At 70.2% G+C, this 57,671-nt stretch carries 46 protein-coding genes, 2 tRNA genes, 3 pseudogenes and 1 riboswitch (2 of these 52 only partly in view); of the genes and pseudogenes, 30 read left to right on the forward strand and 21 right to left on the reverse strand.

The genetic code is table 11. The annotated features are described in order from the left end of the window. Positions 1-1,739: the 3' portion of a phosphoenolpyruvate carboxylase gene (gene ppc / locus K9S39_RS26740; RefSeq protein WP_248865850.1), read on the forward strand. 1,024 nt of this gene lie to the left of the window's left edge; 1,739 of the gene's 2,763 nt are visible here — the last part of the coding sequence; its start codon lies beyond the left edge, outside the window; its stop codon occupies positions 1,737-1,739. A gap of 138 nt (positions 1,740-1,877) precedes the next feature. Here ppc and K9S39_RS26745 read toward each other — a convergent pair whose 3' ends face one another. From K9S39_RS26745 to K9S39_RS26775, 7 genes and pseudogenes are all read right to left on the reverse strand, one after another. After that, positions 1,878-2,402 (reverse strand): hypothetical protein, encoded by a 525-nt coding sequence (locus K9S39_RS26745; RefSeq protein WP_248865851.1) that lies wholly within the window; start codon positions 2,400-2,402, stop codon positions 1,878-1,880. Between the two features lie 80 nt (positions 2,403-2,482). Beyond that, positions 2,483-3,073 (reverse strand): aminoacyl-tRNA hydrolase, encoded by a 591-nt coding sequence (pth, locus tag K9S39_RS26750; protein WP_248865852.1) that lies wholly within the window; start codon positions 3,071-3,073, stop codon positions 2,483-2,485. A gap of 113 nt (positions 3,074-3,186) precedes the next feature. Beyond that, positions 3,187-3,780 (reverse strand): 50S ribosomal protein L25/general stress protein Ctc, encoded by a 594-nt coding sequence (locus K9S39_RS26755; protein ID WP_248865853.1) that lies wholly within the window; start codon positions 3,778-3,780, stop codon positions 3,187-3,189. Between the two features lie 273 nt (positions 3,781-4,053). Continuing rightward, on the reverse strand, positions 4,054-5,028 hold the full coding sequence (locus tag K9S39_RS26760; protein WP_248865854.1) for a ribose-phosphate diphosphokinase: 975 nt from the start codon (positions 5,026-5,028) through the stop codon (positions 4,054-4,056). A 71-nt stretch (positions 5,029-5,099) separates the two neighbouring features. Next, positions 5,100-6,557 carry a bifunctional UDP-N-acetylglucosamine diphosphorylase/glucosamine-1-phosphate N-acetyltransferase GlmU gene (glmU, locus tag K9S39_RS26765; RefSeq protein ID WP_319949583.1) on the reverse strand — a complete coding sequence of 486 codons (1,458 nt, stop codon included), beginning with the start codon at positions 6,555-6,557 and terminating at the stop codon, positions 5,100-5,102. Positions 6,558-6,689: 132 nt separating this feature from the next. After that, positions 6,690-6,761 (reverse strand) — tRNA-Gln (locus K9S39_RS26770). Positions 6,762-6,790: 29 nt separating this feature from the next. Continuing rightward, positions 6,791-7,321: pseudogene (locus tag K9S39_RS26775) on the reverse strand (hypothetical protein). A gap of 155 nt (positions 7,322-7,476) precedes the next feature. On the opposite strand from K9S39_RS26775, the gene K9S39_RS26780 reads away from it, so the two are divergent. Continuing rightward, positions 7,477-8,910 (forward strand): sensor histidine kinase, encoded by a 1,434-nt coding sequence (locus K9S39_RS26780; protein WP_248865856.1) that lies wholly within the window; start codon positions 7,477-7,479, stop codon positions 8,908-8,910. A gap of 428 nt (positions 8,911-9,338) precedes the next feature. Here K9S39_RS26780 and K9S39_RS26785 read toward each other — a convergent pair whose 3' ends face one another. Next, positions 9,339-9,872 (reverse strand): SUKH-3 domain-containing protein, encoded by a 534-nt coding sequence (locus K9S39_RS26785; protein WP_248865857.1) that lies wholly within the window; start codon positions 9,870-9,872, stop codon positions 9,339-9,341. 8 nt (positions 9,873-9,880) lie between these two features. After that, on the reverse strand, positions 9,881-10,396 hold the full coding sequence (locus K9S39_RS26790; protein WP_248865858.1) for a YwqJ-related putative deaminase: 516 nt from the start codon (positions 10,394-10,396) through the stop codon (positions 9,881-9,883). Positions 10,397-10,714: 318 nt separating this feature from the next. Between K9S39_RS26790 and K9S39_RS26795 the strand changes: the two genes are divergently transcribed. The 3 genes from K9S39_RS26795 to K9S39_RS26805 all read left to right on the forward strand — a co-directional run bounded on the left by K9S39_RS26795 (position 10,715) and on the right by K9S39_RS26805 (position 16,414). After that, positions 10,715-11,695 (forward strand): SMI1/KNR4 family protein, encoded by a 981-nt coding sequence (locus K9S39_RS26795; protein ID WP_248865859.1) that lies wholly within the window; start codon positions 10,715-10,717, stop codon positions 11,693-11,695. A gap of 5 nt (positions 11,696-11,700) precedes the next feature. Continuing rightward, entirely contained in the window at positions 11,701-14,733 is a 3,033-nt protein-coding gene (locus K9S39_RS26800) for an SUKH-4 family immunity protein (RefSeq protein WP_248865860.1), read from the forward strand. A 601-nt stretch (positions 14,734-15,334) separates the two neighbouring features. Further along, positions 15,335-16,414, forward strand: a complete 1,080-nt coding sequence (locus K9S39_RS26805; RefSeq protein WP_248865861.1) for a coiled-coil domain-containing protein — start codon at positions 15,335-15,337, stop codon at positions 16,412-16,414. Positions 16,415-16,474: 60 nt separating this feature from the next. Here K9S39_RS26805 and K9S39_RS26810 read toward each other — a convergent pair whose 3' ends face one another. Further along, entirely contained in the window at positions 16,475-18,103 is a 1,629-nt protein-coding gene (locus K9S39_RS26810; protein WP_248868979.1) for an MFS transporter, read from the reverse strand. A gap of 416 nt (positions 18,104-18,519) precedes the next feature. Between K9S39_RS26810 and mfd the strand changes: the two genes are divergently transcribed. Next, positions 18,520-22,119 (forward strand): transcription-repair coupling factor, encoded by a 3,600-nt coding sequence (mfd, locus tag K9S39_RS26815; RefSeq protein ID WP_248865862.1) that lies wholly within the window; start codon positions 18,520-18,522, stop codon positions 22,117-22,119. Positions 22,120-22,221: 102 nt separating this feature from the next. Here the strand turns inward: mfd and K9S39_RS26820 are convergent, their stop codons facing one another. Further along, positions 22,222-23,703: a DUF2079 domain-containing protein gene (locus tag K9S39_RS26820; RefSeq protein WP_248865863.1), complete on the reverse strand. Its 1,482-nt coding sequence runs from the start codon at positions 23,701-23,703 to the stop codon at positions 22,222-22,224. Between the two features lie 146 nt (positions 23,704-23,849). Here K9S39_RS26820 and K9S39_RS26825 point away from each other — a divergent pair, with 146 nt between their 5' ends. Further along, the gene (locus K9S39_RS26825) at positions 23,850-24,614 is read left to right on the forward strand and encodes an HNH endonuclease family protein (protein WP_248865864.1); all 765 of its coding nucleotides are present in this window, start codon (positions 23,850-23,852) and stop codon (positions 24,612-24,614) included. A gap of 192 nt (positions 24,615-24,806) precedes the next feature. Here K9S39_RS26825 and K9S39_RS26830 read toward each other — a convergent pair whose 3' ends face one another. Next, positions 24,807-24,986, reverse strand: a complete 180-nt coding sequence (locus tag K9S39_RS26830) for a hypothetical protein (protein WP_248865865.1) — start codon at positions 24,984-24,986, stop codon at positions 24,807-24,809. Here K9S39_RS26830 and K9S39_RS26835 point away from each other — a divergent pair. From K9S39_RS26835 to K9S39_RS26845, 3 genes and pseudogenes are all read left to right on the forward strand, one after another. Then, positions 24,978-26,393: pseudogene (locus K9S39_RS26835) on the forward strand (N-6 DNA methylase); the annotation flags it as partial. The gene K9S39_RS26830 and the pseudogene K9S39_RS26835 overlap by 9 nt on opposite strands. Positions 26,394-26,720: 327 nt before the next feature. Then, a complete protein-coding gene (locus K9S39_RS26840) occupies positions 26,721-27,470 on the forward strand; it encodes a hypothetical protein (RefSeq protein ID WP_248865866.1) in 750 nt (249 codons plus the stop codon). A gap of 181 nt (positions 27,471-27,651) precedes the next feature. Beyond that, positions 27,652-29,205, forward strand: coding sequence for a protein kinase domain-containing protein (locus K9S39_RS26845; protein ID WP_406708021.1), 1,554 nt, complete (start codon positions 27,652-27,654; stop codon positions 29,203-29,205). Between the two features lie 88 nt (positions 29,206-29,293). Here the strand turns inward: K9S39_RS26845 and K9S39_RS26850 are convergent, their stop codons facing one another. Both K9S39_RS26850 and K9S39_RS26855 read right to left on the reverse strand, forming a co-directional pair. Continuing rightward, positions 29,294-30,220, reverse strand: a complete 927-nt coding sequence (locus K9S39_RS26850; RefSeq protein ID WP_248865867.1) for an alpha/beta fold hydrolase — start codon at positions 30,218-30,220, stop codon at positions 29,294-29,296. Between the two features lie 324 nt (positions 30,221-30,544). Continuing rightward, positions 30,545-30,784, reverse strand: a complete 240-nt coding sequence (locus K9S39_RS26855) for an acyl carrier protein (RefSeq protein ID WP_248865868.1) — start codon at positions 30,782-30,784, stop codon at positions 30,545-30,547. Between the two features lie 213 nt (positions 30,785-30,997). Between K9S39_RS26855 and K9S39_RS26860 the strand changes: the two genes are divergently transcribed. After that, positions 30,998-31,642, forward strand: a complete 645-nt coding sequence (locus K9S39_RS26860; protein ID WP_248865869.1) for a SurA N-terminal domain-containing protein — start codon at positions 30,998-31,000, stop codon at positions 31,640-31,642. Between the two features lie 84 nt (positions 31,643-31,726). Next, positions 31,727-32,743: a nucleoside triphosphate pyrophosphohydrolase gene (locus K9S39_RS26865; RefSeq protein ID WP_248865870.1), complete on the forward strand. Its 1,017-nt coding sequence runs from the start codon at positions 31,727-31,729 to the stop codon at positions 32,741-32,743. 218 nt (positions 32,744-32,961) lie between these two features. Here K9S39_RS26865 and K9S39_RS26870 read toward each other — a convergent pair whose 3' ends face one another. Then, complete coding sequence (locus tag K9S39_RS26870; protein WP_248865871.1) at positions 32,962-33,306, reverse strand: hypothetical protein; 345 nt, start codon at positions 33,304-33,306, stop codon at positions 32,962-32,964. On the opposite strand from K9S39_RS26870, the pseudogene K9S39_RS26875 reads away from it, so the two are divergent. The 11 genes and pseudogenes from K9S39_RS26875 to K9S39_RS26925 form a co-directional block, all read left to right on the forward strand. Next, a pseudogene (locus tag K9S39_RS26875) lies at positions 33,288-33,428 on the forward strand (Scr1 family TA system antitoxin-like transcriptional regulator); the annotation flags it as partial. The gene K9S39_RS26870 and the pseudogene K9S39_RS26875 overlap by 19 nt on opposite strands. Positions 33,429-33,504: 76 nt before the next feature. Further along, positions 33,505-33,678, forward strand: coding sequence for a DUF397 domain-containing protein (locus tag K9S39_RS26880; protein ID WP_248868980.1), 174 nt, complete (start codon positions 33,505-33,507; stop codon positions 33,676-33,678). A 239-nt stretch (positions 33,679-33,917) separates the two neighbouring features. After that, positions 33,918-35,321 (forward strand): cytochrome P450 family protein, encoded by a 1,404-nt coding sequence (locus K9S39_RS26885; RefSeq protein ID WP_248865873.1) that lies wholly within the window; start codon positions 33,918-33,920, stop codon positions 35,319-35,321. A 395-nt stretch (positions 35,322-35,716) separates the two neighbouring features. Beyond that, entirely contained in the window at positions 35,717-36,757 is a 1,041-nt protein-coding gene (locus K9S39_RS26890) for a transglycosylase family protein (RefSeq protein WP_283112869.1), read from the forward strand. A 271-nt stretch (positions 36,758-37,028) separates the two neighbouring features. Continuing rightward, a riboswitch (cyclic di-AMP (ydaO/yuaA leader) is annotated at positions 37,029-37,195 on the forward strand. Between the two features lie 8 nt (positions 37,196-37,203). Next, on the forward strand, positions 37,204-37,860 hold the full coding sequence (locus K9S39_RS26895; protein WP_248865875.1) for a LysM peptidoglycan-binding domain-containing protein: 657 nt from the start codon (positions 37,204-37,206) through the stop codon (positions 37,858-37,860). Between the two features lie 304 nt (positions 37,861-38,164). Further along, on the forward strand, positions 38,165-39,505 hold the full coding sequence (gene eno / locus K9S39_RS26900) for a phosphopyruvate hydratase (protein ID WP_248865876.1): 1,341 nt from the start codon (positions 38,165-38,167) through the stop codon (positions 39,503-39,505). Between the two features lie 121 nt (positions 39,506-39,626). After that, on the forward strand, positions 39,627-40,109 hold the full coding sequence (locus K9S39_RS26905; protein WP_248865877.1) for an FtsB family cell division protein: 483 nt from the start codon (positions 39,627-39,629) through the stop codon (positions 40,107-40,109). Positions 40,110-40,196: 87 nt separating this feature from the next. Next, complete coding sequence (locus K9S39_RS26910; RefSeq protein ID WP_248865878.1) at positions 40,197-40,769, forward strand: DUF501 domain-containing protein; 573 nt, start codon at positions 40,197-40,199, stop codon at positions 40,767-40,769. After that, positions 40,766-41,707 carry a Ppx/GppA phosphatase family protein gene (locus K9S39_RS26915; RefSeq protein ID WP_248865879.1) on the forward strand — a complete coding sequence of 314 codons (942 nt, stop codon included), beginning with the start codon at positions 40,766-40,768 and terminating at the stop codon, positions 41,705-41,707. Before K9S39_RS26910 ends, K9S39_RS26915 begins: the two co-directional genes overlap by 4 nt. Positions 41,708-42,141: 434 nt before the next feature. Then, on the forward strand, positions 42,142-43,527 hold the full coding sequence (locus K9S39_RS26920) for an NAD(P)/FAD-dependent oxidoreductase (RefSeq protein WP_248865880.1): 1,386 nt from the start codon (positions 42,142-42,144) through the stop codon (positions 43,525-43,527). Positions 43,528-43,726: 199 nt separating this feature from the next. Next, the gene (locus tag K9S39_RS26925) at positions 43,727-45,049 is read left to right on the forward strand and encodes a class I SAM-dependent methyltransferase (RefSeq protein WP_248865881.1); all 1,323 of its coding nucleotides are present in this window, start codon (positions 43,727-43,729) and stop codon (positions 45,047-45,049) included. A 361-nt stretch (positions 45,050-45,410) separates the two neighbouring features. Here the strand turns inward: K9S39_RS26925 and K9S39_RS26930 are convergent, their stop codons facing one another. Then, entirely contained in the window at positions 45,411-47,945 is a 2,535-nt protein-coding gene (locus K9S39_RS26930) for an ABC transporter permease (protein ID WP_248865882.1), read from the reverse strand. A 60-nt stretch (positions 47,946-48,005) separates the two neighbouring features. Further along, a complete protein-coding gene (locus K9S39_RS26935) occupies positions 48,006-48,818 on the reverse strand; it encodes an ABC transporter ATP-binding protein (protein WP_248865883.1) in 813 nt (270 codons plus the stop codon). A gap of 601 nt (positions 48,819-49,419) precedes the next feature. On the opposite strand from K9S39_RS26935, the gene K9S39_RS26940 reads away from it, so the two are divergent. Then, a tRNA-Leu gene (locus K9S39_RS26940) sits at positions 49,420-49,501 on the forward strand. 465 nt (positions 49,502-49,966) lie between these two features. On the opposite strand, the gene K9S39_RS26945 is transcribed toward K9S39_RS26940, so the two are convergent. Continuing rightward, positions 49,967-50,194 (reverse strand): hypothetical protein, encoded by a 228-nt coding sequence (locus K9S39_RS26945; protein ID WP_248865884.1) that lies wholly within the window; start codon positions 50,192-50,194, stop codon positions 49,967-49,969. Positions 50,195-50,300: 106 nt separating this feature from the next. Here K9S39_RS26945 and K9S39_RS26950 point away from each other — a divergent pair, with 106 nt between their 5' ends. The 6 genes from K9S39_RS26950 (at position 50,301) to K9S39_RS26975 (ending at position 55,612) form a co-directional block, all read left to right on the forward strand. Next, positions 50,301-50,927 carry a hypothetical protein gene (locus K9S39_RS26950; protein WP_248865885.1) on the forward strand — a complete coding sequence of 209 codons (627 nt, stop codon included), beginning with the start codon at positions 50,301-50,303 and terminating at the stop codon, positions 50,925-50,927. 1,079 nt (positions 50,928-52,006) lie between these two features. Beyond that, positions 52,007-52,255: a hypothetical protein gene (locus tag K9S39_RS26955; RefSeq protein WP_248865886.1), complete on the forward strand. Its 249-nt coding sequence runs from the start codon at positions 52,007-52,009 to the stop codon at positions 52,253-52,255. A gap of 292 nt (positions 52,256-52,547) precedes the next feature. After that, positions 52,548-52,868 carry a hypothetical protein gene (locus K9S39_RS26960; protein ID WP_248865887.1) on the forward strand — a complete coding sequence of 107 codons (321 nt, stop codon included), beginning with the start codon at positions 52,548-52,550 and terminating at the stop codon, positions 52,866-52,868. A gap of 135 nt (positions 52,869-53,003) precedes the next feature. Beyond that, entirely contained in the window at positions 53,004-53,336 is a 333-nt protein-coding gene (locus tag K9S39_RS26965; RefSeq protein WP_248865888.1) for a hypothetical protein, read from the forward strand. A gap of 1,133 nt (positions 53,337-54,469) precedes the next feature. Then, positions 54,470-55,159: a single stranded DNA-binding domain-containing protein gene (locus K9S39_RS26970; RefSeq protein ID WP_248869244.1), complete on the forward strand. Its 690-nt coding sequence runs from the start codon at positions 54,470-54,472 to the stop codon at positions 55,157-55,159. Between the two features lie 132 nt (positions 55,160-55,291). After that, entirely contained in the window at positions 55,292-55,612 is a 321-nt protein-coding gene (locus tag K9S39_RS26975) for a hypothetical protein (RefSeq protein WP_248865889.1), read from the forward strand. Between the two features lie 496 nt (positions 55,613-56,108). Here the strand turns inward: K9S39_RS26975 and K9S39_RS26980 are convergent, their stop codons facing one another. The 3 genes from K9S39_RS26980 to K9S39_RS26990 all read right to left on the reverse strand — a co-directional run. After that, positions 56,109-56,402 carry a hypothetical protein gene (locus K9S39_RS26980; protein ID WP_248865891.1) on the reverse strand — a complete coding sequence of 98 codons (294 nt, stop codon included), beginning with the start codon at positions 56,400-56,402 and terminating at the stop codon, positions 56,109-56,111. Between the two features lie 606 nt (positions 56,403-57,008). Continuing rightward, positions 57,009-57,311 carry a hypothetical protein gene (locus K9S39_RS26985; protein ID WP_248865892.1) on the reverse strand — a complete coding sequence of 101 codons (303 nt, stop codon included), beginning with the start codon at positions 57,309-57,311 and terminating at the stop codon, positions 57,009-57,011. Positions 57,312-57,606: 295 nt separating this feature from the next. Beyond that, positions 57,607-57,671, reverse strand: partial view of a hypothetical protein gene (locus tag K9S39_RS26990; protein WP_248865893.1) — the end only. It continues 400 nt past the right edge of the window; the window shows 65 of its 465 coding nt (coding positions 401-465); its start codon lies beyond the right edge, outside the window — the gene reads right to left on this strand; its stop codon occupies positions 57,607-57,609.

A 57,671-nucleotide genomic window follows, 5' to 3' on the forward strand; every position in this document is an offset into this window, starting at 1 on the left:
AGAAGCTCGTCAACACCCGCGAACGCCTCGCCGCCGACACCCCCCACGTCCCCGGCCGCGACTACCTCGGCACCGCGGAGCTCCTCGACGACCTCACCCTCATCCAGACCTCACTGCGCGAACACCGCGGCGGCCTCGTCGCCGACGGCCGCCTCGAACGCACCATCCGCACCATCGCCGCCTTCGGCCTGCAGCTCGCCACCATGGACATCCGCGAGCACGCCGACGCGCACCACCACGCCCTCGGCCAGCTCTTCGACCGCCTCGGCGAGGAATCCTGGCGCTACGTCGACATGCCGCGCGACTACCGCCGCAAGCTCCTCGCCAAGGAACTCCGCTCCCGCCGCCCCCTCGCCCCCACCCCGGCCCCCCTCGACGACGCCGGAGCCAAGACCCTCGGCGTCTTCCGCACCATCCTGAAGGCCAAGGAAACCTTCGGACCCGAGGTCATCGAGTCCTACATCATCTCCATGTGCCAGGGCTCCGACGACGTCCTCGCCGCCGCCGTCCTCGCCCGCGAGGCCGGACTGATCGACCTGCACGCCGGCTGGGCCAAGATCGGCATCGTCCCGCTCCTGGAAACCACCGACGAACTCAGGATCGCCGACCAGCTCCTCGACGAAATGCTCGCCGACCCCTCCTACCGGCGCCTGGTCGCCCTCCGCGGCGACGTCCAGGAAGTCATGCTCGGCTACTCCGACTCCTCCAAGTTCGGCGGCATCACCACCTCCCAGTGGGAGATCCACCGCGCCCAGCGCCTGCTCCGCGACGTCGCCCACCGGCACGGCGTCCGACTGCGCCTCTTCCACGGCCGCGGCGGCACCGTCGGCCGCGGCGGCGGCCCCTCCCACGACGCGATCCTCGCCCAGCCCTACGGAACACTGGAAGGCGAGATCAAGGTCACCGAACAGGGCGAGGTCATCTCCGACAAGTACCTGGTGCCGTCCCTGGCCCGGGAAAACCTGGAACTGACGGTCGCCGCCACCCTGCAGGCATCCGCCCTGCACACCGCGCCCCGCCAGTCCGACGAGGCCCTCGCCCGCTGGGACGCCGCCATGGCGACCGTCTCCGACGCCGCCCACGGCGCCTACCGCCGCCTCGTCGAAGACCCCGACCTGCCCGCCTACTTCTTCGCCTCCACCCCCGTCGACCAGCTCGCCGAACTCCACCTGGGCTCACGCCCCTCCCGCCGCCCGGACTCCGGCGCCGGCCTCGACGGCCTCCGCGCCATCCCCTGGGTCTTCGGTTGGACCCAGTCCCGCCAGATCGTCCCCGGCTGGTTCGGCGTCGGCACCGGACTCAAGGCCGCCCGCGAGGCCGGCCTGGACTCCGTCCTGGACGAGATGCACGAGCACTGGCACTTCTTCCGCAACTTCCTGTCCAACGTCGAAATGACACTGGCCAAGACCGACCTGCGGATCGCCCAGCACTACGTCGACACCCTCGTCCCCGACCACCTCAAGCACGTCTTCGACGTCATCAGGACCGAGCACGAGCTCACCGTCGCCGAAGTCCTGCGCATCACCGGAGAGACCGAACTCCTCGACTCCAACCCGGTCCTCAAGCAGACCTTCCACATCCGCGACGCCTACCTCGACCCGATCTCCTACCTCCAGGTCTCCCTGCTGCACCGCCAGCGCACCGCCGCCGAACGCGGCGAGGAATCAGACCCGGTGCTCGCCCGCGCCCTGCTCCTCACCGTCAACGGTGTAGCAGCCGGCCTCCGCAACACCGGCTGACCCCGCCCCGGCACACGACGACGGCCCGCCCCTTCACCGGAAGAGGCGGGCCGTCGTCATAGGCGCCAGAAAAGGCGGGATGATCGGCATCAGAAGGCAGGGTGATCGGCACCAGGAGGCAGGTCGGCACCAGAAGCCCTACAGCGCCACGAACGCCGCTCCCAACAACGCAGCACCCAGCAACCCGATCACCCACGCCGTACGCCGAAACCGCATACCCCCCGCCACCACCAACGCCGCCAACAACAACGACCCCGCAAACGGCACCCACGCAAGCAAAATCCCGGCCGGCCCCACACGCACCGCACGCGTCGTCCCCGGCTCCACCGTCACCTCGACCCGTTCACCCTCGGCCGGCGCCACCGACTCCACGAGCGACACCTTCGCCCGCCGCTCCCCACCCCCCGCAGTCGGCACATACGGGCCCGTACACCGGTCCTCACCACACGCCGCGACCGTCATCGTGCCGCGCTCCCGCACCTTCACGAGCATCGCGTACTGCGCCGTATTCCACGACGTCCACACTCCACCGGCCAGCAAAAGCAAAGCCAGCAGCCCCATCAACACGATCCGGGCGACAAGCAACGCACCGAAAGCGCTCTCACCAACCCGCCGGACACGGCTGCGTTTCACCGAACGGGTACGCGTACTACTACTGGCCATGGCCGCGATCCTTGGCCATCCCACCGCACCCGGTCAACCTCGGACAGCCCATTCGTCAGCCCTGACCAGCCCTGTCCCCATCACGTGTTGTACGTGCTCTGAGCCCTCTCCAGTCCCTCCAGCACCAATGCCTCCACCGCATCCGACGCACGGTCCACGAAGTAATCCAGCTCCTTGCGCTCCGCCGACGAAAAATCCCTCAGCACAAAGTCCGCCACCGGCATACGTCCCGGCGGCCGCCCGATCCCGAACCGCACCCGGTGATAATCCGCCCCCAACGACTTCGTGATCGACTTCAGACCGTTATGGCCGTTGTCACCGCCCCCCAGCTTCAGCCGCAGCACGCCGTAATCGATATCCAACTCATCGTGAACGGCGATGATGTTGGCGGTCGGCACCTTGTAGAAATCCCGCAACGCCGTCGTCGGCCCACCCGACAGATTCATGAAAGACCTCGGCTTCGCCACCACCACCCGACGACTCGCCGGCCCCGGAGGACCGATCCGCCCCTCCACCACCTGCGCCCGCGCCTTATGCGCCTTGAAACGCGCACCCATCCGCCCGGCAAGAAGATCGGCAACCATGAAACCCACATTGTGCCGATTACCGGCGTACTCCGGACCAGGATTCCCCAGCCCCACGACCAGCCACGGGCTGCCCGCATCCGTCATCTGCAAGCTCCTTCAACGGCGAGACCGTCGCCCCACGCCAACAGCGCGGGACGACGGTCACAGAACAACACCCGGGGCACGCCGGCAACCAGCGCCCACCCCGGAAAGGGAAATCAGGCGCCGGCCTCTTCACCCGCACCCTCGGCGGCACCCTCGGCCGGAGCCTCCGCCTGCGCCGCCACGACCTGCAGGACGACCGCGTCCTCCTCGACGGCCAGCGACACACCGGACGGCAGCGAGACGTCCTTGGCCAGCACCGACTGACCGGCGTCCAGACCCGCGATGGAAACCGTCACCGACTCCGGGATGTGCGTCGCCTCCGCCTCGACCGGCAGCGTGTTCAGCGCGTACTCCAGCAGATTGCCGCCCGGAGCCAGGTCGCCCTCGGTCTGGATCGGCAGCTCGACGCCGACCGTCTCACCCTTCTTGACGGCCAGGAAGTCCACATGCACCAGGAACCTACGAATCGCCTCACGCTGCACGGCCTTCGGAATGACCAGCTCGGTCTTGCCGTCGAAGTCCAGACGGATCAGCGCGTTCGGGGTCTTCAGCGCCATCATCAGCGCGTGGCTGTCCACCGCGACATGCTGCGGGTCAGCACCGTGACCGTAGACAACGGCCGGGACCTTCTCCTCACGACGGATACGGCGGGCTGCGCCCTTACCGAAATCCGTACGCAGCTCAGCGGCAAGCTTGACCTCAGCCATAACAGCACTCCTCGTAACTCAGAAACGATCCGGCGGGCGTCACCCGGCCCACGACAGACCAGCTACGAAGAGCGCGTCGATAACGGACCGCCGCACACAACAGTGCGGCCTCCCTCGCCGAGCAACTCCGTGAGTCTACCCGGCGGGAAGGCCGCCCCCAAGTCGATCAACCAGCCGGGCCGATCAGCCGGCCGAGGCCGACCAGCCAAGCCGACGGTCAGTTCGATCAGTCGGGCCGATCTGTCAGGCCGATCAGCCGACGCGACAGAACGCTCACTGCTCGTCGAAGAGACTCGTCACCGAACCGTCCTCGAACACCTCACGGATCGCCCGCGCGATCGTCGGCGCCATCGACAACACCGTGATCTTGTCCAGCTCCAGCTCGGACGGCGTGGGCAGAGTATTCGTAAAGACGAACTCACTGACCTTGGAATTCTTCAGCCGATCCGCAGCCGGACCGGACAGCACACCATGCGTCGCCGTCACGATGACATCCTCCGCCCCATTGGCGAACAAGGCCTCCGCCGCAGCACAAATCGTGCCACCGGTGTCGATCATGTCGTCGACCAGAACACACACCCGGCCCCGCACATCACCGACCACCTCATGAACGGTGACCTGATTGGCCACGTCCTTGTCCCGCCGCTTGTGGACAATCGCCAGCGGAGCACCCAGCCGGTCACACCAGCGGTCCGCGACCCGCACCCGGCCCGCATCCGGAGAAACCACCGTGAGCTTGTCGCGATCCACCTTCGCGCCCACATAATCCGCGAGCACCGGAAGCGCGAAAAGATGATCCACCGGACCGTCGAAGAAGCCCATGATCTGGTCCGTGTGCAGATCGACCGTCACCACACGGTCCGCACCCGCCGTCTTCATCAGATCCGCGATCAGCCGCGCCGAAATCGGCTCACGACCACGGTGCTTCTTGTCCTGACGCGCATAACCGTAGAATGGAACGATCACCGTGATGCTCCGGGCCGAAGCCCGCTTCAGCGCATCAATCATGATCAGCTGTTCCATGATCCACTTATTGATCGGAGCCGTATGGCTCTGAATCAAAAAGCAGTCCGCACCACGCGCCGACTCCTGATACCGGACATAAATCTCACCATTGGCGAAGTCAAAAGCCTTCGTCGGGACCAGCCCCACACCCAGCTGATGCGCGACCTCCTCCGCCAGCTCGGGGTGGGCGCGGCCGGAGAAGAGCATCAGCTTCTTCTCGCCGGTCGTCTTGATCCCGGTCACAGCAAATCTCCTCGAATCACAGTTCGCCTGCGTTCAACACGGTACGCCGCACACAACGCACCCTTGCACGATCACCGCTCGCCCTCGGACTCCTCGCGGGCAGCCGCAGCAGCCTGCGCGGCGGCACTTCCAGGCCGCTTACGCGCGACCCAACCCTCGATATTCCGCTGCTGGCCACGCGCGACCGCCAACGAACCCGGGGGCACATCCTTGGTGATGACCGAGCCGGCCGCCGTGTACGCGCCATCCCCGATCGTGACAGGAGCCACAAACATATTGTCCGACCCGGTCCGGCAATGTGACCCGACCGTCGTGTGATGCTTCGCCTCACCGTCGTAATTCACAAACACGCTCGCCGCGCCGATGTTGGTGAACTCACCGATCGTCGCATCCCCCACATACGACAGATGCGGCACCTTCGTCCCCTCACCGACCTGCGCGTTCTTCATCTCCACATACGCACCGGCCTTTGCGCCCGGCCCCAGATCCGTCCCCGGACGCAGATACGCATACGGCCCCACAGCCGCCCCCGGCCCGATCCTCGCGCCCTCCGCAACCGTGAAAGACACCGAAGCACCCGCACCCACCGACGTATCCGTCAACCGCGAATTCGGCCCCACCTCGGCACCGGAAGCCACATGCGTCGAGCCCACCAGCTGCGAACCCGGCAACACCGTCACATCCGGGTCAAACGACACCGACACATCAACCCACGTCGTCGCCGGATCCACCACCGTCACACCGGAAAGCATCGCCGCATTCAACAACCGCTCATTCAGCAGCCGACGCGCCTCCGCCAACTGCACCCGGTTATTGATCCCCAAAATCTCCCGATGATCCGCCGTTACAGCCGCACCCACCCGATGCCCCGCCGCACGCAAAATCCCCAGCACATCGGTGAGGTACTCCTCACCCTGGCTGTTATCCGTACGCACCTTCCCCAGCGCATCCACCAGCAGCCGGGCGTCGAAGGCGAAGACCCCCGAATTGATCTCCCGGACCGCCCGCTGTGCCGCGGACGCGTCCTTGTGCTCGACGATCTCCTTGACCGCGCCGGACGCCTCGTCCCGGATGATGCGGCCGTAGCCCGTCGCATCCGGCACCTCCGCCGACAGCACCGTCACGGCATTCCCGTCCGCCGCGTGCGTATCGCTCAGCTTCCGCAGCGTCTCACCGGTCAGGAGCGGGGTGTCACCACAGACCACGACGACCGTGCCGTCGAGCGCGACGTCGCTGCCGCTCAGCTCCTCGAGGCCCATACGGACGGCGTGGCCGGTGCCGTTCTGCTCGTACTGCACGGCGGTGCGGACGGCCGGATCGATCTCGGCGAGATGCGCCTGCACCTGATCACGGGCATGGCCCACGACCACCACGAGGTGCTCGGGATCCAGCTCACGGGAGGCGGCGACGACATGTCCGACGAGGGAACGGCCGCAGATCGCATGCAGGACCTTCGGGGTCGCCGACTTCATGCGGGTCCCCTCCCCCGCTGCGAGAACGACGACGGCGGCCGGGCGATTGGCGCTCACGGGGATGCCCTTCGGCTTCTTGGCTTCTTCGGGTGGTGGACACCCGAAGGATACCGGGGCGTATTGAAGGTGAAACGCGGGCGGGTCCTGACCTTGTGATCAGGACCCGAACTTTTGCTCTGTTGTGGCAGGCTCCCCCGCCAGGACTCGAACCCGGACATAAGGCACCAAAAGCCTCAGTGCTGCCAATTACACCACAGGGGATAGTAAAGCGGTTTAAACCGGACATTGCGTCAGTCTGGCCGCCTGGCACCCAACACTATGCCGTACCACCAGCCTTCGATGCGACGGTATAGCTCTGCACTTTGTAGCACCCGGATAACGAGACAGCCGTGGTACCCCCCGCCTGTGTTCTTGCGGGTGGTCTTCGGGAGTCTGGCGATCTCGGGTTTCGCGATACGGCGCCCAGCGGGCCTCGCGCATCTGGTGGAGGGCTTCATCGGACTGGGCTTGGGCGGGTCGCGGCCCCAGAGGGGGGGCCGAGCCCTTGGAGACTCCGAGCTCTGCCACGATCTCGTCGTAGGTCCGCCCTAGTTTGCGCGGCTCGCGGGCCTTCTCGCGGAGGTCGTCCTTGGCGTTGGGGCGCTTCGTCCACTCAGGGGCGGCTCCCCTTCCGGTAGGCGGGTCAGGGTGGCGTCGCCGAGTGCTGTGCCGAGCCGGTCGCGGATCCGGCGCCTGCTGAGGTCGGCGCGGCGGAGGGTGACGGCTTGGGAGCGTAAGGGCTCGTGGTCGGGGTGGGCGTGATGGCGCTGTGTGTACGTCATGGAACAGGCTGTCGTGCTCGCCTGTGCGGATGTGGCGAAAATGTGGTCGATTCAATAGTTCGAGGGATTTTCGCAGGTGAGGGCACGTAACGGGCCTGAGGTGTGCTGGGGTGCGGGGCTGAGGAACGGGTGGGGGCGCCCGTAGGCTGGTCGTTATGACCGCAACGGGGGCAAGTGAAGGTGCGGGCGCGCGGGGTGCGCCCGTGAGTGGGCCGTGGTGGTGGGCCCGGCGGCGTAGTGCCGTGCTGGACGTGTTTTTGGCGGCCGTTTCGGCGGCGGAGTGTGTGCTCGAGGGTTCGCGCTTCGCGGATCAGGCGGGGCTGCCGGAGCTGATCGGGATGTTGCTCGGCCTGGTGGTCGGGCCGGTGCTGCTGGTGCGTCGGCGGTGGCCGATCGTGGTGGTGCTGGTTTCGATAGCGGTGATGCCTGCGGAGATGGGCTTGCTGCTGAGTGTGGTGGGGCTTTACACGCTCGCCGCCTCGGATGTGCCGCGTCGGGTGACGGCGTTGCTGGCGGGGATGACCGTTGTCGGGACGTTGACCACGACGTTTCTCAGCATGCGGCAGGACGTGGTGGCGGACGAGGACTTCACCCCGCCGGTGTGGTTTGTGCCGGCGATGGCGCTGGCGGTGGCGCTGGTGCTGACGGCGCCGCCGGTGTTGTGGGGTATGTACGTCGGCGCGCGGCGGCGGCTGGTGGAGTCGTTGCGGGAGCGGGCGGACGGTCTGGAGCGGGAGCTGTCGCTGTTGGCGGACCGGGCCGAGGAGCGGGCGGAGTGGGCTCGTAACGAGGAGCGGACGCGGATCGCGCGGGAGATGCACGATGTGGTGGCGCACCGGGTGAGTTTGATGGTGGTGCATGCGGCGGCGCTGCAGGCGGTGGCGTTGAAGGATCCGGAGAAGGCGTCGAAGAACGCGGCGTTGGTCGGGGATATGGGGCGGCAGGCGCTGACGGAGCTGCGGGAGATGCTGGGGGTGTTGCGTACGGCTGAGGGGGCGGCGGTGCGTGGTGCTGCTGGTGCGGATGAGCCGGAGCGGTTGGCGGCGGTGGCGTCGCAGGTGGCGGCGTCAGGGGCGATGGCTGTGGGGTCGGAGTCGGGGGCGGAGGTTTCGTCGGCCGGGGCGTCGGTGTCGGCCTCGGGGGCCGGGGAGTCGGATGTGGAGGGGCCGGGGCTGGCGGAGCTGCGGGAGCTGGTGGGGCAGTCCCGGGTGGCCGGGATGGCGGTGGAGCTGTCGGTCGAGGGTCCGGACGGGGAGGCCGGTGACGGGGTGGTGTGTGGTTATGCGCCGCGGGTGCAGCGGACCGTGTACCGGGTGGTGCAGGAGGCGCTGACGAATGTGCACAAGCATGCGCCGGGTGCGCGGGCGCAGGTGCGGTTGGCGCATCGGGCCGGTGAGGTGGCGGTTCAGGTGGAGAACGGTCCGTCGGAGCGGGGTGCGGCGGATGTGGGGTTGCCGAGTGGGGGGAATGGTCTGGTGGGGATGCGGGAGCGGGTGACGGCGCTGGGGGGCGTGTTTGTGTCGGGGCCGACGGAGGCGGGGGGCTTCCGGGTGTCGGCGGTGGTTCCGGCGGCCGTTCCGGCGGGGTGAGGCCGGGCGCGGCTGGGGTGACTGCGGGTGGGCTCCGGTTGTCGGGTGTGTCTGCGGGCTGGTCCTTGCCGTAGGGCACCGGTCCCGCCGTAGGGCACCGACGGGCTGCTGGTGTGGCTGCGGGTGGCCTCCGGTTGCCGGGCGCCTGCGGGCTGTCCCCGTCGTGGGACACCGACAGGCTGCCGCCTGCCCCTGCCCGGCCACCGACGGGCTGATTTCCCTCGATGGCCACGGTCAGCCTTGAGGTGCTGAGACCCGCCGGAGGTCGCTGACCTCTGCCGACGCGGACGACCTGTCCCCGCCGGGGGCTGCCGCCCCTACCGGAGCCCGCTGCCCCTTCCGACGGACGGCCCGTCCCCGCCGGAGCTCGTCCGCGCAGGCCCGCTTACCGCCCCGCCTACCGCGCCCCGCTTACCGCCCCCGCCGCCTCAGTCGGCCGACACCACCAGTCGGCTCGGCTGTGCCCCCAGGACCAGTGTGCCGAGGGCATGGTCGATGTCTGCGCCGAGGTACCAGTCGCCGGTGTGGTCGAGGCTGTAGACGCGTCCTTCGGTGTCGATGGCGAGGGCGGCCTGGCCGAAGGCGGTGCCGTTGCCGGTGGTGATTTCTTCCTGGCCGAGCGGGGCGACGTCGGTGTCCAGGGCGCGGCCGAGGTCGCCGAGGGTGCGGGCGAGGTGGAGGCCGTGGAGGGGGTTGAGGACGAAGGGGGTGGGGGCGATGTGGCGGCCGGGGCCGGGGCCGGTGATGTGGAGTCCGCCGAACTCTGCCCAGGCTTCGACGGCGGCGGGGAAGACGCTGTGGCGGTGGCCTGCTGGGGAGGCGTGGGCGCGGAGGGTGTCGGCCCAGTGCTCTGCCTGCTTCATGTCCCAGCGTCCGGGTTCCCAGCCGGCTTCCTGGAGGGCGACGTCGACGGCGGCGGGGAAGCGGGTGGATCCGGCGCGGTCGCGGGTGGCGGGCGGCATGGTGGCGGTCAGCTCCCTGTGGGCGTCGTGTCGCCGATGGGCAGGACGCCGAAGTGGGCGAGGAGCGCGTCGCAGGAGCGGCAGGGTGGTGCGTAGCTGCCGTGTTGTGGGTCGCCGTCCTCGCGGATGTGACGTGCGGTGATCTTGGAGTGTTTCAGGGAGCGGCGGGCCTCGCCGTTGGTGAGGGGCTTGCGGGAGGCGCGTTTGGAGCGGTTGGCCTCGACGGCGGTGAGGTGGCGGGAGAGGAGGACGGCTTCGGGGCAGCGTCCGGTGAAGCGTTCGCGCTGTGCGGTGGCGAGGGTGTCGAGGAAGTCCTGGACGAGGGGGTGGAGGACGGGGGGTTGTTCTGCCTTGCTGGCGGTGCAGGTGAGGGTGCGGCCGCGGACGGAGAGAGCCGCGCCGACGGTGGGGAGGATGCCGTCGCGGCGGTGGCGGAGGGTGGGGGCGTGGTCGGTGCCGGTGGTGCCGCTCCAGCCGATGCGGGGGTCGCCTTTGGCGGTGGTGTGGTGTGCGGTGGTGCTCACTCGGTGCTTTCCCTCCCTGCGATCCCCGTGCAGCCGGGGGTCCCCCCGCGAAGGTGGGGGAGATCAGCCTGCCAAAGGTGCTGGGCGTTGCGGTAGTCGGCCGGACTGTCGGGGATGTCACCAGAAGGTGACAGATCGTCGGATGGGGGCGGAACGGGGCTGGTCGGCGGGGTGCTGTGCGGGCGGTGGGATGGTGGGCCGTGGGGGTGACAGTGGTGTGTCGGCGGGCTGACGTCGGCCGGGTGGGGGCACGGGATGGTATTGCGGCACGGCATAGGCTGTGCCCCAAACGCCAGCATCAGCCAGGGGGCATCCGCGATGACGACAGGTCGGCTCGGGCAGCAGCATGCCGCGCCACCGAATGTGGCCTATGCCGCGCAGGTCGTGCATTTCCCGGATCCGGTCCGTGCTTCGCGGTTTCCCGCGGGGGTGCGGGTGGACGGGAATGGTTTCCCGGATTTTTCGCCGTATGCGCGGGCGGCGGCGGAGATCGCCGAGCCGCCGGAGGGTTTCGGTGTCGATGAGCTGCGGCTGACGGACTATGTGTCGGCGAATGCGGCGCTGCATGCGCAGGGGCATGAGCTGTGGATAGATGTGCCGTCGGTGGCGACGCCGCACGGCTGGACGTGGCATCACGTGGCGGGTACCCGGCGGATGGAGCTGGTGCCGGTCGAGGTGAAGGCGTTGTTGCGGCATCACGGCGGTCTGGCGACGGCGGCTGTGGAGCATGAGAAGCGGGGTACGCGGCCGTTGCAGGAGACGCGGCCGGCGCATTTCGGGGTGCCGCGGGGTGGTCTGTCGGTGGGGGAGGAGCAGGTGGTGCAGGCCGAGGAGGCGCTGGGCTATCGGCTTCCGGGTGCGTATCGGGCGTTCTTGAAGGCTGCGGGTGGGTGTGCGCCGGCAGGTGCGGCGTTGGACGCGGAGCTGGGACTGCTGGTGGATCAGCCGTTTTTCACGGTGCGTGATGACGCGGCGGTGAACGATCTGGTCTATGTGAACAAGTGTCTGCGGGATCACTTCACCAAGGACTATCTGGGTGTGGCGTTTGTGCAGGGTGGGGTGGTCGCGGTGAAGGTGCGCGGTGCGGCGCTGGGCACGGTGTGGTTCTGTCCGTATGACGATGCGCGGGATCGGGACGGCTGGTCGGTGGGGGAGCGGGTCGAGCGGCTGTTGTTGCCGTGTGGCGCGGATTTCGATGACTTCTTGCAGCGGCTGGCGGGGAATCCGCCGGAGCTGGAGACCGTGGCGAACCTGATGGTGGACGGTGGCTTCGCGCGGGCCGTTCCGGTGGGGGGCTGAACGCGATGGTGACGTTTGCGCAGGCGCAGGAGCGCGGGGAGCGCTGGGTCAATGGTGAGGTGCCGGCGCCGCAGCATCGTGAGGTGCGGGTGCGGGAGTTCGACCTGGGTTTCGTGGTGTGGGCGGAGGACCGGGACGGGGGTCCCCCCGGAGCCGAAGGCTCTTTGGGAGGTCCGCGCAGTGATGGTGGCCGTAGCCGGCTGGTGATCGCGCGGGACAGCGGGGAGACGACGCTGTGGCCGGGGTTGCCGGTGGGTGAGGTGATCCGGCGGTTCGAGGAGGAGTACGGCGCGGTGGCGGAGAGCGGTCAGGGCGCGGAGCCGCCGCGGCAACGGATCGATCTGGAGGCGACCTCGTTTTTGCTGACGCCGCCGGAGTGGCTGCAGGAGGCGGCGGATTCGCTGGGGGTTCCGGACCGGCGGGGGGAGGTGGCTTCCGGTGCGGGGACTTCTGCGGGGACTTCGGGCGGTGCTTCCGCGGCTCCGTCGGCAGCATCGGATGCCTGGGCCGATGTCAGTGTGCAGGCCGGGGGTGGTGGGTCCGGGGAGGTCGGCACGGCCGGGGCGCCGGGGCCTAACGGTGCGTCCGGGACGGCCGGTGGGACGCCGTGGGCCGAGGCGGACACGACGGCGGACGAGGCTGCCGAGGACCGGTCGGTGGGTCTGCCCGCCACGGTCTTCGCGCCGCCGCTCGCCGGTTTCGACGAACAGGACGAGCAGGGCGACACTCCGGCGGCGCCGCGCTCTCGGCCGGAGGCGAAGACCGAACTGCTGCAGGGGGGAAGCCGGTTGCCGCGTACGCAGCTCGCGCCGGCGCTGGATCTGCCGGACGGCCAGTCGTCGGACGGTCCCGGGGGGACGGGCGGTCCGGAGGGCCAGGCCGGTGTGGCGGGTCAGGGCCGGCCCGGTGGGCCGCTGCCCGCGCCGCCGCCGATGCCGCCCGCGCCGCCTGGCGTGCCCGCCGGTGAGGGGCTGCCCGATCTGCCGCCGCCGTCCGGTCCGCCGGTCACCGATGTGCCGCCGCCCGAGGGGGCGGTGCCGGGCGCTCCCGGCCCGGGGGTGCCGCCGCCCGCCCCGCCCGCCGGCGGTGGTGTGCATGCCGCGGCGACGATGCTGGCCGACGGTTCCTCGCTGCCCGGGAACGCCGGGAACGCCGGTGGCTCCGGGAGCGCCGGTGGCTCCGGAAACACCGGTGGACCTCCGCCGCCGCCGAGCGCGACCGGTACGCCTGGTGCCTCCCGTACGTCCAGCCGCTCCGGTGGGTCAGGTACCGGTGCCGGTGCTCCGCCGCCGCCTCCGAGCGCGCCCGGTGTCCCCGGCGCGGGCCGTGCCGGTCGGCGGCCGGACGCCGCGGAGCGCGCGCAGGCCGAGACGGGCAAGGCGGAGCCGTCGGCCGGTGTCGCGCCCTCCGGCCCCGGTGCGCCGGGTGCGCCGGCCGGTGGCTACGTACCGACGCAGCTGGTCTCGCAGCTGGACGCGGCGGATGTGGATCTCAGCGCGGTGGACGGTCCCGGGGACGGCGGCGGGTCGTCCGGCGCGGACGGCGCCGGTGGTGCGGGCGGTCCCGGCGGTGTGCATGCCGCGGCCACGATGCTCGCCGACGGCGCGTCCCTGCAGGCGGGCCAGGGCGGTCCCGGTGGGCCCGGTGTGCCGCCGCCGCCCGCGCCTCCCGGCGTGCCCGGCCAGTCCGGTGCGGCCGCGGGCGGACGTGGGTCTGGTGGTCAGGGGGCCCAGGGCGGTCGGGGCGGTCCGCCGCCTCCGCCGCCCGCGCCGAATGCCACCGGTGGCGGTGCGGGTGGTGGCCCCGGTGGCGGTGTGCATGCCGCGGCGACGATGCTCGCCGACGGCGCGGCGCTGGGCGGCCCCGGTGCGCCCGCTGCCCCTGGCGTTCCCGGTGCCCCCGGCGTTCCCGGTATGCCGCCGTCCGCCGGTCCCGGCGTGCCGCCGCCCGGTGTGCCGGCGGGCCAGCCCGGCCCGCCGTCCGGAGTGCCGGGGCCCGGGGGCCCGGGTGCGTACGGCTATCCGCAGGCGCCCAGCGGTCAGCCGACCGTGGGCCCCGGCTACATGGCCGTGCTGAGCTATCGCGCCCCGGACGGCTCGGAGCAGAAGATCGTGCGCCGGTCAGCGCCCGGCACCCCGCATCCGGAGTGGCAGCTGCTGCACGAGCTGCGCGCGATGAACGTCCCGCCCCAGCAGGTGCTGGAGCTGCACACCGAGCTGGAGTGCTGTGATCTGCCGGGTGGCTACTGCGCGCGGATGGTCCGCGACAACTGGCCGCAGGTGCGCATCAGCCACACCGCCGCGTACGGCAGGGACCATGCCTCGCGGCAGCAGGGCGTACGCCATCTGATCGAGCATCAGGGCGAGTTGCACCAGGTCGCGGACGGTCCGGCGCGGCCGGCGCCGGTGCGGGTGCCGTTGCCGCATCCGTCGCAGGTGCAGCCGGTGCCGCCGGTGCCGCCGCAGGCCATCGGCCAGGAGCTGGAGCAGGCGTTCGGTCCGCAGGGGATCTTCCGGTTCGATCAGCGGGCGGTCTCCCGGCACGGCGTGCCCGAGGTGGTGGCGCAGATGCTGGTGTGGGCCGGGCTGCCGGTCGACTTGGCGCCGTTCTTCTGGGCGCAGGCGCAGCCGGGCCGTCCGGTGCCGACGCTGGCGGAGCTGGCGGCGGAGCGGGGTGTGCAGCCGGCCGCCGACGCGGGCTCGTATCTCGTCATGGGCAATGACTTCGGCCGTCAGCTGTGTGTGCAGTACGGGACGGCGCACATCGTGGCGGTCCCGTTGGAGGCGGGGGCGCCCGGGGGGCAGGCCGGCCGGCCGGCCGTGCCGCAGTTCGTGAACAGCGGGCTGCCGGAGTTCCTCCGCTGTCTGGCGATGCTGGGGCGGATGTGGCGGCTGCGGTTCGGGCTGACGCCTGAGCAGGCGGGCCGCTGGACCGTCGACTTCCAGGCCCAGCTGGTCGCCCTGGACCCGCCTGCGCTCGGTTCGCCGGAGACCTGGTGGTCGGTGCTGCTGGAGCAGATGTGGGACGGGCTGTTGTAGGGGCGGCGGGCCAGGACCTTTGACGCCGTGCGGCGCTCGTGGCGCTCGACCCGTGGGAGGGGGCGGGCGCCACGGCCATGTCCGGCTGCGTACGTCCGGGTGCGCCATGCCGTCCCCGGACGGGTGAAGCGGCAGCGGCGGCTGTTCCGGGCGGTGGACGAGGTGGTTCCGGGCGGGGGGGCGGGCTCCTCGGCCCGTTCCGGCCGGTGCGCGTTCTCCGGCGCGTCGGTCTCGGTCGCCGCACCTCGGACAACGGTGCGGGGCAGGGGAGTTGGGGTGCTGGGGCCGGTCGCCGGTGGAGAGTGCCGGCGCGGCGGGGAGGCCGCCCCGTTTCCGGTCGCGGGTCCCGGCGTGCGTGCGGGCGGCGTCGGCGACGTACTGCGCTGGGACGACATCGGGGTGACATGGTTTGTTCGAGGCGTTACGAAACTGCTGAGCCGATTCCGACTTCTGGTCGCATTTGACGCATCCTGGGTGGATGAGATGGGCAGAGTGTCGCGATAGGGCCGCTTCGCGCCTATCCAGAAAGATGTGTGCGGGACCGCGTGGACAGGTGCGGGCCCGCGCGACTGCTGTGCGCGGCGGAGAGGGGCTTTGAGGGATGAGTGCATCGGTTTCGCCTCACGGGTTCGAGACCGTACGAGGGCGTGGCTACCGGCCGGACGACGTGGACCGTCGTGTGGAGGGGCTGTCAATAGACCGTGACTCATGCTGGGAGCGCGCCGCGCGGCTGACCGTCCTGTGCAACGAGATGGCGGGGGAGTTGGAGAGGCTGCGGGCACATGCGGCGCAGCTGCCGCCGCAGACGTACGCCACGCTCGGCGAGCAGGCGCAGCTGATCCTGAGGACGGCGGAGGCCGAGGCGACGCGGCTGCGGACCGAGGCGGAGGCGGACGCCGAGAAGGCCGGCGACGACGCCGAGGCGTACGCCCGGCAGGTACGGGCCGAGGCGGACCAGGCGGCGGAGGAGCTGCGGACCGGGGCGCAGGAGCAGGCGCGGCGGGCCGAGGAGGCGGCGTGGGCGGAGGCCGCCTCGGAGGCTGCCGCCGCGAACCAGGACGCGGAGCGGTGGCGCAGCGAGGCGGCCGCGGAGCTGAAGGACATGCAGCGGCGCACCGCGCAGATGTGGCAGGACGAGGAGAAGCGGCAGGCCGAGGAGTGGGAGGCGGCCGGGCGGGAGCTCGCCGCCCGGGAGGCGGAGCTGGAGCAGCGCGTCGCGGAGCTGGAGGCCCGGGGGGAGGCCGTCATGGCCGACCACCGGCGCCTCCAGGCGGAGATCGAGGAGGCCGCCCGGCACTGCCAGGAGGAAGCGGACGACCAGGCCGCCGAGCTGCTGGCCCAGGCCCGGGTCCAGGTGGAACGCATCGAGCGCGCCACGGAGCGGATCCTGCGCGAACACGAGGAGGAGCAGGCGGAAGTACGGGCCCATATGACGCACGTACGCAACAGCCTGGCGGCGCTCACGGGCAAGGCGCCGGACGAGGACGAGGCCGACGAACCGGGCGAGGAGCAGGCGGAGGAACCGTCCCAGGCGGCGGCGCAGCCCGAGCCCCGGCCCGAGCCCCGGCCCGAGCCCCGGCCCGAGCCCCGGCCCGAGCCCGACCCGGCCGACACCAGGGCCCCCGTCGACCCCGACAACGAGGACACGTTGGAGACGGAGCTGCCGCGGCTGGACGGGTGAGCGGGGCGGGGATCGCCGGGTCGGCGAACCCGCAGCCCCGAAACGCCGAAACCCCGCGCCCTATGTGTCGGCCCGGCCGGCCCCCTGCGCCCGGTCCGTCGTCTCCCGCACCAGGTCCTCCGTGCCCTCCCCGCCCGATCGGGCGTCCGCGTGGACCGGGAAGCGGCGGGGGGCCAGCAGGGCGAGGGCGAGCAGGGCGAGGGCGGCGGCCGCGGCGGCGCCGAGATGGACGTGGTCGACGGTGATGTCGACGGCGCGGCGCAGATAGCCGGTGGCCTGGGCGGTGAGGGCGCCGGGGTCTTCCAGGGCGTGGGCGACCGCGTCCAGGTCGTGCGGCAGGCCGGGGCGGATGTCCGAAGGGGCGTGCGCGAGGCGGTCGTTGAGGGTGGCGTTGGCGACGGCGCCGAAGAGGGCCGCGCCGACGGACTGGCCGACCTGGCGGCAGAAGAGGATCGAGGCGGTGGCGGTGCCGCGCTCCGCGTAGCCGACGGAGGACTGGACGCCGATGATCAGCGGCAGCTGGAAGAGGCCGAGGGCGGCGCCGAGCACCAGCATGATCAGGGCGGGCTGCCAGGCGGCGCCCGGGTAGGGCAGCAGGGGGAAGGCGAGCAGGACCAGGGCGGCCATCGCCATGCCGAGCATCGCGCAGGTGCGGATGCCGACGCGGTTGTAGACATGGCTGCTCAGGGCGGCCGAGACCGGCCAGCTCAGGATCATCGCGGAGAGCACGAAACCGGCGGCTACGGGCCCCAGGCCCAGCACCGACTGGGCGTAGGTGGGCAGGAACACGGTCGGGGCGACCATCAGCAGGCCCAGGGCGCCGAGGGCGAGATTGACGGCCGAGATGGTGCGGCGGCGCCAGACCCAGCCGGGGATGATCGGCTCCGCGGCGCGGCGTTCGATGAGGACGGTGACCGCGCCGCAGAGCGCGCTGCCGGCGAGGAGCAGCAGGGACGGCGCCGAGAGCCAGGGCCAGGCGACGCCGCCCTGTACGAGGGCGGTCAGCAGCAGGCCGCCGCAGGCGAAGATGGCGAGTGCGCCGGGCCAGTCGACGCGGGGGCGTGGTGTACGGGCGGCGCGGGCGGGGCCGGGGTTCCGCTCGTCCTCGACGGCGGTCCCGGGGCCTTGCCCGTCCTCCGCGATGTCTTCGGCTGCGTCCCCGTGGTCTGTCCTGTCCTCGACGAAGTGCCGCAGGATCAGCCACAGTGCCACTCCGCCCACCGGCAGGTTGACCAGGAAGATCCAGCGCCAGTCGGCGTAGTCGGCGAGCAGTCCGCCGAGCGCCGGCCCGGCGACCGCCGAGGCGGCCCAGACCGAGGAGAGTTTCGCCTGGATCTTGGGGCGTTGCGCCAGCGGGTAGAGATCGGCGGCGATGGTCTGGACGGTGCCCTGGAGCGCGCCGCCGCCCAGGCCCTGGAGCACGCGGAAGGCGATGAGGGAGCCCATGTTCCAGGCGCCCGCGCAGGCCAGCGACCCGGCGAGGAAGAGCACGATGCCGGTGATCAGGATGGGCTTGCGCCCGAAGGTGTCGGAGAGCTTGCCGTAGACGGGCAGGGTGACGGTGACCGCCAGCAGATAGCCGGAGAAGAGCCAGGAGAAGACGGCGAAGCCGCCGAGATCGCCGACGATCTGGGGGATGGCGGTGGCGATGATCGTGGAGTCGAGGGCGGCCAGGGCCATACCGAGCATCAGGGCGGCGACGACGGGCCCGCGACGGCCGCCCGCCCGTATGCCGCCGTCGCGGTCCCTCGTGATGTCGCTCACCAGGCCCCCTCCGCCTTCGTCATGCCATGGCGCGCAAGTCCATGGAGCGCACAAATCCGTGTAGCGCGCACGATTTCATGCGGGGTCGGAGTGCGGAACGGATTTCTCGGAAATGGGGACGGCGGCGGGCGCCCCTGCCCCGGCCCCTGCCGGTCCCGTACCACCGCCCTCCGCCCCCCGCCGAACCGCCCCCGGCCCCCTGCCCGCCCCGCTCCGGCCCGGCCGGCTGTCGGCGGCCGCGTAAGGTGGGCAACCCCGGCCCGTACCACGTGTCGGGCTGTTCGCGTTGTTCGCCTCGATGATCTTTTCGTCGATCTCCTCGCTGGGACGGAATCTTTTTCATGAGCCTGACTGGTCTGCTCGACGCCGTCGTACGGGACCCGGCGCTCGCCGAAGCGGTGCAGGCCGCGGCCGACGGCCACCGGCCGCATGTGGACCTGGTGGGCCCGCCCGCCGCCCGCGCCTTCGCGGTGGCCGCGCTGGCCCGGGAATCCGGCCGCCCGGTCCTCGCGGTGACCGCCACCGGCCGGGAGGCCGAGGATCTGGCCGCCGCGCTGCGCACCCTGATGCCGGCCGGTGAGGAACACTCCGTGGTGGAGTTCCCGTCCTGGGAGACGCTGCCGCACGAGCGTCTCTCGCCGCGCTCGGACACCGTCGGCCGCCGCCTCGCGGTGCTGCGCCGGCTCACTCACCCGCGCGAGGACGACCCGAGCGCCGGCCCCGTCTCCGTCGTCGTCGCCCCCATCCGCTCCGTGCTGCAGCCGCAGGTCAAGGGGCTGGGCGAGCTGGAGCCGGTGAGCCTGCGGACGGGCGACAGCGCCGACCTCGAAGAGATCGTCGACAGGCTGGCGGCGGCCGCCTACGCGCGCGTCGAACTGGTCGAGAAGCGCGGTGAGTTCGCCGTCCGCGGCGGCATCCTCGATGTCTTCCCGCCCACCGAGGAGCACCCGCTGCGCGTCGAGTTCTGGGGCGACGACGTCGAGGAGATCCGCTACTTCAAGGTCGCCGACCAGCGGTCCCTGGAGGTCGCCGAGCACGGTCTGTGGGCGCCGCCGTGCCGGGAGCTGCTGCTGACCGAGGACGTCCGCACGCGGGCCGCCGATCTCGCCGAGCAGCACCCGGAGCTGGGCGAGCTGCTGGGCAAGATCGCCGAGGGCATCGCGGTGGAGGGCATGGAGTCCCTGGCTCCGGTCCTGGTCGACGAGATGGAGCTGCTGCTGGATGTGCTGCCCAAGGGGTCGATGGCCGTGGTGTGCGACCCGGAGCGGGTGCGCACGCGGGCCGCCGACCTGGTGGCGACGAGCCAGGAGTTCCTGCAGGCGTCCTGGGCCGCGAGCGCCGGCGGCGGGGCGGCGCCGATCGATGTGGGCGCGGCCTCCCTGAGGGGCATCGCGGACGTCCGGGAGCGAGCCCGCGAACTGGGCATGATGTGGTGGTCGGTCAGTCAGTTCACCTCTGGTGACATCGAGCGCAGCACCTCCGGTGACATCGAGCACAGTGCCGCGGACGAGGGGCTGTCATCGGAGCTCGACGGCGACACCCTCAAGCTGGGCATGCACGCCCCCGACACCTACCGTGGCGACACCGCGCGGGCGCTCGCCGACACCAAGCAGTGGCTCGCCGACGGCTGGCGCACGGTGTTCGTCACCGAGGCACACGGCCCCGCGGCCCGTACCGTCGAGGTGCTCGGCGGCGAGGGCATCGCCGCCCGGTTCGACGGAGAACTCACCGCGATCGGCCCGTCCGTCGTCCATGTCGCCTGCGGCTCCCTCGACAACGGCTTCATCGACCCGTCGCTCAAGCTGGCCGTGCTGACCGAGACCGACCTCACCGGCCAGAAGGCGGCCGGCAAGGACGGGGCCCGGATGCCGGCCCGCCGCCGTAAGCAGATCGACCTGCTCACCCTCCAGGCCGGCGACTTCATCGTCCACGAGCAGCACGGCGTCGGCCGCTACATCGAGATGGTGCAGCGCACCGTCCAGGGCGCCACCCGCGAGTACCTCCTCGTCGAGTACGCGCCGGCCAAGCGCGGCCAGCCCGGCGACCGCCTCTACATCCCCACCGACCAGCTGGAGCAGGTCACCAAGTACGTGGGCGGCGAGGCGCCGACGCTGCACCGGCTCGGCGGCGCCGACTGGACGAAGACCAAGGCGCGCGCGAAGAAGGCCGTCAAGGAGATCGCCGCCGACCTCATCAAGCTCTACTCCGCGCGGATGGCGGCGCCCGGCCACTCCTTCGGCCCGGACACCCCCTGGCAGCGTGAGCTGGAGGACGCGTTCGCGTACGTGGAGACGCCCGATCAGCTCACCACCATCGCCGAGGTCAAGGAGGACATGCGGAAGTCGGTTCCGATGGACCGGCTGATCTGCGGCGATGTCGGTTACGGAAAGACCGAGATCGCGGTCCGGGCGGCCTTCAAGGCGATTCAGGACGGCAAGCAGGTGGCCGTCCTGGTCCCCACCACCCTCCTCGTCCAGCAGCACTACGGCACCTTCACCGAGCGCTACGGCCAGTTCCCGGTCAACGTCAGGGCGCTGTCCCGTTTCCAGACCGACACCGAGGCCAAGGCTGTCCTGGAGGGGCTGCGCGACGGCTCCGTCGACCTGGTCATCGGCACCCACCGGCTCTTCTCCTCCGAGACCAAGTTCAAGGACCTGGGCCTGGTCATCGTCGACGAGGAACAGCGGTTCGGCGTCGAGCACAAGGAGCAGCTGAAGAAGCTGCGGGCCAATGTCGACGTCCTGACGATGTCCGCGACCCCCATCCCCCGCACCCTGGAGATGGCGGTCACCGGCATCCGGGAGATGTCCACTATCACCACGCCCCCCGAGGAGCGGCACCCGGTCCTGACCTTCGTCGGCCCGTACGAGCAGAAGCAGATCGGCGCGGCGATCCGGCGTGAACTCCTCCGTGAGGGCCAGGTCTTCTACATCCACAACCGGGTGGAGTCCATCGACCGTGCCGCCGCGCGGCTGCGGGAGATCGTCCCCGAGGCGCGTATCCAGACCGCGCACGGTCAGATGGGCGAGTCCCGGCTGGAGCAGGTCGTCGTCGACTTCTGGGAGAAGAAGTTCGACGTCCTGGTCTCCACCACCATCGTCGAATCCGGTATCGACATCTCCAACGCCAACACCCTGATCGTCGAGCGCGGTGACAACTTCGGCCTCTCCCAGCTCCATCAGCTGCGCGGCCGGGTCGGCCGGGGCCGCGACCGCGGCTATGCCTACTTCCTCTACCCGCCCGAGAAGCCGCTGACCGAGACCGCGCACGAGCGTCTGGCCACCATCGCCCAGCACACGGAGATGGGCGCCGGCATGTATGTGGCGATGAAGGACCTGGAGATCCGCGGCGCCGGAAACCTCCTCGGCGGCGAGCAGTCCGGCCATATCGCCGGTGTCGGCTTCGACCTCTATGTCCGTATGGTCGGCGAGGCGGTGGCCGACTACCGCGCCTCCCTGGAGGGCGGTGTGGAGGAGGAGCCGCCGCTCGAAGTCAAGATCGAGCTTCCGGTGGACGCCCACGTTCCGCACGACTACGCGCCCGGCGAGCGGCTGCGCCTCCAGGCGTACCGCTCCATCGCCTCCGCCTCGACGGAGCAGGACATCGCCGCCGTCCGCGAGGAACTCACCGACCGCTACGGCAAGCTGCCGGAGCCGGTGGAGAACCTGCTGCTGGTCGCCGGACTCCGGATGCTGGCGCGGTCCTGCGGTGTCGCGGACATCACCCTGCAGGGCTCCAACGTCCGCTTCGGCCCCGTGGAGTTGCGCGAGTCGCAAGAGCTGCGCCTCAAGCGGCTCTACCCGCGCACGGTCATCAAGCCGGCCACCCAGCAGGTCCTGGTGCCGCGCCCCACCACCGGCAAGATCGGCGGCAAGCCGCTGGTCGGACGGGAACTGCTGGCGTGGGTGGGCGAGTTCCTGACGACGGTCCTGGGGTCGTGACGACGGTCCTGGGGTCGTGACGGCGATCTGGGAGCGTGACGGCGGGACACGACGGGTGCGCGCCCTCCGGAGGGCCCCGTCAAGGGCGCGCGGGGCGGGCCCTCACCGCTCCGACGTCTTCCGGAACACCGCGACGTCGGCGGCGCTCCCGAGGAGCACGTACGTGGACTTCTCGTGGCGCTTCGCCGCGTCGGTGAGGGCCTGCCGCGGCGAGTTGCCGTCGTGCAGCTGGACCGCGATGTAGTCGGGGGCGAGGCCGCCGGTGTCGCCGGTCCAGAAGACCCGGGTGCGGCCGGTGAGGTGGCTCAGCGGCCGGATGTCGGACTCCACGGTCGCGTCGTCGGGTATGCGGTCCAGCAGCTGCTCGACGGCGGTCGCGGCCGGCGGTCTGTCGTAGGTGGCGGCGTCGGTGAGCCGGGCCAGCGGGAGCGTGGTGGTCAGCGCGAGCGCGGCGGCCAGCGCGGCGGCCGGCAGATGATGCGCGTACGAGCGGAGCCAGGGCCGCGCGGAGACCTGGGCGCGCGGCAGGGCGTCGACCAGGGCGAGGAAGACCACCGGCATCAGCACGGCGTTGTAGTGCCAGTCGATGCCCCAGTAGTGCGGATCGTGGGAGAGGAACCGCCAACCGAGGGTGGGCAGCGCGACCAGCAGCAGCGGGGAGCGCAGCGCGAGCAGACCGGTGGTGGGGAGCAGGATCCACAGCACGGTGTTCAGGGCGGTGCCGAGGGGGATGACGGCGCCGCCGTCGGCGCCGAGCTTGCTCCAGTAGTCGTACGAGCCGGAGCCGTTGAAGCCGGGGATGATCACGCCGAGGGTGACGGCGGTGGCGGTGATACCGCAGGCGACCAGGCCGATGGCGAGCGGCGAGGCGCGGCGGGTGCGGATCAGGGCGAGCGCGCCGATGGCGGCGGCGGTCACCCCCAGGTCCTCTTTGACCAGCGGCAGCGGCGTGGCCCAGCACACCACCGCGGTCCAGCGGCCGCGCAGCACCGCTTCGAGGGCGAACGCGATCAGCGGCAGCGCGAACGCTATCTCGTGGAAGTCGAAGTCGACGGCCTTCTGGACGCCCCAGGACATGCCGTACGCGAGGCCGATGGCCAGACCCCGGCCGCGGCCCAGGAAGCGGCCGGCGGCGCGGGTGACCGGTATCGCCGACAGCGCGAAGAGGAGGGACTGGGCGATCAGCAGGGTCACCGGGGACGGGAACAGCCGGTAGAAGGGGGCGAGCACGACCAGGATGGGACTGAAGTGGTCACCGAGGATGTTGGCGCCCGGTCCCTTGAGGTCGACGATCGGCGCCTCGAAGTGGGCGTAATGGCGTATCGCCTGCTCGAATATCCCCAGATCCCACGACGAAGCGCCCATAGAGCGGAAGTGGCAGACCGTCAGCAGCGTATACGCGACGAAGAAGAACGCGGCCGTCCAGTACGGGTCGAGGCGCGGGGCGCGCCAGGGCGCCGTCCGGCGGTACAGCCGGCGGGCGGTGCGTCGTAGGGCGCCGAGGCCGCTGGCCTGCGGGCGCGGAGCGCGCGGAACGGCCGGTGCTGCGTCGGTGGTCGCCGCCGTTGCTGCGGCCGTGTCCATGAGGTGTCCTCGCTCTCAATCTCCGAAAAGATACTCGACGCAGCGAAACGGGCCGCCCCCGCCGCCGCTCCTCCCCAGGGGCACGGGCGGGGTGCCCCAGCGTCGGCTGGGGGAGTGCCCGTCCCGCCCCTACGCTCCCGGATTGGATGCCCGCTGTGATACGGACCGCGCTTCCCGCGACCCTGACCACCGCTACCGCGCTGGCCGCCCTGCTGACCCTCACCGGCTGTGCCCCTGACGACACCTGGGGCGGCAGTGGTTCAGACGCCAAGGAGAGCCCGTCCGTTCCCACGGGGGAGCCGAATCCGGGCGCCGCGCTGCGGGCCGTCGCCTCGCTGGACGTCAAGGGCCGGGCCCCGAAGACCGGTTACGGCCGGGACCGGTTCGGCTCGGCCTGGGCGGACACCGACGGCAACGGCTGCGGGACGCGGGACGACATCCTCAAGCGCGATCTGCGGGGCAGCGCGTTCCGGGACGGCGACTGCGTCGTGGTGTCCGGAACGCTGCCGAAGGATCCGTACACGGGGAAGGAGGTCCGCTATGAACGCGGCCGCAGCAAGGTCGACATCGACCATGTGGTGGCGCTGTCGGACGCCTGGCAGAAGGGCGCGGCTCAGTGGCCGGGCCGTAAGCGGGTGGCGCTGGCCAACGATCCGCTGAATCTGATCGCGGTGGACGCGTCGGCGAACCGGCGCAAGAGCGACGGGGACGCGGCGACCTGGCTGCCCGCGTACAAGGGGTACCGCTGCGGCTATGTCGCGCGCCAGGTGGCGGTGAAGAAGAAGTACGGGCTGTGGGTGACGCGGGCGGAGAAGGACGCGATGGTGCGGACGCTGAACTCCTGCCCGGGGGAGCGGCTGCCGGGCGGCGGCAACCCTACGGAGGCACCGGCGCGGTTCTCCGCGAAGTAGCACCACAGGCGGAGCAGGACTGCAGGCCGAGCAGGGCTACAGGCCGAGCAGCACTACAGACGAAGCCGGACCACAGACGAAGCAGACCCACGGACAGCACAGGAACGGCCGCCGGCCCGGGACCGCGTGCGGGCGGTTCCGGGCCGACGGCTCGGTGGCGGGAAGCTGCGGGAGCTCGTCGGGAGCGGAGGTTCAGAGGGTCAGCTTCCAGTTCGCCGGGTCGAGCAGCAGGTCCGGCGTGATCTTGATGTCGAGCTCCTTGGCGGACGGCGGCGCGTCGAAGACCATCTCCACGCTGTCGGACTCACCGGCGTCCAGCGACTTCTCCCAGTCGTGGTGCAGGATGCCGTGCGTGTCGTCGGCGACCTCCACGGCCAGGAATCCGCCCCCGACCTCGCCGCACTCACCGCACTCCGCCTCGCCCTGAGCGCCCCCGACGCCCAGGTACGGGTCCGGGCCGGCGACACCCTGCGCGCCGACGCCTTTCCGGACCTCGCCGCCGACGCCGTCCTCGTCCACCCGCCGTTCAACGAACGCAACTGGGGCCATGACGAACTGGCCTACGACCCCCGCTGGGAGTACGGGTTCCCGGCCCGCACCGAATCCGAACTCGCCTGGGTCCAGCACGCGCTGGCCCGGTTGCGCGCGGGCGGCACCGCCGTCCTCCTCATGCCGCCCGCCGTCGCCTCCCGCCGCTCCGGCCGCCGGATCCGCGCCGACCTGCTGCGCCGCGTCGCGCTGCGCGCCGTCATCGCGCTGCCCGCGGGCGCCGCCCCGCCCAACGCCGTACCGCTGCACCTCTGGGTGCTGCGCAAATCCGGCGACAGCACACCGCCTTCCCCGCACCTCCTCGTCGTCGACACCGCTGCCGCCCTCGCCCCCGGCGGCCGCGACAAACTCGACTGGCAGACCGTCCGCGCCACCGCCGTCGACGCCTGGCGGACCTTCGACCGCGATGGCGGCATCGAGGAAGAGCCCGGCGTACGGCGCTCGCTGGCCGCCATCGACCTCCTCGACGACGACGTCGACCTCGCCCCGGCCCGGCACCTCCCGCCGCCCTCGGCGGCCGGCGGCCCCGCCGAACTCACCCGCGTGCGCGACCGGCTGACCGACACCCTCGCCCGTACGACCCTCCTCACCCCAGGCCCCGCCGGGACGGACACCGCGGCGCAGCCCCCCGCCCGCTGGCCGCTCACCACCATCGGCGAACTCGCCCGTTCCGGCGCCCTGATCCTGCGCACCGGCGGCGCCGGCACCGCACCGGCCGGTGGTGGGACCACCCTCGGAGGAGCGCCCGCCGTCCTCACCGACCACGACGTCATCGGCGGCACCGCCCCCTCCGGCACCCTCCCGGAAGCGGCCCCCTCCGGGCCGGCCGAGGAACCGGTCCTCGTCCAGGCCGGCGATGTCGTCGTACCGGTACTCGGCGGCGGCGCGGTCGCCCGGGTCATCGACGACGCCACCGCCGGCGCCGCCCTCGGCCGCCACCTCACCGTCCTGCGGCCCGACCCGGCCGCCCTCGACCCCTGGTTCCTCGCCGGCTTCCTGCGCGGCACCGCCAACACCCGGCAGGCCAGCAGCTACGCCTCGTCCGCCACCCGGCTCGACGTCCGCCGCCTCCAGCTGCCCCGCCTCCCGCTCGCCGAACAGCGGCGCTACGGGCAGCGGTTCCGCGAACTGGCCGACTTCGAAGAGGCCCTGCGCCTCGCGTCCCGGCTCGGCGAGCAGCTCGTCCAGGGACTGCACGACGGACTCACCGACGGCTCGGTGGCGCCGGACCGAGTGGTCGTCACCGGGCGGGGGCCAGAGCCGGGGCCGGTGGCGGTGGCGCCCTGCCGGGGGCGCGCCTTGGAGCAATGAACGGGATGAGACGGACGAACAGGCCCCGCCACCGGGGGAGTCTCCATCCGGCCGGACGGTGGATTCCCGACCCATTCCGTACAACTCCACACACGGTGACGCTGTCGTATATACGCTCGCAGTCCCATGTGCGCATCGCGTATCGGTATCCGTGTCCACGGAACTCACGCGCGCGCCCGCACCCGTTCGCGCGCGCGTGAGGCGGAACGGCCCGACCCGCCACCGACGACCGATCAGGAGCAGTACATGCACGCCCCGGCCCCGGCCCACCCGCCGTACCAGCCCCCGGCGCGGGGCACGGTCGTGACGCTGAGGGTGCTCTTCGTTGCCGTCACCGTGCTCAGCCTCGGCTTCCTGGCCTGGGCGGCGCTGCTGCGGGCCGCGCTCGTGCAGCGCAGGCCGCTCGGCTGGTGGCTGTTCGGCGCCGACCTGGCCCTGCTCGTGCTCCTCCTGCTGTCCGGCACCCACCCCGTGGACGACTGGCGCACGAACGCCCAAGTGGGCGCGATCCTGGCGCAGATGGCGGGCGCCGTCGCCTACTACCTCGTCGTCGACCTGCGCGCGGCACGGACGTCCGGATACGGACCGCTGTACGGCGCCGCCCCGTACGGAGAGGGATACGGCGCCCCGTACCGGGAGGCGGCGGGAGGCGGATACGGCTGTCCCCAGGCGGCGTACTCCGCCGGCCCGGCGGGATACCAGGCGGGCCCATCGAGGCATCAGGCCGCACCGCCAGGACACCCGGCCGCTCCGTCCCCCTCCCCGTCGCCGTCCCCGTACGGCCCGTCACCACCGGGGCCCATCCCCCTACACGCACAAGAAACTCACCCCTGCACCACCCCCACGCCCGCCCCCACCGCGAACCCCTGCAGCGCGCCCCAGGCCGGACCCGGCTGCCCTCCGGCCCCGCCCCAGGAACGCCCCCAGCGCATCGACCGCGTACGGGCCGAACTCGATGAACTCAGCGACTACCTCCGCAAGGAGGAAGGACGTTGAACGGCCGCGTCATCGCAGCGCGCTACGAACTCTCCGCGCTGCTCGGCCAGGGCGGCATGGGCCAGGTCTGGATCGGCTACGACCGCCGCCTGGACCGCCGGGTGGGCGTCAAGCTGCTGCGCCCGGACCGGGTGGCGGGCACCCCGGACGGCGAGGAAATGCGCCGCCGCTTCGTCCGCGAATGCCGGTCACCGCCCAGGTCGACCACTCCGGACTCGTCACCGTTCACGACGCCGGCAGCGACGACGAAGACCTCTACCTCGTCATGCAGTACGTCGAGGGCGCCGACCTCTCCGACCACCTCGCCGAACACGATCCCTACCCCTGGTCCTGGGCGGTCTCCGTAGCCGCCCAGCTCTGCGCGGTGCTCGCCTCCGTCCATGCGGTCCCGATCGTCCACCGCGACCTCAAACCCCGCAACGTCATGATCCGCCCGGACGGCACCGTCATCGTCCTCGACCTCGGTATCGCCTCCGCCCTGGACACCGACACCACCCGCCTCACCCACACCGGCTCCCCTATCGGCAGCCCCGCCTACATGGCCCCCGAACAGGCCATGGGCGGCGCGGTCGGCCCGCACACCGACCTCTACGCCCTCGGGGTGCTGCTGCACGAACTCCTCAGCGGCACCGTCCCGTTCGCCGCCTCCACCGCGCTGGGCGTACTCCACCGGCATCTGCACGAAGAGCCCGTCCCGGTGCGCCGACTGCGCCCCGACGTCCCCGAAGCCCTCGAAGCGCTGGTCCTCCGCCTGCTCCGCAAGGACCCGCAGGCCCGCCCCGCCGACGCACAAGAGGTCTATCAGGCGCTGGCCCCCCTGCTCCCCGCCGCCGACGCGAGCCCGCACGCCGCACCGTCCCGGCCCACGCCCCTCGCCCCGATGGACCCGACCCGCCCCTTCCGTCGGCCGCACGCGCCCTGGCCGGAACGCTCCACGACCCCGAACCCCCCACCGACCCCGGCCCTGACCCCCATACCGGCCCCCAAGGCGCCCCCGGCACCCGCCCTGGCCGACCCCGGCCCCGTCCCCGCCGCCTACTCGCCCGCCGCCCCCCGGCCCTCGTCCCCAGCCGTGGACCCACGCATCTCCACCCCCACCCCCGCACCTGCCTGGACCACCCCCGAATCCCGCATCTCCGCCCCTGCCTCCTCCTCCACATCCTCCACCTCCTCCGGCCCGGACGTCGCCGCCGCCGTCGACGAGGTCAAAAGCCTCCTCGACCAGGGACGGATCACCCGCGCGGTGGACATCCTCGGCGGCATCCTCCCGGCCGCCGCCGAACGGCACGGTGCCCAGTCCTCGGTCGTCCGCACCCTCCGCAAGCAGTACGCCGCGACCCTCATGGACGACGGCCAGTACCGCCGCGCCCTGCCCGAACTCCGGCAACTGGCCGAGGAATACGGCAAGGAATCCGGCCCCGGGGCGACCCGCCAGTCACTCCGGTTCCACTACGAGGCCGCCCAGTGCCTGGAACAACTCGGCGAGGTGGCCCAGGCCCTGGAGGAATACCGCGCCCTGCTGCCGTACTTCGAACGTGACCCGGACGACCCCATGCGCCCCCTGGAAATCCGCCGCTCCATAGGCCAGTTGCTGCTGGCCCAGGGCGAACACGGCGCCGCCCAGGAAACCCTCTCCCGCCTCCTGTACGACGCAGAGCGCCTGCACGGCCCACACCACGCCTTCCCGGCAGAAATCCGCCGCACGCTGTACTGGCTGGGGCAGGTACGAGCGTGACACCACTCACCGCATGACAGGCGCTGGTGCGCTGCCGGTGACCATGCTCACCGCCTCACGGGCGCTGGTGCGCTGCCGGTCACACCACTCACCGCATCACAGGCGCCAGCCGGCTTTCCGGGCGGACCACGTAATCCGCCGTATCCAAGGACTGGTCGGTGAAGAACCGCACCACGAGATCGATGACGTCCTGGGAGCGTTCGAAGGCCACCCAGTGATCGGATTCGGCGATGGCGAGAAAGCTGCTGTTCTCGATGGTGGCGGCGAAGGCGCGCTGATGCTCGGGCGCGGACACCGTGTCGTGTTCGCCGCAGAAGATCAGAGTCGGCACGCCCCGCAGCGCGCCCGACGGGTTGAGCATTTCGGTGTCGCGGTCGGTCGCGGCGCGGTCCAGGACGGCGAATCCATGGGGGATGTGGGTGAGCGCGTGGGTGATCAGGCGCTTGACGTAGCGGTGCGCCAGCTTGCGGTGGCGTACGTAACGGCGCTCGTCCTGACAGAGCCAGAGCTTGAGCGCGCGGTTCACGAACTCCTCCGGCTCACCGGCCTTCATACGGGCCGCCGCCTGCCGCCAGAGGTCTTGTTGGGTGTGGGAGACATACGCGGGCACCCCGCCGAGCAGCAGCCGGGCGATCCGGTCGGGCCGCTGTTGCGCGAAGGCGAAGCCGATCACGGAGCCGAAGGAGTACCCGAAGAGGTTGACGCGGGCGATACCGAGGTCGTCGATGACCTGTTCGACCGCCTGGCACATGGTGTCCAGGCCCTGGTCGGGGCGGAGCGGGTCGGAGTTGCCCGACCCCGGCAGGTCGATGGTGATCAGGCTGGCCACCGGCAGCACCGGTTCGTCGAAGTGCTCCCAGCCGTGCTTGTCCTGCAGCGCTCCACCCAGCACCAGCACCGGCTCGGTCCGCGGAGACGGCTGCCGCAGCAGCCGGTAGGAGTAGGACAGCCCATCCACGCTGAGGCCGTTGACTACTTCGACTCCTTCGACTACTTCGGCTGCTTCGTCGGTCATGCGTCTCCTTCGCGTGGGTGCCACGCCGGCGACGGCGGTGGCTCACCCGCGGCTGATCACCAGGGCGGCTTTGTGGTCGAGGTGACCAGGGGTGCTCACCGAGCACCCGGCGGAGCATGGTGTCCTCGACGAGGTCGTTCAGCACCGTCGAGGTGCCAGGCGCGTTGGCGGTGCCGTAACCGACGACCGGGGCCCAGGTCGCGGGTCGGCATCGCAAGGTGGTGGAAACGGTCCATCTGACGGCCGCCCATCGGGCCTGCCGCCAGACGGCCCATCAGACGGGCCGTCGGAGCGCGGCCGGGTGCGAGGGCTGCACCTCGGCGGTCACGCATGCGCCATGTGCACGGCACAGACGGCCGCCAGCAACTGCCCGACAGTGTCCCGGGGCGTCAGCTGGACGTCCTCCAGATCGACGTCCAGCCGGTCCTCGATGTGCAGCCGCAGCTCCTCCAGCGCGAGCGAGTCGACACCCAGCGTCCGCAACGGGGCTTCCGGAGTCACCGCGTGCGGATCCACTCCGAATTTTGTCGCCAGTAGCGTCCTGACCTGTTCCGCGATGTCCACTCCAGACGCCTTTCTCACTATTTGGGCCCGCCGGGCTATGGGGAACAACGCGAGAAACAGTCGTTGAGTCACGCCGAGCGGGCTGGGCCCTGCGGGCCCAGGAAACCCACCACGACGCAGATCGTTGGCCGAAGCAGTGGCCTGGGCCACGCCTACTCCTTAGCATCGATCAGTCAAGGTCGAGACTCGTCGCACCATCCGCCGGGAGGCCAAGTGTTCCGCCGTAGGACAGCGCTCTCCGTATCCGCCACCGCCGCCCTGCTGGCCGCGATGCCGCTGCTGGCCGCCTGTGGCAGCGACGCGCACCCTGGTGCCGCGGCCATCGTGGAAGGGAAGCGGATCACCGTCTCGCAGCTCCAGGCGAAGGTGAAGGACGTACGCGACGCCCAGGCCAGGTCGCCGCAGGGCAGCCAGCTCATCATGAACACCGGCCGGCTGGGCCTGGCCACCCTCAACAGCATGATCTTCGACGAGGTGCTGGCGCGCAGCGCCAAGGACGCCGGGGTCACGATCTCCCGGGACGAGATCCAGAAGTGGCGGGCACAGGCCGAGAAGCGCGCGGGCGGCGCCGAACGGCTGCGGGCGATGTGGCTCCAGCAGGGCGTCGCGCCCAATGAGATCGACGGCGTGGTCCGCAACCAGCTGCTGCTCGACGGCCTCGCCAAGCGCATCGGCGCGGACCGCGGGCAGTCGGCGGGCCAGCAGCGGCTCGCCGAGGCGCTGTCCCGGACCTCCCGGTCCATGGGCATCGACGTCAATCCGCGCTACGGCGAGTGGGACGACAAGGAGGTCATTCTCGGCGAGACGAAGATCCCGTGGATCAGGCCCGAGGCGGGCGCGGGGCGGCAGCAGACCTGAGCACGGGGCCTGCGGCTGCGGGGTCGATTTTGGCTGCCGCGGGCGGCGCCGGGCGTTGTCAGTGGGGTGGGTTACGTTCGATGCGTGAACGCTGACGCATCTGCCGCTGACTCCGGCGCCGAAGCCCGCCTCCCCGAGGGCGGCGGCACCGGACGCCTGGTCCTGCTCACCACCAGCCACCGAGTCGCCCCCGGCCTGCTGTCCTGGCCCGCGTGGCAGACGCTGCGCGAGGCGGACCGGGTGCTGTGCGCCGATCCGGATCATCCGCAGCTGCCCTACCTGCGCGAGGCCGGCATAGCGATCGAGGCGGCCGCCCCGAGCGCCCGCGAACTGATCGACTACTGCGTCCCTGACGCCCGTACCGCCGTCGTCCTGACCTCCGCCGAGGGCGAGAGCGCGCTGACGGACGGCCTGGCCCGGCTGGCCGGATCCGGCCGCGAGGCGATGCCCGATCTGGAGCTGCTGCCCGGCTCCTACGACCTGCCCGGCGCCCGTCTGCTGGACCTCGTCCAGGTCATGGACCAGATCCGCGCCGAGTGCCCGTGGAGCAGCATCCGTACGCATCAGGACCTCGCCAAGTACGGCATCGAGGAGGCGTACGAACTGGTCGAGGCCATCGAGGCGGGCGACCGGGAGGAGCTGAGGGAGGAACTGGGCGATGTGCTCCTCCAGGTGATCTTCCACGCCCGGATCGCGCAGGACGACTCCGAGGAGCCGTTCTCCATCGACGACGTGGCCGGCACGATCGTCGAGAAGCTGCTGCACCGCCATCCCCATGTCTTCGGGGAGGAGGCCGCCGCGACACCCGAGGACGTCAAGGCGCACTGGCTGCGTACGAAGGCGATGGAGAAGCAGCGGGAGTCGGTCACGGAGGGCGTGCCGCTGGGCCAGCCCGCGCTGGCGCTCGCGGCGAAGCTCGCCTCACGGGCGCGAACGGCGGGCCTGGATGTCGCGCCCCCGGCGGGCGAGGGGATCGGTTACGAGCTGCTGGCCATGGCCGTACGAGCCGAGCGGGCCGGGGCCGACCCGGAGGCCGCGCTGCGGGCGGCGGCGCGGGCTTATCGGGACGCGGTGGTGGCGGCTGAGGGCACGGCTGGTTAGTACGGGGTGGGGGCCTCGCGAGTGGCGGCCCCGCCCGGCTGCGCGGGAGCAATGTGCCGGGCGGGTCCGGTTTCCCTCACCGCGCCCCCATGGCGCGGCATCCGTGAAGAGCGCGCCTAGGACGGCGCTCCGCCGGACGGACCGGGCCGGGAGCCGAGCCCGTCGGCTCAGTCGGGACGCGTCTGTCCCTCTCCGGGCTCATCCGGTCGGGGAGTGGGTCATCCGAACACCTCCGCCGGAAGACGGGGCCCGTCGGCCTCGTCGTCGGTGTCGGGGTCGGTGTCGGGGTCGGGGTCGGGATGGTCGTAGTCGGGTGTGGGCAGGCGGGCGCCCCGGCTCTCCGCCACCCGGTGCACTTCGGTGAGAGATTCCATCAACTCGACTGCCAGCAGATGAATTTCGCCGGATGTCCACCTCCGCCCGTCGAGGATGCGGCGGCCTTCCTCCATGAGTGCGGCGGCCGAGTCGAGCTGCGCCGCCTCCATGCTGTCGGCCAGACGGGAGACGTATCCCGTCCCGTCGCCCGCCAGATAGCACGGTTTCCCGTCCTGTCGGCGGTCCACACGTGATGGCGGAACAACTGCGCACGATCGCCGACTTGGCCGAGGCGCGCCGGCTACGGCTGCACGTACTGCCCTTCGCGGCAGGGGCGCACGTGCTTATGGAAAGCCTGATGACCCTCATGATCTCCGGGTGGTTCAAGTCAAGCCACAGCGGGGGGCGGCAGCGGTGAGTGCCTCGAAGTAGCCTTCACCGGCTGGCTGAGGTCCAGCTACAGCGGGCCCGGCAACGGTGACTGTCTCGAAGCGGCCCGCGGCTGCGCCAACGTTCCTGTACGCGACAGCAAGCGCCCAGCCGGCCCCGCCCTGCTCATCCCCTACGAGAGCTGGTCCGCGTTCCTCTCGGCGGTAAAGCGCGGGGAGTTCTCCGCCTAAGAGCAGGCACCGGCCGGGGGACGCCGGTGGCGCCACTGCTCGGCGCCCCACCGTCAGCGCGATGAGGCGTTCCGGGCGGCGGGGCTGACCTCTGAGGTGGAGTTCGAGGTGACCACCGTCGAGTTCCTGACGAAGCTGGTACGGCCGGGCTCGGCGTCGGCATGGTGCCGGAGGCAGTGGCCTCCGAGATGCCCGGGCTGCACATTGTGGGCTCGGGTTACGGTCGAGAGGTGCACGACATGCCCGACGCCACCCGCCTCCCCACCTCCGGTGCCACCCACCCGGCCGCCTCCGCCGTCCCGCACCCGGCCACCCCCGGCGCCATCCCCGCGGGCTGCCCCGCCGCCCCGGCCTCGGAACCGGCCCCGGCATTCACGGCCGAACCGACGCCCGCCCCGGCTCCCGACCTCTTCACCTGGGAGTTCGCCACCGACCCCTACCCCGCGTACGCCTGGCTGCGCGACCATGCGCCGGTCCACCGGACCGCGCTGCCCAGCGGCGTCGAGGCATGGCTGGTGACACGGTACGCGGATGCCCGGCAGGCGCTGGCCGACGCCCGGCTGTCGAAGAACCCCGTCCACCACAGCGAGGCCGCACACGGCAAGGGCAAGGTCGGCATCCCGGGCGAGCGCAGCGCCAATCTGATGACGCATCTGCTCAATATCGACCCGCCCGATCACACCCGGCTGCGCCGGCTGGTCTCCAAGGCGTTCACCCCGCGCCGGGTCGCGGCCTTCGCGCCACGCGTGCAGGAACTGACCGACACCCTCATCGCGGGATTCGCGGTGCGCGGGGAGGCGGACCTCATCCACGAGTTCGCGTTCCCGCTCCCCATTTACGCGATCTGCGATCTGCTCGGCGTCCCGCGTGAGGACCAGGACGACTTCCGCGACTGGGCGGGGATGATGATCCGGCACGGCAGAGGGCCGCGCGGCGGCGTCGCGCGCTCCGTGAAGAAGATGCGTACGTATCTCGCCGAGCTGATCCACCGCAAGCGCGAGACCCTGGGCGACGTCCCCGCCCCGGACGAGGACCTGATCTCCGGCCTGATCCGGGCCTCCGACCATGGCGAGCACCTCACTGAGAACGAGGTCGCCGCGATGGCGTTCATCCTGCTCTTCGCCGGTTTCGAGACCACCGTCAACCTCATCGGCAACGGGACCTACGCGCTGCTGCGCAACCCCGCCCAGCGCGAGCTGCTGCAGAAGTCGATCGAGGCGGGCGACACCGAGCTGCTGGCCACCGGTGTCGAGGAGCTGCTCCGCTACGACGGCCCGGTGGAGCTGGCGACCTGGCGGTTCGCGACCTGCGAGCTGACGGTCGGCGGGCAGCGGATAGCCGAGGGGGACCCCGTCCTGGTGGTGCTGGCGGCCGCCGACCGCGACCCGGCGCGCTTCGCCGATCCGGACGTCCTCGACCTGACCCGCCGTGACAACCCGCATCTGGGATACGGCCACGGCATCCACTACTGCCTGGGCGCACCGCTGGCCCGGCTCGAAGGACAGACCGCGCTGGCGACCCTGCTGACCCGGCTCCCGGATATCCGACTTGCCACGGAACCCGACGATTTGCGGTGGCGCGGCGGGCTCATCATGCGCGGACTGCGGTCCCTGCCGGTGGAGTTCACCCCGGTGGAGTCCTGACCAGGGAAGCGGCCGAAAACCCGGCACATGGTGACGGCCCGTCAGTCACGTGACCTTTGCGTGATCTCCACTACACCGACTTGTGACTACCCGTGACCCCGGCTACCTTTCCACCGAACCGAACGGGCGTCGGACTTCGTCATTCGTCAGGGGGTAACGGGCCTCGCCGGGCCATGCCGGGATCACCGCATGGTCGGAGCGGGCAGCGGGAACCGCCGTAGCGACCGTGGCGTCCTCTTCGGCAGCTCGTTCGAGAGTTCGTTTCTACGACTCAACGTTCGTTGCGACGACTCAACCGACAACTCAACCGCCGCTCGAAAGGCAACCGCATGCGCTCCGGGAACGGCCGACACCGTCGCCCCCGTCAGGCACCGGCCATCTTTGTCACAGCGGGGGTGACCGGCGCCGGCCTGGCCATGCCGCTGCTCGGCGCCGGCGGTGCACACGCCGCCGACACCGCGACCTGGGACCGGGTCGCACAGTGCGAGAGCGGCGGGATGTGGAGCGCCGCCTCGGGCAACGGCTTCTACGGCGGCCTGCAGCTGACCCGGGAGATGTGGGACGAGTACGGCGGCCGGGCCTATGCCTCGCGCCCCGACCTCGCCAGCCGCTCCCAGCAGATAACCGTGGCCGAGAAGATCCTGGCCGACCGGGGCCCGGACGCCTGGCCCAGCTGCGCCGTGAACGCCGGGCTGACCCAGGACGGCCGCGCGCCGGAGGTCGACCCGGGCGGCACCAGCGCGCCGATCCCCGATCCGTCGGACAGCGCCGACCCCTCGGAGCCTCAGGGCCCCCTGGACCCGTCCGGCTCGACCGGCGGCTCCGGCAGCTCCGACGACTCCGGAGCCTCCGCCGACCCGAGCGATCCGTCCGCCCCCACCGATCACACCGATCACACCGGTCCCTCCGACCCGTCCGATGACGTGACGCCCTCGCCCTCGGTGCCCGGCGGGTCGGACGCCACGGACCCGTCCGACCCCTCCAACCCCTCTGCGGACCCGTCCAGCCCCTCCGAGGCCCCGGACGACTCCTCCGACTCCTCCAAGACCCCTGACCCGTCCGATTCCCCGGCCCCGGGCGACGGCCGTGGCGACGACGCGTCCCAGCACGCCGACCCGAGCCCCACGCCGAGCCACCGGCCCACCAGGGGCAGGCACCGTGGCGACGCGGACGACAGGGAGGGCAAGGGCGAAAACGGAGCGGGTGACGGCGACAGGCCGTCGGGCCGGCATGCCTCGCGCGGCGACGGCGCGCACCGTACGCCTCCGGCGGCCGACGGCGAGTACACCGTGCGCCCGGGTGACAGCCTGTCAGCCATCGCGGCGGCCAACGAGCTGCCGGGCGGCTGGCCCGCGCTCTACGACCGGAACAAGGACGTCATCGGCTCCGACGCGGACCTGATCCGCCCAGGTCAGCTCCTCGACCTCGGGGACTGAACGGGGAATCAGGGCCTTCCTGATGGGGCACCGCCCCCCTTCGGGGAAAGTGAGACATGGATCTCGTCCCGCGGGGCGGTGTCCGACCCGTCCGGCTTTTCCATACCGCGTCCTGCCTGCGGAAATATGAGCCCCTCGTGATCAAAAGCTGTCAACTTGACTTAGAAGAGGGGGTTTGAACGGTAAGGCGGTTACTGCTTACGGTCGGGACCGCTCGCCAAAGCGGGCTCTTCGATCACACGCCGAATCCTGCCGGTGGTCGGAGGCAGTCGACGCGCAAGCGCCGAAGGCAGGAGCGGGGGACCCAAGGTAAGCGCCGGCCCCACCCGTGAAAGCGGGCCGACCGGCTTGGGGTGAAGCCACGTGCGACAACACGTGGCCGGGCAGCTCACAGCCCGAACCCGACAGCTCACCTCGCAGGCGTCGGTGAGGAAACGATTCCAGACATGCTGATCAACAAGGGCAAGCACCGTCGTCCGTCCAAGGCCGTCCGCGTCGCCACCCTGGCCGGTGTCGCCGGCGCCGCCGTGGCCGTCCCGCTGATGGCCGCCTCCTCCGCGTCCGCCGCGTCCGTCTCCACCTGGGAGAAGGTCGCCCAGTGCGAGTCCAGCGGCAACTGGTCGATCAACACGGGCAACGGCTACTACGGTGGTCTGCAGTTCTCCAACTCCAGCTGGGCCGCCGCCGGTGGTACCAAGTACGCCCCGCGCGCCGACCTGGCCACCAAGGAACAGCAGATAGCCGTCGCCGAGAAGCTGCTCGCCATGCAGGGCCCGGGCGCCTGGGGCTGCGCCGCTGCCGGTGGCCTGACCGCCGGTGGCCCGGCCGCCAACGTCGACGCCTCCGGCTCCGCGCAGACCAAGTCCGCGCCGAAGGCCGAGACCGCCAAGCCGGCCCCCAAGCAGGAGAAGGCGCAGCCGGCCCCGAAGGTCGCCCCGCAGAAGTCCAACGGCTCCGGTGACTACACCGTGAAGCCGGGCGACACCCTCGCCAAGATCGCCAAGGCGCACGGCACCGACTGGAAGACGGTCTACGCCGAGAACAAGTCCGTCATCGGCGGCAACCCGAACCTGATCTTCCCGGGCCAGCAGCTCAGCATCTGAGCCGTCCCGCATCGCGGAACCGCTCATCCGTGAACCTGCCCCGTCCGGCGCGTCGTCCCCCCCGCGCGCCGGACGGGGCATTTCCATGCCCTTTCCATGCTTTTTCCACGCCCTTCTCCACACGCGTCGTTGTCCGAGCACCGGGCATCCCCCTTCTCCGGGCACCGGACCGCCCCGGCTGCCCGCAAGCCCCTGACCGGCCACGTCCCGTGGTTTCCCCGCTCCGCGAACAATGCCGCGAAAGTCCCGTGAGCTGGGCCTTTGGGCCTCATTTCGTCCCACTGAGCGGGCCAACGGCAAGCGGATGCCCCCAAGCCGGTTAGGCTCGTGCTGCAGAACTCCAGACACCCATGAAGGAGACAACGTGCCGTCCATCGACGTCGTCGTAGCCCGCGAAATTCTCGACTCGCGAGGTAATCCCACGGTCGAGGTCGAGGTCGGCCTCGACGACGGCAGCACGGGGCGTGCCGCCGTGCCGTCCGGCGCCTCGACCGGCGCTTTCGAGGCCATCGAGCTGCGTGACGGCGACCCGAACCGTTACCTGGGCAAGGGCGTAGAGAAGGCCGTCCTGGCCGTCATCGAGCAGATCGGCCCGGAGCTCGTCGGCTACGACGCGACCGAGCAGCGGCTGATCGACCAGGCGATGTTCGACCTGGACGCCACCGACAACAAGGGCTCTCTCGGCGCCAACGCCATCCTGGGCGTCTCCCTCGCCGTCGCGCACGCCGCCTCCGAGGCCAGCGACCTGCCGCTGTTCCGCTACCTGGGCGGCCCCAACGCGCATGTCCTGCCCGTCCCGATGATGAACATCCTGAACGGCGGCTCGCACGCCGACTCCAACGTGGACATCCAGGAGTTCATGATCGCCCCGATCGGCGCGGAGTCCTTCTCCGAGGGTCTGCGCTGGGGCGCCGAGGTCTACCACACCCTCAAGAAGGTCCTGAAGGCCAAGGGCCTGGCCACCGGCCTGGGCGACGAGGGTGGCTTCGCCCCGAACCTGAGCTCCAACCGTGAGGCGCTGGACCTCATCCTGGAGGCCATCAAGGAAGCCGGCTACGCCCCCGGCCAGGACATCGCGCTCGCGCTGGACGTCGCCGCCTCCGAGTTCTACAAGGACGGCAAGTACCAGTTCGAGGGCAAGGAGCGCTCGGCCGCCGAGATGACCTCGTACTACGAGGAGCTCGTCGCCGCGTACCCGCTCGTCTCCATCGAGGACCCGCTGTTCGAGGACGACTGGGCCGGCTGGAAGGTCATCACCGACAGGATCGGCTCCAAGGTCCAGCTGGTCGGCGACGACCTCTTCGTCACCAACCCGGAGCGCCTGGCCCGCGGCATCGAGGAGGGCTCCGCAAACGCCCTGCTGGTCAAGGTCAACCAGATCGGTTCGCTGACCGAGACCCTGGACGCCGTCGAGCTGGCCCAGCGCAACGGCTTCAAGTGCATGATGTCGCACCGCTCCGGTGAGACCGAGGACGTCACCATCGCCGATCTCGCCGTCGCCACCAACTGCGGCCAGATCAAGACCGGCGCCCCGGCCCGCTCCGAGCGCGTCGCCAAGTACAACCAGCTGCTGCGCATCGAGGAGATTCTCGACGACGCGGCGGTGTACGCGGGCCGCTCGGCCTTCCCGCGGTTCAAGGGCTGAGTACCTCAGCTGCGGTAACGCCCCGGCTTTCGTACGTCCCCGCCGACGGTCCCGTACCGTTGCCGGGGACGTACGTGGTCAGGCGACTCATACCTGGTTAGGCGACTCAAGGGGAGGCGACGTGCCCGCGGACCGGTTCTCGACCGCGACCCGACTCAAGGCGCTCGGCGAGCAGGCCGCCGCCCGCGTCTACCGGGCGCGGCCGGCCCGCCGTAACCGTCTCACCGGCCGCGCCGCCCTGCTCGCCCTGGTCATGTGCTCACTGGTCGTCGCGCTCGCCTACCCGATACGGCAGTACATCTCCCAGCGTTCGGACATCAGCGACCAGCGGCGCAAGGCCCAGGAGGCCGCCAGAGAGCTGGACCGGCTGCGCGACGAGAAGGCCCGCTGGCAGGATCCGGCCTACGTCCGCCAGCAGGCCCGGCAGCATCTGCACTACGTCGTGCCGGGCGAAACCGGCTATATCGCCCAGGACGGTTCCGGCTCCGGCACCGTGCGGAAGGGGCCGAAGCCGGCGCCGCGCGCCTGGTACGAGAATCTGTGGGAGGACGTCGACTCCGCCGACAAGCGCCGACCCGAATCCCGTGAACGCGGTAACCCGTGACCCGTAAAGCGGTAACCCGTACGCCCCGCCGCACCACCGTCCAGCACCCCTTGCCCGTCACTTCCTATCCCCTCACCGAAAGCCCACATGGAAACCCCTCCGCCCCAGACCGAGCCCACCGAGCCCACCGCCGCGGACATCGCCGCCTTCAAGGAGCAGCTGGGCCGGCCCCCGCGCGGCCTGCGCGCCATCGCGCACCGTTGCCCCTGCGGGCAGCCGGACGTCGTCGAGACGGCGCCGCGCCTGGAGGACGGCAGGCCCTTCCCCACGCTCTACTACCTCACCTGCCCGCGCGCGGCCTCCGCGATCGGCACGTTGGAGGCCAACGGCGTGATGAAGGAGATGACCGAGCGGCTGGCGACCGACCCGGAGCTGGCCGCCGCCTACCGCGCGGCACACGAGGACTACATCCGGCGGCGGGACGCCATCGAGGTGCTGGAGGGCTTCCCGAGCGCGGGCGGCATGCCCGACCGGGTCAAGTGCCTGCATGTCCTCGTCGGCCATTCGCTGGCCGCCGGCCCCGGCGTCAATCCGCTGGGTGACGAGGCCATCGCGATGCTGCCGGAGTGGTGGAGGAAGGGGCCGTGCGTGGACCCGGCCGAAGGCGCCGACGCCGGCCCCGCCCAGGCTCGGCACGCTCCCGAAGGAGACACCAAGTGAAGCGGGTCGCCGCCATCGACTGCGGTACGAACTCCATCCGTCTGCTGGTCGCCGACACCGACCTGGAGACCGGTGAGATCAAGGACCTGGACCGCCGGATGGAGATCGTCCGGCTGGGCCAGGGCGTCGACCGGACCGGGCGGCTGGCGCCCGAGGCGCTGGAGCGCACCTTCGCCGCCTGCCGGCAGTACGCCGGAGTGATCAAGGAACTGGGCGCCGAACGGACCCGCTTCGTGGCGACCTCCGCTTCCCGGGACGCAGAGAACCGCGCCGACTTCGTCCGGGGCGTGGTGGACATCCTGGGCGTGGAGCCCGAGGTGATCACCGGCGACCAGGAGGCGGAGTTCTCCTTCACCGGCGCCACCAAGGAACTGGCCGGCCGCGCGGACATGCCGGTGCCCTACCTGGTGGTGGACATCGGCGGCGGCTCGACCGAGTTCGTCCTGGGCGACGGCTCCGTACGGGCCGCGCGCTCGGTGGACGTCGGCTGTGTACGGATGACCGAACGCCATCTGCTGCACAACGGCACGATCAGCGACCCGCCGCCCCCGGGTCAGATCACCGCGATAAAGGCCGATATCGCCGAGGCACTGGACCGGGCCGAGCAGACGGTCCCGCTGGGCGAGGCCGCCACCCTGGTCGGCCTGGCCGGTTCCGTGACCACCGTCGCCGCCATCGCACTGGGCCTGAGCGGCTACGACTCGGCGGCCATCCACCACTCCCGGCTCTCCCTCGCCCAGGTCCGGGAGATCACCGGCAGTCTGCTGGCCTCCACCCACGCCGAGCGGGCGGCCATCCCGGTCATGCACCCGGGCCGCGTCGATGTGATCGGCGCGGGCGCGCTCGTACTGCTCTCGATCATGGAGCGCACGGGCGCACAGGAGGTTGTGGTCAGCGAGCACGACATTCTCGACGGGATCGCGTGGAGCGTCACCTGACGCAAGGAGTCCGCCGGCTCCGACGGCCCTGGGTGGTGCGCCGTCTGAGCGCCCTTCAGAGGGTTTGTCAGCGGCTTGTGAGCCCCAGGCCGGCCGGCCTGGGAAGAAAGTTCGTGAAATCCTTCACATGAAAAACCCGCCGCACAGGCGAACATTTTGGCCTTTCGGCCCTCATTCGAAGGCCCTAGGGCTCTTCCACCCGGGGAATGTGTGGTTCCATCTGTGTTCGCGGCGGGCTCTTTTGGAGGGTGGTCCAGCCGTCCGGCGGCCGACAACCCCTGATCAATGGGGGTTTCAACGCCTCGCGTTACACCGTGGTTCCCTACCCGCGCTATGGCGTCGGTCACGAAGTCGGCGGAGTGTAGCAGATGCCTCCCCGGCCCTTGTGAAGGGGCTCACGAGCGACCCCCTATGTGGGGGTGGATACTCGTTGCATGAGCACCACGGAGCGTCCCAGGATCCTCGTTGTAGGCGGTGGGTACGTAGGTCTGTACGCGGCACGCCGCATTCTCAAGAAGATGCGGTACGGCGAGGCGACCGTCACGGTCGTCGATCCCCGTTCGTACATGACGTACCAGCCCTTCCTCCCTGAAGCTGCGGCCGGCAGCATCTCTCCCCGCCACGTCGTGGTTCCGCTACGACGCGTGCTCCCCAAGGCGGAGGTTCTCACCGGCCGGGTGACCACCATCGATCAGGACCGCAAGGTCGCCACGATCGCCCCGCTGGTCGGCGAGGCGTACGAGCTGCCCTTCGACTACCTGGTCATCGCGATGGGTGCGGTCTCCCGTACCTTCCCCATACCCGGCCTGGCCGAGAACGGCATCGGCATGAAGGGCGTGGAAGAGGCCATCGGCCTGCGCAACCACGTCCTGGAGCAGCTGGACAAGGCCGACTCCACGACCGACGAGGAGGTCCGCCGCAAGGCGCTGACCTTCGTCTTCGTCGGCGGCGGCTTCGCGGGCGCGGAGACCGTCGGTGAGGTCGAGGACATGGCCCGCGATGCCGCGAAGTACTACAAGAACGTCAAGCGGGAGGACATGCGCTTCCTGCTGGTCGACGTCGCCGACAAGATCCTTCCCGAGGTCGGCCCGAAGCTCGGCGCCTACGGCAAGGAGCACCTGGAGAGCCGCGGCGTCGAGGTCTACCTCAAGACCGGCATGGACTCGTGCGTGGACGGCCATGTCGTCCTGAACAACGGGCTGGAGGTCGACTCCAACACCATCGTGTGGACCGCCGGCGTCAAGCCGAACCCGGCGCTGTCCCGCTTCGGTCTGCCGCTCGGCCCCCGTGGCCATGTCGATACCGGCGCCACCCTCCAGGTGCAGGGCACCGACTACATCTGGGCCGCGGGCGACAACGCCCAGGTCCCGGACCTGGTCGGCCGCAAGAACGGCAACGAGAACGCCTGGTGCCCGCCGAACGCGCAGCACGCGCTGCGGCAGGCCAAGATCCTCGGCGACAACGTGATCTCCGGGATGCGCGGCTTTCCGCAGAAGGAGTACAGCCACGCCAACAAGGGCGCGGTCGCCGGTCTGGGGCTGCACAAGGGCGTCGCGATGATCGTCTTCGGCAAGGCCAAGATCAAGCTCAAGGGCCGGCTGGCCTGGTACATGCACCGCGCGTACCACGGCATGGCGATGCCGACGTTCAACCGCAAGATCCGGGTCTTCGCCGACTGGACGCTGGCCATGTTCCTCAAGCGCGAGGTCGTCTCGCTCGGCGCCATGGAGAACCCCCGCGAGGAGTTCTACGAGGCGGCCAAGCCGGCCCCCGCCCCGGCGGCCTCGGCCGGCGACAAGCCGAAGGCCAAGGCTTCCTGAAACCCCGGTCGGGTACTCCGACCAGCCCGAAGGGCGTCCGCCATCCGTGGGGCGGGCGCCCTTTGGCGTGTCCGCCCTGGCGGGCGACCGGCCATGTGCGGTTCCCTTGCTGACGAACGGGACTAAATCGGCGCCCATTTGGCGTTTACGTGCTGGGTGAAACTTCTTTGCCCGACTCGTCAACACGGAGGTGTGCGACATGGCCGACGCCGCTGGACGGCTCTCCAAGCTCGCCGAGGAGGTTCTGGGAGTCCCGCTCCCGGTCCGTATTCGCGCCTGGGACCGCAGCGAGTCAGGCCCTCCCGGGGTACCGACACTGGTGATCCGCAGCCGCAGGGCACTGCGCCGTCTGCTGTTCAAGCCGGGGGAACTGGGCCTGGCCCGCGCCTGGGTGGCCGGGGACATCGAGGTCGAAGGCGACCTCTACGAGGCGCTCGACCTGCTCGCCGGCCTGATCTGGGAGCGCGGTACCGCCGCCCCCAAACCGCGGCGGGCCGCCGCCCTGCGCACCCTGGCCCGCCCGGAGGTGCGCGCTGCCGCCCGCGAGCTGCTGGCCCTGGCCGGGCCGCCGATCCCGCCCACACCGCCCGCCGAAGAGGCCCGGTTCCGCCGCGGCCCGCTGCACACCCTGCTCCGCGACAAGGAAGCCATCAGCCACCACTACGACGTCGGCAACGACTTCTACGCGCTGGTGCTCGGCCCGTCGATGGTCTACTCGTGCGCGTACTGGGGGACCGGTGAGGACACCGCCGCTTCCCTTGAGGACGCCCAGCGCGACAAGCTCGACCTGATCTGCCGCAAGCTCGGCCTCCAGGAGGGCCAGCGGCTGCTGGACGTGGGCTGCGGCTGGGGCTCGATGGTGCTGCACGCCGCCCGCGAATACGGCGTACGGGCGGTCGGCATCACCCTCTCCGACGAACAGGCCGCCTACGCCCGTAAGCGCATCGCCGACGCCGGCCTCGCCGACCGGATCGAGATCCGGGTGCAGGACTACCGGGAGATCAAGGACGAGCCGTACGACGCGATCTCCTCGATCGGCATGGCCGAACATGTCGGCCGCGCCCGGTACGCGGAGTACGCGAACGCCCTGTACGCCCTGCTCAAGCCCGGCGGGCGACTGCTCAACCACCAGATCGCCCGGCGTCCTGTGGAGAACGAAGAGGCGTACCACGTCGATGAGTTCATCGACCGTTACGTGTTCCCGGACGGGGAGCTGGCGCCGGTCGGGCAGACGGTCGGTCAGCTGGAGGAGGCCGGCTTCGAGGTGCGCGATGTGGAGGCGATCCGGGAGCACTACGCGCTGACGCTGCGGCAGTGGGTGGCCAATCTGGAGGCCCACTGGGACGAGGCGGTAGGCCTGACGTCCGTCGGCCGGGCCCGGGTCTGGCAGCTCTACATGGCCGCGTCGGCGCTGTCGTTCGAGCGCAACCGTATAGGGGTCAACCAGGTGCTCGCCGTGCGCACCCCGGAGTCCGGGAGTTCCGGCCTGCCGCTGCGTGCGCGGGTGTGGCGTTCCGCCTGACCGCTGCGCTGGGCTGATCACCCACGTACTTGGCTTTCCCGCCATGACGCCTGGCGGCGGGCTGAGTGCCGCTGCGCGGGGCTGTACGTCACGGGGGCGGCCCTCCGGGCTCCGTCCTGCGGGCCGCCCCCTCCCGTGGATGGGTGAAGAAGAACCGGTGGGGGTGTACGTAAGGGACCACGCACACGCAGTGGACCACTTACGTACACCCCCACCGGCCTTATCCAGTCACCTCACGGGAGGGGCCGCGCCGCAGGACGAAGTCCGGAGGCGCGGCACCGCACTCGAAAGCCCACGCCCGCCGCAGGCGCCAGGTCGAGCAACAACCACGGCGGGAAAGCCGAAAACGTGGGCGTGGGTGCTACTCCGTCTTAATGGCGGCGAGCATGTTCAGCCGCGCCGCCCGCCGGGCCGGCCACAGCGCGGCCAGCACGCCGACGACCGCGGCCAGGGCGAGGAAGACGCCCATCCGGCCCCACGGCAGCACCAGCTCGTACGTCGCCATCTGAGCACTGATCAGCTCGCCGACCGCCCAGCCGAAGAACACACCCAGGCCGATGCCGAGGACCCCGCCGAAGAGGGAGATCACCAGCGACTCCAGGCGGACCATGCGCTTGATGCCGCGCCGGTCCAGGCCGATGGCGCGCAGCATGCCGATCTCCTGCGAGCGTTCGAAGACCGACATCGCCAGGGTGTTGATGACACCGAGCACCGCGACGATCACGGCCATGGCCAGCAGGCCGTAGAGCATGTTCAGCATCAGGCTGAACATCTTGGCGATGTTGTCGGAGACGTCCGCCTTGTCGGCGATGGCGATCGCCGGGTTCTCGCCGAGCGCCGTGGCCAGTGCGTCCTTGGTGGCGTCGGTGGCGCCGTCCTTCGTCTTGACCATCACCTGCATATCGGTGATCTGCTTCTGGTGCGGGGCCAGCGTGGCGTTGTCCAGGATGATGCCCCTGAGCATGTCGTTGCCCTGGTAGACGCCCGAGACGGTCAGCGTGCCCTGCTTGCCGTCCTCGAACGTCACCGGGAAGCGGGAGCCGGGCTGCCAGCCCTTCTCCTTGGCGGTGGTGTCGTCCACTACGGCCCGGCCGCCGCGCAGCTCGCCCAGCGAGCCCTTGGTGAAGTCGAGCCGGGTGAGTTTGCCGAAGTCCTTGCCGTTGACGCCCGTCAGATACTCGGTGTCGCCGCCGATACGGGACGGGGAGTTGCGCAGCGGGCTGACGGCGGTGACGTCGTCCAGGCCGTCGAGTGTCTTCGCCACGTCGGGGGAGAGCGGCGTACGGCTGGCCATGGAGACGATGTAGTCGGCCTTGAGCGCGTCGGTGGCCATCTTGTCGATGCCCTTCTGCGCGCTGCCCGCGACCACGGTCATGCCGGTGATCAGCAGCAGCCCGACCATCAGCGCGGAGGCGGTGGCGGCCGTACGGCGCGGGTTGCGGACCGCGTTCTGCCGGGCGAGCTTGCCGGAGATCCCGAAGGCGCGCAGTACCGGCGTGGCCAGCGCGATCAGCGGGCGGGACAGCAGCGGCGTCAGGATGAACACGCCGATCAGCAGCAGGATCGCGCCGAGGCCCATCATGGCCTTGCCGTCGGGCATACCGGTGGCCACCAGCACCCCGGCCGCACCGGCACCGGCGAACAGCGCACCGATGGTGTTGCGGACCACCAGCGACTTGGAGGTGGCGGTGGCGTGCACGCTGCTCATCGCGGCGACCGGCGGGATCTTCGCGGCGCGGCGGCCCGGCAGCCAGGCGGCCAGGACCGTCACGACGATGCCGACCAGCAGCGAGGCCAGGACCGTGGAGAGCGAGACGACCAGCGGACCGTCGGGGACCGTGGCACCGGTGCTGCTCATCAGCGCCCGCAGCCCGGCCCCGATGCCTATACCGGCCGCAAGACCCGCGACGGCGGCGACCGCGCCGACGACGAACGCCTCGATCAGCACCGAGCGGGTCACCTGACGGCGGCTCGCACCGACCGCGCGCAGCAGCGCCAGCTCCTTGGTGCGCTGGGCGACCAGCATGGTGAAGGTGTTGGCGATGATGAAGACGCCGACGAACAGCGCGATACCGGCGAAGGCGAGCAGGGCGTTCCTCATTCCGTCCATGCTCTTGGCGATGAACGCGGCCTCCTCGTCGGCGAGTTGCTTGCCGGTGGTGGTCTCGGCGCCGTCCTCGGGCAGCACCTTGTCGACCGCGGCCTTCAGGGCCGTCTGGGAGGTGCCCGGCGCGGCCTTCACGTCGATCTCGCTGAATTCACCGGGTGCGGCGAACAGCTTCTGGGCGGTCGGGGTGTCGAACAGCGCGAGGCTGCCGCCGGCCACGACCATGCCGTCGTCGGTGGTGAAGATGCCGGTCAGCTTCTGCTCGCGGACCGGTCCGTCGACGGATATCCGGACGGTGTCGCCGACCTTGTAGCCGGCCTTGTCCGCGGTGTGCGCGTCCAGTGCGAACTGGTCCGGGCCCTTGGGGGCGACGCCGTCCCGCATCGGGTAGCGGGCGTCCTTGCCGTCCTTGGCGGGGAAGTAGTTGCCGCCGCGGGTCGTGAAGCCGTCGCCGATCAGCTTGCCGTTCTTGTCGCCGACGGCGGTGAAGCCGGACACGGTGCCGGTGGCGGAGGCGGCGCCGGGCACCTTGCCGGCCGCGTCGAGCAGCTTCTGATCGAGCCGCGGGGCGGCCCCGGGTGCGCCGGAGTCCGGCTCGGACTTCTTCGGCTGGATGGCGACGTCGACGTTGTCGTAGCCCTCTTGGGAGCTGGCCTGGGTCGCGTTGGAGAGGGTCGAGGTGAAGACCAGGGTGCCGGAGACGAAGGCCACGCCGAGCATGACGGCGAGGATGGTCATCAGCAGCCGGGCCTTGTGCGCGAGCACATTGCGCAAGGCGGTACGGAACATGGGTGGATCAGTCCTGGAGAAGAGGTCCGAGAAGTCCGGAGTATGGGTGGCTGCTGCCGGTCAGCTGGTGTGTCCCGGGGCGTCGAAACCGGGGGTCCGGGGGGCACCCCCGGAAAAACGCAGCATCCGCTCCAGAACCATGTCGGCGGTCGGTTCGGGCATGTCGTCTACTATCCGGCCGTCGGCGAGGAAGACCACACGGTCCGCGTACGAGGCGGCGACCGGGTCGTGCGTCACCATCACCACCGTCTGGCCCAGCTCGCGCACGGAGTTGCGCAGAAAGCCGAGGACCTCGGCACCGGAGCGCGAGTCGAGGTTGCCGGTGGGCTCGTCGGCGAAGATGATCTCGGGCCGGGAGGCGAGCGCGCGGGCGACCGCCACCCGCTGCTGCTGACCGCCGGAGAGCTGGCTGGGGCGGTGCTTGAGCCGGCCGGCCAGGCCGACGGTCTCCACGACGCGGTCCAGCCAGGCGCGGTCCGGCTTACGCCCGGCGATGTCCATCGGGAGGGTGATGTTCTCCAGGGCGTTCAGGGTGGGCAGCAGGTTGAAGGCCTGGAAGATAAAGCCGATCTTGTCGCGCCGCAGCTGGGTGAGCTTCTTGTCCTTCAGCCCGGTCAGCTCGACGTCGCCGATCCTGGCCGAGCCGCCGGAGATCGCGTCCAGCCCGGCCATGCAGTGCATCAGGGTCGACTTGCCGGACCCGGAGGGGCCCATGATCGCGGTGAACTGGGCCTGCCGGAATTCGACGGAGACGGCGTCCAGGGCGACCACCTGGGTCTCGCCCTGTCCGTAGACCTTGGTGAGATCCGTGGCGCGGGCGGCCACCGCGGTGGCGCGGGTGGCGGTGGAGACGCCGGAGTGGGTGGTGGTCACGGGGAGGAGCTCCTGTCGGGATGAGGACCGGCTGGTCCGCGGTGGCCGGATGCGGCCGCGTACTGAGGACGGCTTCCATCGTCAGTCAGGACAGGGGACGGGACGTCAACCCCTGTGACCGTCCTTGAACCGACCCTGGGGTGTACCCGCACACCCCCGCTCATCCCTGGGTAGGAGAGGGACCCTGAGAACCGCTTCCCGCCCCGGCCGCGCGACATGGCAGCGTCAGACCGCCTCAGGGTCATGTCAAAACATCATCAGGGCTGCATCGCTCCCCTCCCCGCCAGGCGTTGCCACGCCGACCGAGCCGGACGTCGCCCCGTTCCGGCCGCGCGTCGGACCGATCCGGTAGCCGTACGGCATGGGGCATGGCAGAGCCCCTCGACGGGGCATCGAGTTTCCGTCAATTCGGGCACGAATTTCGTTGTGGCGCCACACCGCAAACGTGGGCCTCAGGCATGTGCCGACGGCCTGTACCGGTCACTGATGCGCCCTCAGTTGCCAATAAAATAAGACAACCTCGGGATGTGCGGCCGATGTGCGCAGTGTGCTGCGGGCTACGCTCGTGCTGCCCTCTCTGAGGTGCCATGGGGGATCCCAGGCCCGGATGGTGGAATGCAGACACGGCGAGCTTAAACCTCGCTGGCCTTCGGGCCGTGCCGGTTCAAGTCCGGCTCCGGGCACACTGCGCCACAAGCCTTCTGACCTGCGAAAACAAGGCAATGAAGGTGCTCGGCGGAGTGACGGACGAAGCCGCGCGGCGCCGGCCGACGGGGTGGGGCAAGGGGCCCGGGTGCACCACCGCCGGGGATGTGATTGACGACCGTTCCGCTTCCGCTACGGGTTCCGCGTTTCCGTGCCTCCTCGCAGAGAAAACCGAACGGCGATCGACGGCCGCACGCCGAACGCCTGCCGCAATCAACTTGAATGTTGGATTTCCCCCGGCGTCGGGAATGCGCCATCCACAGCACCGAACACTTCGTCACGGACTCCTCGCCCCGCATGAAGTGACACGGAACGCCGCGTGCCCGAACTCCGCCTGCCCGAACACGGCCACGGCGTACCGCCGTTCACGGGTGGATCGGCCAACCGGGCGAGGCGGCAACCAGGCGAGGCGGCCGGCTGGACGAGGTGGCCAACAGCACGACCTAGCCGCCCCATTCCTCGGGCCCTCCGCCCAGCCAGTCGATGAGATCGGTCTCCTCGACCTCCACCTCATCCAGCGGGACATGCTCCGTCAGCCGGGCGTGCCGCAGGAACTTCACCAGATCCTCGATCCGGTGGGCGACCCCCAGGGGCCGGCCGTCGACCGTCACGCGCCGCGCCCCGCCGGGACCCGGCGGGTGGACGGTCACGCGTGGTGGCTTCTCGTACATGACACCAGGCTGCGGCCGGCACGGGCGGGGCGCATGTCGCGGGCCCGCTCCAGCCGCCGGACCCGGCGGACACATGATGACGGGCCGCCGCGGTGGGGGTGCCGCGGTGGCCCGTCTCTCCTTCCGGTTGTCAGAAAAGGCCACCGCCCCCGAAGAGGCTGTCACCCCCGCCATGGCCGTGGCCGCCGTGGCCGTGGCCGCCGTGGCCGTGGCCCCCGTGCCCGTGACCGCCATTCCAGACATCGGGACGATCGAGCTTGCCGTTCCAAACGTCAGGACGATCGAGATTGCCGTGCCAAACGTCGGGACGATCGAGCTTGCCGTGCCAAACATCGGGGTGCTGGTGGTCGAAGCCATGGCAGAACCCACCCCAGATATGGGGGGTATCAACCGTCACCTTCACGTTGTCATGGTGATGGTGATGGCCGTGGTGATGGTGATGGTGGTGGTCCTTCTTCTTTTTCTTCCCATCGTCATGGTGATGATGGTGATGGAGGTTGTCCTTCACGTGGTGATGCTGTTGGTAGCCGTCGCGGTGGCCGCAGCCACCACCACCGGCCTGGGCCACACCACTGAGCGGGATGATGGCAACGGCGGCAATCGCCGCGGCGGCCACGGAGTGTCCTATGTACCTGCGCATGACATTCTCCTGATTAGCGGGAAATCTGACAATCCGATGGATACCGCGTTCCCTTGCGAATCCCGCAGACACGACGAAGAGCCACCCCAATAGCTTCAAGGTTTGCTCCACCCGTGACGTGCATCAGGCAGAACGAGCTGGTGGGCGGCCCGGTCAGGGCCGGATGACCACAAGACCGTGCTATCGGTGTCCCCGCCGCGCGGCGGCAGTCGACCACCAGTGGATACGCCCCAACGGGACGAGCCATCGCGTCGGCGCCGATGCCCTGGTGCCGGATCAGTGCATCGGCCGGCCGCGCAAGACGGACGTCGCCGCCCTCGCGGCCGAGCAGCACCAGCACGCCCCGGTGAAGACACCCGTGCCTCGGGCCGGGCCACATGTTGGAGCGGTGCCGAGCGACGCAGCGGACGAACGCGACCCTCACCGTGCCCCCAACCCCTTGCCCTCCGTGCCGATCCCCCGCCCCCGAACCGACCCGCGGGCCGATCGAACACGTCAATACCGCTTACGGCTCCACGAAGTTGGCATACGGCGGCTCGCGTGGCTCTGGTCCAGGCACCACATGGCCGGGACGGCAGCTTCAACTGCACGCTCTCGACACCAGCCTCCGATATCGATCGCACCGCATCGATCGCACCGCTGAATTCTCATCATCGCGCCCGCGAAGGGTTACCGGGGCTGTCACCGACAGGAGTTGTCCGGGCATCAGGGCGGCCTTCGTATGATCCTGAACTCGGTTAAGCGGTACGGAAACTGGGCACGAAGTCCGTGGCGCTGGTCCTGCTCCGGCAAGGCCACCCGCGGGAATGCGTCCGCAGGACTGCCACGCGTCAACTGCGGTCGGGCCGGGGACCACATATGTGCCAACTTGCAGCGGATCCAGCACCGTCCGCACCTCATTGACGGAGCCTTACCGGGATCGGTCTGCCCTTCGAACCGCCATGCCCGGCCCGGCCGCCACCACGAATTCAAGCTCAGTGACACGAGGTAAAGCTCGATAAGACGTGGGAGAGCAGCGTGGCGAATGCCGTTGCGGCGCGGGAGATTTGTTGCGTGGCCGGACACGGAACGCGCAGCGTCGTGGAACCCCCAAGATGACTACTGCTAGTGTGCATCCAGTCACAGTAGGCAATCAGCCTCTATGTACCAGGTAATGAAGGACCGAGGGTTCCATGCGCAAGCTTCAGCAGATCGTGATCGTCGCCGCTGCGGCCGGCGGTCTGACCGCCGTCGGTGCCGGCGCCGGCACCGCCTTCGCCGGTGACAAGGGCCACGGCCCAAAGGTGAAAGAGCTCTACCGTCCGTACCAGGAGTGCAGTCCGCAGACGTTTGCCGAGAGCAACCTCCCGATCGGCGTGCTCGCCGTCCCGCAGACCTGGGGCACCACCTGCGGCCAGTTCAACCACGCGTTCACTGGCTGAGGCCGGGAGCGGCCGCACTCGACGTTCGTTGCAGGCCCTTCGGGGGACACCCCGGGGGGCCTCTTCGTTTGCGGCATGCCCGAACGAGGCGTGTGCGGTGGGATTTACGGACTTTGTGCAGTGTGATTGAACGACGATTCCGTCGCGGGATGGCACCCGGGGCGGCGTCCGATTGTGATGGTCATGGAATCCGGCGCGTCGTCGGGTTGTTACGGGAATTTCGTATTAGCTTGCCGTAACTGTACGAAGTCGATCGGTCACCGATCGCATCCGTTCAATCCCCGGAGTTGAAATGCGCAAGCTTCGTAAGGCTGCCGTCGTGGCAGCCGTTCTCGGCAGCGTCGGCTTCCTCGGCGCCGGTACCGCCGTCGCTGATGGGCACGGTGGGCACGGCCACAAGGACGGCACCAGGATCGGCCTCAGCCAGGGCAACCACTGCCGGTCGCACGACATCAACGTCAACATCCTCGGCGAGGTCGGCCTCGTCAACGGCCTCCTGGGCGGCGCGCTCGGCGGCGAAGGCTCGCCCGGCGCCCAGTCCACCCCGATGGGCTCGGAGCTGGGCTGCAACAACGCAGCCGACTTCGGCCAGCACCAGAAGAAGAAGCACTAGTAGTGGCAAGGGGTCCCGGCGTCCTGGCCACGGGCCGGGCGCCGGGACCCGCTTTTCAACCGTCTTCAGACCCAGGACACGGGCCGTTCGCGGCACATGGCGCCTGGGCATCGATCACTAAAGGGGAACGCAGTCATGTTCAGTCGGAAGAGGATCGCAGTCGTCTCGGGGATTCTGAGTGGCCTCGTCGTGACCTGCGCCGGCGCCACCCAGGCGTACGCCGAAGCGGCCTCGGTCAACTGTGGTCGCAACACCCGGGGCATCATCACCTGCACTCAATCCGGTTACACCAGCGACAACACCCCGTACGTCGTCCGCCAGACGCAGGACTGCCTGCCGCTGAGGCCCGTCAAGCTGCCCACGGACGGTGTGGTGAACACGAGCACCCTGATCGGGCCCTCCGTGTCCTGCTCCAACTCGTCGGCACCGTCGGGTGGAGGCGCCGAGCCGCCCGGCCCCGGATTCTGAGCCCCAGAGGCCGGCATACGAGCCTCGGACGGGGCTTGTCCGGGTCGGGTTGGCCTGCGCGACATGCTCCCCGTCTCACGTGAAGCCGGAGGCTCGTAGAGCATCCTCTCGAACGGTGGATGGCCGGACCGGTTTGATCCCGGACCCGGCCATCCACCGTTCTCTTGCCCGCGAACGCAGGGCGCGGGGATGGAAACCAGAGCCCCCAATCGGCACTATTCCGGTCGGAATATCCGACCGTCACAACGACATGCCATGCGACGGTCGTTGGTCGCCAGAGCCGATGTCGTGGTGTGCAGGTGTTCGTCGGAAAGGTGAGGCGGAGTAAGGCCGGCAGACTAACTAGGCTGTGAACGCGGCGTGTTGGTGTACGAAACGTAATCGCGATATTCGGCGGGTCTGGCGCGCAAAGCCGTGGTCGGATTCAGGAGCATGAAGGACGGGGCGTCGAAGGTCATACCGGCCACCGTTCCATTGCGCCTTCCGTGGCGCGGCTCTGTTCGCGGCGCCACCAACACCCCGAATAATTCCCGCCAGTGGGCAAATGGGTGACCGCGCATCGGCTCCCGTGACCCGGTCGGGGGGAAGGCTCGTTGCTCTCCGGGAGGGAGCAGCGAATGGGCCGTGCGCAGACACCGGTGGAAACGCTCATTCTGTGGTGACGTGGGCCGTCCGCGGCGGCTGCGACCCTCCAATCTCCCTGATGGGATGTCAAATGAGTCTTCAGCAGGCTTCTTTCGCGCTGGCCGGTTCGCGCGGCGCGCCCGGCCGTCTCCTGCGTTTCGTTGGCCATGACCGGTCGAGGCCCCGGCCCTCTCGGCGCGACACCGCCCGCACTCAGCGGGCCGCACGGCTCACCGGTTTGCCAATGAACGTGAAAAAAGGGGGGTGAGTGCCCCATGGAAAACCTGCTGACGTGCGGCCAGTTGGTGATCACTGACGCCCGTTGTCGGCTTCGAACGGTGCTGGAGGACGGTGCGGCGAGAGCCGTCGGGAGCTTGCCGAGGTTTCTGTGGGCCGACACGGGGGGTGTTGAGCGGCGAAATCCCATAGTGACTACGGTAAGTGTGTATATGCTCACAAAAGGTAGTCAAGGGGGGCTCCATGCACATGAAATGAAGGGTCAGAGTTCCATGCGCAAACTTCAGCAAGCCGCGATCGTCGCCGCAGCGGTAGCCGGTCTGTCCGCCCTCGGCGCCGGTGTCGGTTTCGCCAATGGTGTCGGGTACCAGAGTGGTTCGCACGGTGGTCCGACGGTCACTGCATGGGCAGCTTCTGCCTCGGGAGCCACTGCAGACGGCGGCCACAACAACTCGCACGGGTTCCACCCGCACGCCAGTGCTCCGCAGCAGGTTGCCGCGCCGCAGTACGCTCCGCAACCCGCGCCGCAGTACTACGCTCCGCAGGTGGCGCCCCGGTACGCAACGCAGGCGGCGCCCCGGTACGCTCCGCAGCCCGCGCCCCGGTACGCCCCGCAGCCGGCTCCGCAGGCCGCCCCGCGGCCCGCTCCGCAGGCCGCCCCGCAGCCGGCTCCGCAGGCCGCCCCGCAGCCGGCTCCGCAGGCCGCCCCGCAGCCGGCTCCGCAGGCCGCCCCGCAGCCCGTCCAGGAATCGGGTCACCGCAAGCACCACAGTGACGCGAAGCGCGTCGACGTCCGCCAGCAGACCCGCTGCCGGTCGCACGACATGAACATCGACATCCTCGGCTCGGTCGGGATCCTCAACGGCGTTCTGGGCAACGCGCTCAACGGTGAGGGCTCCCCGGGCGGTCAGAAGACCCGCCAGGGCTCGCACATGGGCTGCAACAACGTAGCCCGCAAGTAAGGGAAAGGGTCCCGGCGTCCTGGCCACGGTCCGGGCGCCGGGACCCATTTCTCGACCTTCGTCAGGCCCGAGCGCGGGCCGGTTCGCGGTGCATGGCACCCGGGCATCGATCATCAAAGGGGAACGCAGTACATGTTCAGTCAGAAGAAGATCGCAGTCGTCTCGGGAATCCTGGGCGGTCTCGCCATGACCTGCGTCGGTGCGGGGCACGCGTACGCCGGGGGATCTCAGGCCGACTGCGCCCGCGGCTCCATGGGCAGCACCTGCATCGACGAGAACGAAGTCGTCTACACCAGCAAGAAGGGTGACCGTGTCGTCAAGCAGCACAAGAACTGCTCGTCGAACTCCCGGCAGCGCGTGGTGTGGCCCCAGAGCGGTCTGCTGAGCCCCGGTGCGTCGAAGCTCGGGCCTGTCGTGAACTGCTCCAACCACACACCGCTGCCCAAGGGTTGAAAGATGCCCTACACCGGGATCTGAGGCTGAAACCACGGATGGCCGGGCCGGGGTGATCCCGAGCCCGGCACCATGGCGCCATGGGGATGTGGCCATTCGCAGACGGCACCGTGCCGAGTGTTCGGATGGGGCCCCTGGCCGCCCCGCGCCACCTATTCGTGCATCAGGCGCGCTGACGGGGATCAGCGCGCCTGATGCACCATCGCGTCGTGATAACGCGCGACGGTATGACCGTCGAATGCGATCCGATACCGACGGGGCCGGCTCAACCGCAGCAGTATGTGCAGCGGCTTGTCCGCACGCCCCGTGAGGCAGTTTCCTCCGCACGTCCATCATCAGCGCCATTGCGCCTGCGTCCTTTTCGGCTCGACCGCGAAGGGGAAGGGGCCCGCGCTGGACTCCGAAGAAGGCCAAAAAGGGGTCCCGGTGTCCGGCCTGCGGCTCGGACACCGGGACCCTATGCGGATACTTGCCGATGCTGTGGGACCCGTTTCGCTTACTTGCCGACGCTGTTGCTGCAGCCCATGGTCGAGCCCATGCTGGTGGACTGCGCACCCGGGGAGCCCTCGCCGCCAAGTGCGTTGGCCAGCAGACCGTTGAGGATTCCGACCTCGCCGAGGATGTCCACGTTAGTGTCGTGCGACCTGCAGTGGTTGCCCTGCTTGACCATCAGCGAGCCCATCTGGTGCTTTCCTCCGCCGTGCCCGTCGGCGTGGGCGGTGCCGGCGCCGAGGACGCCCATGCTGCCGAGGGCGGCGACCACGATGGCAGCCTTGCGAAGCTTACGCATTTTATCTCCGGTAGATTGAGCGGATGCGATCTGTGATTGATCGACTTCTTACAGTTAAGGCTAATACGAAATATCCGAAACCACTTGACGACGCGCCGGATTCCATGGCGGTCGCGAACTCGCGGGCACCCCGGGAAATGCCCGCACCCCGGCAGGTCGGGCATTGACCGGACGGAAGGGGTGCGGGCGCTCCGCCTCAACTGCTGTGTCTGGCAAGGAGTTTCGGCGGAAAGCCCGATGGTCCGGGCCTTTCGGCGGGAGCTGACGGGCTTTCATTCCGGCTATGGCCCGGACGCATTTAAATTCGGTTATATTATTTTCTGTGCACATGTCGAAGTGCGTCGAGCTGAACCAAGGCGGGACGATCACCTGATCCGAGGCGTTCGGTGCTCACCGGCCGGCGGGGCCGAGTGTGCGCGACAGTGCCACTGTGCGTACGCCGCAGGCGTTCCACCGTGCCCTAGGGGATCGGTGGAACGCCGATGTGACACCGGGTCAGGGATCCCTGGGGAGGCGTAAATGGTGCCGGGACGTAAATGGTCCCGGCACCGGGCTTGTGGCTCGGATGCCGGGACCTGTTTCGGATGCCTACGTGACTATTGGCTCTCAGGCGTGGTTGTTGCAGCCCATGGTCGACCCCATGTGGGTGGCCTGTGCGCCCGGGCTGCCCTCGCCGTTGAGCACATTGGCGAGCACGCCGTTGAGGATTCCGACCTCGCCGAGGATGTCGAGGTTGAAGTCATGCGACCTGCAGTTGCTGCCCTGCATGGCGTAGCCGCCGCCTTTCCCGCCGCCGTGACCGCCGCCGCCATGGCCGCCGTGCCCGTCGGCGTAGGCGGGGCCGACGCCGAGGAACCCGACGCTGCCGATGGCGGCTGCCATGACGGCAGCCTTGCGAAGCTTGCGCATTTCATCTCCGGTGGATTGAGCGGTTTCGGTCCGTGACAGACCGACTTCGTACAGTTACGGGAGGTTAGTACCGAAATAACACGAATCCGCACAGCGACGCGCCGGATTTTATGATGATCGCGAAGGATGCCTGGTTCGTCAGCCGCCCCGCACCGCGAGCAGGTCGGGCGCATGGGCGCGCCGGAACGGGCGTGGTGGCTCCCTGGTGTGACGGCACATCAGCTGCCGCGCACGCGAACGGGCCCTTCGAGGGATCACCCTCGAAGGGCCCGTCGCGACAACGCGTGAGCTCGCCTCAGTGGCCGGACGCGGTGGCGAAGGCGTTGGCCTGATGGTTGTGCTGGTGGCAGGTGACGCCCC

The sequence above is a fragment of the Streptomyces halobius genome (genome assembly GCF_023277745.1).
Classification (GTDB): Bacteria; Actinomycetota; Actinomycetes; order Streptomycetales; family Streptomycetaceae; genus Streptomyces; species Streptomyces halobius.

Excerpts from the sequence above, each read along its gene's own strand:
- K9S39_RS26745 (WP_248865851.1), bottom strand. The coding sequence starts at position 2,402 with ATGGCCAGTAGTAGTACGCGTACCCGTTCGGTGAAACGCAGCCGTGTC.
- pth (WP_248865852.1), bottom strand. The coding sequence starts at position 3,073 with ATGACGGATGCGGGCAGCCCGTGGCTGGTCGTGGGGCTGGGGAATCCT.
- K9S39_RS26755 (WP_248865853.1), bottom strand. The coding sequence starts at position 3,780 with ATGGCTGAGGTCAAGCTTGCCGCTGAGCTGCGTACGGATTTCGGTAAG.
- K9S39_RS26780 (WP_248865856.1), top strand. The coding sequence starts at position 7,477 with ATGACCGCAACGGGGGCAAGTGAAGGTGCGGGCGCGCGGGGTGCGCCC.
- K9S39_RS26785 (WP_248865857.1), bottom strand. The coding sequence starts at position 9,872 with ATGCCGCCCGCCACCCGCGACCGCGCCGGATCCACCCGCTTCCCCGCC.
- K9S39_RS26795 (WP_248865859.1), top strand. The coding sequence starts at position 10,715 with ATGACGACAGGTCGGCTCGGGCAGCAGCATGCCGCGCCACCGAATGTG.
- K9S39_RS26800 (WP_248865860.1), top strand. The coding sequence starts at position 11,701 with ATGGTGACGTTTGCGCAGGCGCAGGAGCGCGGGGAGCGCTGGGTCAAT.
- K9S39_RS26805 (WP_248865861.1), top strand. The coding sequence starts at position 15,335 with ATGAGTGCATCGGTTTCGCCTCACGGGTTCGAGACCGTACGAGGGCGT.
- K9S39_RS26810 (WP_248868979.1), bottom strand. The coding sequence starts at position 18,103 with ATGCTCGGTATGGCCCTGGCCGCCCTCGACTCCACGATCATCGCCACC.
- mfd (WP_248865862.1), top strand. The coding sequence starts at position 18,520 with ATGAGCCTGACTGGTCTGCTCGACGCCGTCGTACGGGACCCGGCGCTC.
- K9S39_RS26820 (WP_248865863.1), bottom strand. The coding sequence starts at position 23,703 with ATGGACACGGCCGCAGCAACGGCGGCGACCACCGACGCAGCACCGGCC.
- K9S39_RS26825 (WP_248865864.1), top strand. The coding sequence starts at position 23,850 with ATGCCCGCTGTGATACGGACCGCGCTTCCCGCGACCCTGACCACCGCT.
- K9S39_RS26840 (WP_248865866.1), top strand. The coding sequence starts at position 26,721 with ATGCACGCCCCGGCCCCGGCCCACCCGCCGTACCAGCCCCCGGCGCGG.
- K9S39_RS26845 (WP_406708021.1), top strand. The coding sequence starts at position 27,652 with ATGCCGGTCACCGCCCAGGTCGACCACTCCGGACTCGTCACCGTTCAC.
- K9S39_RS26850 (WP_248865867.1), bottom strand. The coding sequence starts at position 30,220 with ATGACCGACGAAGCAGCCGAAGTAGTCGAAGGAGTCGAAGTAGTCAAC.
- K9S39_RS26885 (WP_248865873.1), top strand. The coding sequence starts at position 33,918 with ATGCCCGACGCCACCCGCCTCCCCACCTCCGGTGCCACCCACCCGGCC.
- K9S39_RS26895 (WP_248865875.1), top strand. The coding sequence starts at position 37,204 with ATGCTGATCAACAAGGGCAAGCACCGTCGTCCGTCCAAGGCCGTCCGC.
- eno (WP_248865876.1), top strand. The coding sequence starts at position 38,165 with ATGCCCCCAAGCCGGTTAGGCTCGTGCTGCAGAACTCCAGACACCCAT.
- K9S39_RS26910 (WP_248865878.1), top strand. The coding sequence starts at position 40,197 with ATGGAAACCCCTCCGCCCCAGACCGAGCCCACCGAGCCCACCGCCGCG.
- K9S39_RS26920 (WP_248865880.1), top strand. The coding sequence starts at position 42,142 with ATGAGCACCACGGAGCGTCCCAGGATCCTCGTTGTAGGCGGTGGGTAC.
- K9S39_RS26925 (WP_248865881.1), top strand. The coding sequence starts at position 43,727 with ATGGCCGACGCCGCTGGACGGCTCTCCAAGCTCGCCGAGGAGGTTCTG.
- K9S39_RS26930 (WP_248865882.1), bottom strand. The coding sequence starts at position 47,945 with ATGTTCCGTACCGCCTTGCGCAATGTGCTCGCGCACAAGGCCCGGCTG.
- K9S39_RS26945 (WP_248865884.1), bottom strand. The coding sequence starts at position 50,194 with ATGTACGAGAAGCCACCACGCGTGACCGTCCACCCGCCGGGTCCCGGC.
- K9S39_RS26955 (WP_248865886.1), top strand. The coding sequence starts at position 52,007 with ATGCGCAAGCTTCAGCAGATCGTGATCGTCGCCGCTGCGGCCGGCGGT.
- K9S39_RS26960 (WP_248865887.1), top strand. The coding sequence starts at position 52,548 with ATGCGCAAGCTTCGTAAGGCTGCCGTCGTGGCAGCCGTTCTCGGCAGC.
- K9S39_RS26965 (WP_248865888.1), top strand. The coding sequence starts at position 53,004 with ATGTTCAGTCGGAAGAGGATCGCAGTCGTCTCGGGGATTCTGAGTGGC.
- K9S39_RS26970 (WP_248869244.1), top strand. The coding sequence starts at position 54,470 with ATGCGCAAACTTCAGCAAGCCGCGATCGTCGCCGCAGCGGTAGCCGGT.
- K9S39_RS26975 (WP_248865889.1), top strand. The coding sequence starts at position 55,292 with ATGTTCAGTCAGAAGAAGATCGCAGTCGTCTCGGGAATCCTGGGCGGT.
- K9S39_RS26980 (WP_248865891.1), bottom strand. The coding sequence starts at position 56,402 with ATGCGTAAGCTTCGCAAGGCTGCCATCGTGGTCGCCGCCCTCGGCAGC.
- K9S39_RS26985 (WP_248865892.1), bottom strand. The coding sequence starts at position 57,311 with ATGCGCAAGCTTCGCAAGGCTGCCGTCATGGCAGCCGCCATCGGCAGC.